Raw genomic sequence first — 57671 nt, forward strand, 5'->3', positions numbered from 1 at the left:
GTGGGTGGTGTTTGATAAGTCGATAGTGTTACGGCGGTTATGGCGGAGGGGAAACGCCCGGTTACATTCCGAACCCGGAAGCTAAGCCCTCCAGCGCCGATGGTACTGCACTCGTGAGGGTGTGGGAGAGTAGGACACCGCCGGACTTCTTATAGTTGAGGGCCGCCCCCTTTCCCGGGGTCGGCCCTCAACTGCGTTAGGCCGCCGTCGACGGACGGCCCGAGGAAGGACATAGCTGTGAGTTCAGGACCGGAGGGCGGCAACCGCCCTCGTCGCGACGACGAGCGACCCGATCGTGGCCGTGGCCGTGACGGGTCTTCTTCGCGGGGCGACCGTCCGCCGTACCGAGGTGACCGGGACCGGGGCGGCTACTCGGGTGGCCAGCGTGGCGGCTACCGCGACGATCGTGACTCCCGGGGCGGAGCCCGCGACGGCGGCCGCCAGGGCGGCTACGGCGGCGGCGACCGCGACCGTGGTCCGCGTGATGGCGGCGATCGTTCCGGTGGCTTCCGTGGTGACCGGGATCGTGGTCCGCGTGACGGTGGCGGGTTCCGGTCGGGGGACCGTGACGGTGGATACCGTTCCGGTCCGCCGCGTGACGGTGCCGACCGTGGCTACCGCGGCGGCGACCGCGACTCCCAGGGCGGTGGCTTCCGCGGCCGCGACCGTGCGGAAGGTTTCCGCTCGGGGCCGCCGCGTGAGGGTGGGTTCCGTTCCGGTGACCGGGACCGTGGCCCCCGTGAGGGCGGCTTCCGTGGCGGCGACCGGGACCGGGACGGTGGATACCGCTCCGGGCCGCGTGATGGCGGCGATCGTTCCGGTGGCTTCCGTGGTGACCGGGATCGTGGTCCGCGTGACGGTGGCGGGTTCCGGTCGGGGGACCGTGACGGTGGATACCGTTCCGGTCCGCCGCGTGACGGTGCCGACCGTGGCTACCGCGGCGGCGACCGCGACTCCCAGGGCGGCGGCTTCCGTTCCGGTGACCGGGACCGTGGCTCCCGTGAGGGCGGCTTCCGTGGTGACCGCGACCGTGGTCCGCGTGAGGGTGGCTTCCGTGGCGGCGACCGCAAGGACGGCTTCCGTTCCGGGCCGCCGCGTGAGGGTGGGTTCCGTTCCGGTGACCGGGACCGTGGCCCCCGTGAGGGCGGCTTCCGGGGCGGCGACCGGGACTCGCGTGGAGGCGGCTTCCGCGGCGACCGGGACCGTGGCCCGCGTGAGGGTGGTTTCCGCGGTGGTGACCGCGATGGTGGCTTCCGTAGCGAACGGCCGCGTGAAGGCGGTTTCCGTGGCGGCGACCGCGACGGTGGTTACCGCCCGGGGCAGCGCGACGGCGGTGACCGGCCGGGTGGTTTCCGGGGCGGCGACCGGGACCGTGGTCCCCGTGAGGGTGGCTTCCGGGGCGGCGACCGGGACCGTGCTCCGCGTGAGGGCGGCTTCCGCGGTGGGGACCGCGACCGTGGTCCCCGTGAGGGCGGCTTCCGGGGCGGCGACCGCGACCGTGGCCCCCGTGAGGGTGGTTTCCGTGGCGGTGACCGTGAGGGCGGCTTCCGTTCGGAGCGGCCGCGTGGCGGTGACCGGCCGGGTGGCTTCCGCGAGGGTGGCTTCCGTGGTGACCGGGACCGTGGTCCGCGTGAGGGCGGGTTCCGTGGCGACCGGGAGCGTGGCGACCGGGACCGTGGCCCGCGTGAGGGTGGCTTCCGGGGCGGGGACGACCGGCGTGGCCGGTTCGACCGTGACGAACGCCGCGACGGCGGGCCCCGCGACCAGAGCGAGTACCGCCCGGCCGGCGAGCCGGAGCGGGCGTCGGCACCGGGCGCTCCCGAACTCTCCGACGAGATCGTGGCCAGCGACCTCGACAAGGACGTACGCGCCGAACTGCTGTCGCTCGCGAAGCCGGTCGCCGAGACGGTTGCCCGGCACCTCGTGGCGACCGGCCTGCTGATCGACGACGAGCCCGAGGAGGCGCTCGCGCACGCGCTCGCCGCCCGCCGGCTGGCGTCGCGGATCGCGGCCGTACGCGAGGCGGTCGGGCTGGCTGCGTACCGGGCCGGGGAGTGGCAGACCGCGATCGCGGAGCTGCGGACGTACCACCGGATGAGCGGGCGGCAGACGCACCTGGCGGTGCTCGCGGACAGTGAGCGGGCGCTCGGCCGGCCGGAGCGGGCGATCGACCTGTTCCGTGGCGCGGACCGGGACGCGCTCGACCCGGCGACCGCGATCGAGCTGCTCATCGTGGCCGCCGGTGCCCGGGGCGACCTCGGCCAGGGTGACGCCGCGGTGGCGATGTTGCAGGTACGCGAGCTGAGCGGCCAGGCCACCGAGCCGTGGGCCGGCCGGCTGCGGTACGCGTACGCGGACTCGCTGCTGGCGGTCGGCCGCCGGGACGAGGCCCGGGAGTGGTTCGCCCGGGCGGTGGAGGCCGACGAGGAGGGCGAGACCGACGCCGCCGAGCGGCTGCTCGAACTCGACGGCGTGCTGATCGAGGGCGACGACGAGGAGCTCGAGGACGGCGCGGAAGAGGCCGACGAGGAGGCCGAGGGGCGCGACGAGCGTTCCGGGTCCGAGGTGTCGGGCGTGGCGACGGACGGCGGGGACACCGTACCGGCGGACGGCGAGACCGTCGAGGCGGTCGCCGCGGCCCGGGTGGTCGACGGCGGCCGGCCGGAGAGCGACGTCACGGAGGTGGAGGAGTCCGGGTACGCCGACAGCGGCGCTGTCACCGTGCACGAGGACGAGAAGGACCTCCACGAGGACGAGAAGGACCTCCACGACGACGAGAAGGACCTGCCGGTCGAGGTGGACGATGAGCCGTCGGACCACCGGAGCGGCCCGGCTGCGGCGGATGCCCCCACCGGCCCGGAGGCGGCCGACAGTGCCGCGACCGGCACCGGCGGCGACGAGGCGGCCGGCGGTGAGCGGCCCCGGCCGGCCGGTTCGTGAGCGGGCGGGGCGCGGGTCGGCTGGTCGACGCGTACGACCTGGTCATTTTTGATCTTGACGGGGTCGTCTACCTGATCGACGAGCCGATCCCCGGCGCGGTCGAGGCGATCGGCCGGCTGCACGACGAGGGGCGTTCGGTGTCGTACGCGACGAACAACGCCTCCCGGCGGGCCGCCGACGTCGCCGAGCTGCTGACCGGGATGGGCGTACCCGCCGGCGCGGACGAGGTCGTCACCTCGGCGGGTGCCGCCGCGACGGTACTCGCCGGGCGGCTGACTCCCGGCGACCGGGTGCTCGTCGTCGGCGCCGACGCGCTGCGGGACGAGATCGCCGAGGCGGGTCTCGTCCCGGTCACCCGTGCCGACGAGGAGCCGGTCGCGGTCGTCCAGGGCTACGGGCCGCGGGTCGGCTGGGCCGAACTGGCCGAGGCGGCGGTCGCCGTGCGGGCCGGCGCGGTCTGGGTGGCGACGAACACCGACCGCACCCTGCCGAGCCCGCGCGGGCCGCTGCCCGGCAACGGGTCACTGGTGGCGGTGCTGCGTACGGCGCTGGACCGGGATCCGGACATCGTGGTCGGCAAGCCGGCTCCGGGGCTGTTCCGCACCGGAGCGCAGCGGGTCGGTTCGAGCCGGCCGCTGGTCGTCGGGGACCGGCTCGACACCGACATCGAGGGCGCGGTGCGGGCCGGCATGGATTCGCTGCTGGTGCTGACCGGGGTCAGCGACGTCCCGGAACTGCTCGCCGCGCCGGCTACGCGCCGGCCCACCTTCGTCGGGTACGACCTGGGTGGACTGTTCGACGTGGACGGTGCGGTGCGGGTGCCGGCGGGGGAGCCGGAAGCCGGTGGCTGGCGGGTGTCCAACGACGGCGGCGGGCTGCGGCTCGACGGGGCCGGGCCGACCCTCGACGCGCTCGCCGCGCTGTGCGCCGCGGCGTGGTCGCCTTCGCCGGACCGCGACGAGGGGACCGCCGGGCAGGCGGTGACGGTGGTCGGCGACTCGGAGCCGGCGCGGACGGTGTTGGGTGACCTCGGCCTGGCCGACTGACCGTCCTCAGAGGAGCTTGCGCAGCTTCAGCAGGTCGAACGGGTTGGCGTTGATCGAGATCCGCCGGGCGCCGAGGGCCTTGGCGACGTCGAGGTCGCCGCGGACGAGGGCGATCAGGTCGTCGCTGGAAGTGGTCAGCGCGACCTTGGCCTTGGGGTCGTCGCCATCGGCGAGGTCGACGAGGTGGCCGTCGGTGAGCCGGCCGTGGAACGCGGTGCCGAGGTCGGTGATCCGGCAGGCGAGGGTGCGGTCGAGGTCGACCCGGTCGCGCACCTTGGCCGCGTTGGCGGCGAGCCGGGCCGCCAGATCGTGCAGAGCCTGCCGGCACTCGTCAACCGTGGCCACCTGTCGCCTCCATCGTCGTCGCGTCGTCGGGGCCGGAACGGCGCCGGCCGGGCGGGTGGTCGCGCTCCGATCGGCGTACGTCGTCACGGCGCGCCCCGTCCTGCGCACCGTACCGCACCGTCCCGGTGGCGGCGCCCGGTAGCGTGACACCCGAAGGATTCGCCGATCGGGAAGGGGACCGGGCATGCCGGACGCGTGGCGGGCATACCTCGAGCTGGCTCTCGGGCTGACCGAGGCGTCGAAGAAGAAGGCCGAGCGGGCGGCCCGCAACCTCGTCGGCGCCGGTGGGGCGACCGCCGCCCAGTTGCAGGCGATGGCCGAGGAACTGGTGACCACGAGCGCGGCCAACCGGGAGGCGCTGACGAAGCTGGTCCGCTTCGAGGTGGACCGGACGCTGGGCGCGGTGGGGCTGGCCACGGCCGAGGAGGTCGCCGACCTGACGACCCGGGTACGTGACCTGGAACGCGAGCTGATCGAGACCCGGGCCCGCGCGGATGCCGCGGAGGCGGCCGGTGCCGCCCTGATCCCGGCCGGTGGTGCCCCGCCGTCCGTACCCGGCGAGGCCGGGCCGGCGAAGCCGGCGCCCGGGAAGGCCGTGGCGAAGAAGGCGGTCGCGAAGAAGGCCGTCGCCAAGAAGGCGGTCGTGAAGAAGGCCGTCGCCAAGAAGACGGTCGCCAAGAAGGCGGTCGCGAAGCGGCCCGAGGCGGGCAAGGCGGTGTCGCCGCTGTTCGAGCCGGCCCCGGCCGACCTGGTCACCGAGCCGCCGGTCAGCCGGACGTCCGCCGCCCCGACCCCGGCCGACCAGCCAGCCACCACGGTGAAGGGGGTCGTCCCCCAGCGTGCCGCGGCGAAGAAGGCCGCGCCGGCCAAGAAGGCGGTCGCGAAGAAGGCGGTCAAGAAGGCGGCTCCGCCGGCCGGGAGCGCGGAGGCGTGACCGGGCCCGTACCCGGAAGACCCGGACCGCCGCCCGGCGGTGCCCGGCCCGGACCGCCGCCCGGTCCCCGTCCCGTGCCGCCGTCCGGTCCCCGGCCCGGTCCGCCGCCCGGTGGGTTCCGGCCGGCCCCGCCGGCCGCCGGTCCGGCGGGCTCCCGGCCCGCCGCGCCGGATGCCGGCGGGTGGCCGTCCGGCCCGGAGGCGCCGGTCCTGCCGACGGTCGCCGGCCCGGGCGGCTCCGGCCATCCCGCGGTCGACGCGGCGATCCAGGCGATGGCCAACGCCGCCGACCTGCCGCCGGCGGACCAGATCGCGCAGTACGAGGCGGCGCACCGCACGCTCCAGGAAACCCTCGCCACCATCGACCACGGCTGACCGCCCGCCCCTCCCGGAGACACCCATGGCTCGCCGTACCCGGCTGGATGCCGAACTCGTCCGTCGTGGCCTGGCCCGTTCCCGCGAGCAGGCCGCCGCCCTCGTCGATGCCGGGCGGGTCCAGGTGCGCGGGGTCGTGGCCCGCAAGGTCGCGGCCATGGTCGACCCGGCCGACCCGGTCCGGGTCGTCGGCGACGACCCGAAACAGGAGTACGTCTCCCGGGGCGGCCACAAGCTGGCCGGCGCGCTGGCCGCGTTCGGGCCGGCCGGGCTGGCGGTGACCGGGCGACGGTGCCTGGACGCGGGCGCGTCCACCGGCGGGTTCACCGACGTGCTGCTGCGCGCGGGAGCGGCCGAGGTGGTCGCGGTCGACGTCGGCTACGGCCAGCTCGCCTGGTCGCTGCGTGGCGACGCCCGGGTACGGGTCTTCGAGCGCACCAACGTGCGGTCGCTGACCCCGGAACAGATCGGCGGCCCGGTCGACCTGACGGTGGCGGACCTGTCGTTCATCTCGCTGCGGCTGGTGCTGCCGGCGCTGGCGGCGTGCACACGTACCGACGGCGACCTGGCGCTGATGGTAAAGCCGCAGTTCGAGGTGGGACGGGAGCGGGTCGGCGCCGGCGGCGTGGTCCGCGACCCGGAGTTGCGGGCCGAGGCGGTACTGGACGTGGCGGCGGCCGCCGCGGCGCTCGGGCTCGGTCTCGCCGACGTGGTGGCCAGTCCGCTGCCGGGCCCGAGCGGGAACGTCGAGTTCTTCGTGTGGTTGCGGCGCGGCGCGGCCGGGGTGGGCGCGGAGCGGGTACGGGCGGTCGTCGCCGCCGGCCCGGCGACGGTGCCCGCCGAACCCCCCGAAGGTGGCGGGCCGGATGGTCCGGACGGCGTCGGTGTCGGGCCGGCGGCCGGTGGTGCGCGTACTGGGGAGGAGACCCGATGAGTCGGGTGGCTCTGCTGGTGACCCACACCGGGCGGCGGCGCAGCACCGAGCACGCCCGGACGGTGGCGGCCGACCTCATGGAGGCGGGCTTCGAGGTCCGGGTGGTGGCCGACGAGGCCGAGGACCTCGACCTGCCGGGGATCGTGCCGGTCGACGGGGACGCCCCGGCCGACGGTGCCGAGATCGTCTTCGCGCTCGGTGGCGACGGCACCTTCCTGCGTGCCGCCGACCTGGCCCGGCCGGCGAAGGCGCCGCTGCTCGGCATCAACCTCGGCAAGGTCGGCTTCCTGGCCGAGGCCGAGATCAACGACCTGGACCAGGCGGTACGTGACGTCGTCGAGCGGTCGTACACCGTGGACGAGCGGTTGACGCTGGACGTGCGGGCGGAGTTCGACGGCGGGCCGACGATCGAGTCGTGGGCGCTGAACGAGGTCAGTGTCGAGAAGGGCGAGCGGGCCCAGATGCTGGAGCTGCTGGTCGACGTCGACGGCCGGCCGCTGTCGAGGTACGGCTGCGACGGGGTGGTGTGCGCCACCCCGACCGGTTCGACGGCGTACGCGTTCTCGGCCGGCGGCCCGGTGGTGTGGCCGGAGGTGGAGGCGCTGCTGCTGGTGCCGATCAGCGCGCACGCCCTGTTCAGCCGGCCGCTGGTGACCGCGCCCACGTCGACGTTCTCGATCACCGTCGACCCGTTCACCACGCTGGCCGTGCTGTGCTGCGACGGCCGGCGGGTCTACGACCTGCCGCCGGGGGCGCGGGTGACGGTGCAGCGGGGGGCGGTGCCGGTGCGGATCGTCCGGCTGCGGCCGCGGCCGTTCACCGACCGGCTGGTCGCGAAGTTCGCCCTGCCGGTGGCCGGCTGGCGCGGCAACCGCGGCTGATCCCACCGTCCGGGCCGACTCCGGCCCGGGGCGGCGGTGGTCCGGGCTGCGGTCGTGCGGGTGGCCACGGTCCGGGCGGCCCGGTCCTTGATCGGCGACACGCCCGGGACCGCCGGGCCGCCGCCGTGGAACCCCCGGTCGGACCACCGGTGGAGGCGTACGTCGCCGCCGGGTGGCACGCCTGTGGCTGGTCAACCGTCGGACCGCGCCACTACTGTCATTGCCTGTGTTGGAAGAGCTTCGAATCACCGGGCTGGGCGTCATCGAGGACACCACGCTGCCGTTGACCGGCGGTATGAACGTCATCACCGGTGAGACCGGTGCGGGCAAGACGATGGTGGTCACCGGGCTCGGGCTGCTCTTCGGCGGCCGGGCCGACGCCGGCCGGGTGCGCGCCGATCCGGGGCGCGCGGTCGTGGAGGGGCGGCTGCGGCTGTCCGAGCCGACCGCGACCGGGGTGCACACCCGGGTCGCCGACGCCGGTGGGGAGCCCGACGACGACGGCTGCCTGCTGTTGAGCCGTACGGTGACGGTCGAGGGCCGGTCGCGCGCGCACGTCGGGGGGCGCGCGATGCCGGTGTCGATGCTGGGCGAGATCGGCGAGCAGGTGGTGGCGGTCCACGGCCAGTCCGACCAGCTGCGGCTGCTGCGCCCGGCCGAGCAGCGCGGCGCGCTGGACCGCTTCGCCGGGCCGGAGCACGAGAAGCTGCTGGCGACGGCACACGAGTCGTACGCGCAGTGGCGCCGGGTCGCCGACGACCTGGCCGACCGGCGGCGCAACGCGCGCGAGCGCAACCAGGAGGCCGACCTGCTGCGGCTGGGGCTGGACGAGATCAGCCGGGCCGATCCGCAGCCCGGCGAGGACGAGGAGCTGAAGGCCGAGGCGCAGCGCCTGGAGCACGCCGAGGGGCTGCGGACGGCGGCGCAGGTGGCGTACGTGTCGCTGGCCGGTGCAGGTGACGTCGTCGACGAGACCCCGGACGTGACGAGCCTGCTGGGGATGGCGCGGCGCACGCTGGAGGCGCAGGCGGGGGTGGACCGCAAGCTCGGCGACCTCGGTGGCCGGCTGGAGGAGGCGGCGACCCTGGTCGGCGACGTCGTGGCGGAGCTGTCGTCCTATCTGGACCTGCTGGACGCCGATCCGGCCCGGTTGCAGACGGTCTACGAGCGGCGGGCGGTGCTACGCGGGTTGACCCGCAAATACGCCGACGACGTCGACGGGGTGGTCGCCTGGGCCGAGCGGGCCCGCACCCGGTTGTCCGAGCTGGACAGTTCCGACGACGTGCTGGAGGAGTTGGAACGCGAGCGGACCCGGCTGGCGGCGGAGGTCGCCGACCTGGCGGTGCGGTTGACGGCGGCGCGGCGGGCCGCGGCGGCCCGGTTCGCCGACGAGGTGACGGTGGAGCTGGCCGGGCTGGCGATGCCGCACGCGCGTATCGAGGTGGCGGTGCTGCCGCGGCCGGTCGGGCGGGGCGAGCCGACGGTGACCGTCGACGGGGTCGAGGTCGGGATCGGGCCCGACGGGGCCGACGAGGTGGAGTTGCGGTTGCTGGCCCATCCGGGGGCGCCGTCGCTGCCGCTGCAACGGGGCGCGTCCGGCGGTGAGCTGTCGCGGGTGATGCTCGCGATCGAGGTGGTCTTCGCGGGGTCGGGCGGTCCGCCGACGTTGGTCTTCGACGAGGTCGACTCCGGGGTCGGTGGGCAGGCGGCGGTGGAGATCGGTCGCCGGCTGGCCCGGCTGGCGCGCAGTCACCAGGTGCTGGTGGTGACGCACCTGCCGCAGGTGGCGGCGTTCGCCGACCGGCATCTGGTGGTGGCCAAGGACACCGGTGGGGCGGTCACGACCAGCGGGGTGCGGGTGGTCGAGGACACCGAGCGGGCCCGTGAGCTGGCCCGGATGCTGGCTGGTTTGCCGGATTCCGATCTGGGTATCGCACATGCCGAGGAACTGCTGGCGGTGGCGTCCCGGGAGCGGCGCCACTGAACGTCCTGTGTGACAATAGCCACACTGATTCCCGGTCCGGTGTGCTTCCCTGGAGGTTGCGACTCTGCTCGGGGCATGTCGCAACAGGAAACTGTGCCTCACATGCCAGGATGGTGCCGATGCGTCTACCCACCTTGCGCCGGACCCGGACCGTCGAACCGGGCATCGTCACCGGCACCGCGCGCCTCGACCGGCGGACGAAACGCCTGGTCGGGCGGCTGCGGCCGGGGGACATCGCGATCATCGACCATGTCGACCTGGACCGGGTGGCGGCCGACTCGCTGGTCGCCGTCGGGGTCGCCGCGGTGCTCAACGCCAAGCCGTCGGTCTCCGGCCGCTACCCGAACCTGGGTCCGGAGGTGCTGATCGAGGCCGGCATCCCGCTGCTCGACGACCTCGGCGAGACCGTGTTCCAGGCGGTCCGCGAGGGTGCCAACGTCCGGATCGACGGCAACACGGTGCTGCTGGACGGTGAGCCGGTGGCGCACGGTGTCCGGCAGGACGCCGAGACGGTCGCCAAGGCGATGGCCGACGCCCGGGAGGGCCTGTCGGTGCAGTTGGAGGCGTTCGCCGCCAACACGATGGAATACCTCAAGCAGGAACGCGACCTGCTGTTCGACGGGGTCGGCGTACCCGAGATCGAGACCCGGATCGGCGGCCGGCACTGCCTGATCGTGGTCCGCGGCTACGACTACAAGGCCGACCTGGACGTCCTGCGGCCCTACATCCGTGAGTACAAGCCGGTCCTGATCGGGGTCGACGGGGGCGCGGACGCCCTGGTCGAGGCGGGCTACACCCCCGACATGATCATCGGCGACATGGACTCGGTCACCGACGACGTGCTGCGTTGCGGCGCCGAGGTCATCGTGCACGCCTATCCCGACGGGCGGGCCCCCGGCCTGGCCCGGGTGCAGCAGCTCGGCCTGTCGGCGGTGACCTTCCCGGCCGCGGCCACCAGCGAGGACCTGGCGATGCTGCTCGCCGACGAGAAGGGCGCGTCGCTGCTCGTGGCCGTCGGCACCCACGCGACCCTGGTGGAGTTCCTCGACAAGGGTCGCGGCGGCATGGCGTCGACGTTCCTCACCCGGCTCAAGGTCGGTGGCAAACTGGTCGACGCCAAGGGCGTCAGCCGGCTCTACCGGCAGAACATCTCCGGATCGTCGCTGCTGCTGCTGGTGCTGTCGGCGGTGGCCGCCATGGCGTCGGCGGTGGCGGTGTCCACCGTCGGCAAGGCCTATCTCGGGGTCGCCTCCGAATGGTGGGACAATCTGGTCTTCCAGATCGGACAGCTTCTGGGACGGCTCTTCTAGTCCCCCGTTGCTCAAGGGGCTTCAGGCGTGATCAATTTCCGGTACCACGTGGTATCGCTCACCGCGGTGTTCCTGGCGCTGGCCATCGGCCTGGTCGTCGGCACAGCGGCGTTGAACGGACCGGTGGCCGACTCGCTGAAGGACAACGTCAACGCGCTGCGCAAGGACAACCAGCAGCTGCGGGAGACGGTCAGCAGCCTCCAGCGGGAGGTCGACCTCGAGGAGGACTTCGTCGCCGAGGCCGCCCCGGTGATGCTCGCCGGCAAGCTCACCGACCGGCGCGTCGCGCTCGTGGTGCTGCCGTCCGGCCAGGACCACGTCGAGGGGGTCACCGCGATGCTCGAGACCGCCGGGGCCAGCGTGACCGGACGGGTCGAGGTGCTGGACAAGTTCGTCGACCCGGAGAACGGCACCGAACTGCTCGAACTCGCCACCCGCGCGCTGCCGACCAGCGTGCCGGCCGCGGACCTGCCCCGCAACAGCGACGGCGTGGAGACATCGGCCGCGCTGCTGGCCAACGTGCTGCTCGAACGCCCGCAGGGCACCCCGCCGGTCACCGAGGCCGACGTCAAGTCGGTGCTCAGCGCCTACCGCACCGCCGGCTACATCAACGCCGACGAGCAGATCGGCACCCCGGCCCAGGCGGTCCTGCTGGTCACCGGCCAGCCGTACGTCGACCGGGACTTCGCCAAGAAGGACTCGGCCGTGGTCACCGTCGCCGTCCAGTTCGACCGGGTCGGGCCGCTCGTCGTCGCCGGCAGCGGTGCCAGCGGCGGCAACGTCGTCGCGGTCGTCCGCGGCGACCCCACGCTGTCGAAGACGATCTCGACCGTCGACCACGCCAACACCCTCCAGGGCCAGTTGGTCACCGCGCTCGCCCTGACCGAACAGTTCATGTTCAACCGGGCCGGCCAGTACGGCGTCAACAGCGGCGCCGCCTCGCTCGTGCCGAAGCTGACCGAGTGAACGCCCGACGTCTCGCCGGCCGCCTGCTGGTGGCCGGCGCCGGAGTGCTCGCCGCCCGGGCCGCGCTGGGCGCCGTGACCGCCACCCCGCGGGCGCCGGCCCTGGACCGCACCAACTTCCGTGGCCGTACCGTGACCCTGGCCGCCGGCCCGGCGCTGGCCGTCGGGGCGTCGCTGGCGGCTGCCGCCGGGGCACCCGGCCCGGCGTCCGGTGCCGCCGCCGCGGTCGCCGGACTCGCGTCCGGGGCCGTCGGCCTCTACGACGACGTCGTCGGCGCCCGCCCCGACCAGAAGACGGCCAAGGGCTTCGCCGGCCACCTGTCCGCGCTGCGGGACGGGCGGGTCACCAGCGGCCTGGTGAAGATCGCCGGGGTGGGCGCGGCCGGACTCGCCGCCGCGACCCTGCTCGCCGCCGACCCGGCCGTACGCGGCCACCGGCACCGCCGTGGGCAGCGCCGGGCCGGCCGGGTCGTCGACGTGCTGCTCGGCGCCGGGGTCGTCGCCGGCACCGCCAACCTGGTCAACCTGCTCGACCTGCGCCCCGGACGGGCCCTGAAGTCGGGGCTGCTGCTCGGCGCCCCGCTGGTGTCCGGGCCCGCCGGCGGGCTGGCCGCCGGGCCGGTCGGCGCCGCCGCCGCGCTGCTGCCCGACGACCTCGACGAGCGGGTCATGCTCGGCGACTCCGGCGCCAACGCGCTCGGCGCGCTGCTCGGGGTGGCGCTGGCCGCGCGCAGCGGTCCGCTGGGCCGGGCCGGGATCCTCGCGGTCGTCACCGCGCTCACCGCCGCCAGCGAGAAGGTCAGCTTCACCCAGGTGATCCAGCGCACCCCGGGACTGCGGGAGTTGGACGCGCTGGGCCGGCGCAGCGCCTGACGTGGGCACGCCGGGTACGGTCACCGGCGCCGGTCGGATCGCCGGTGCCGCCGCGCTGATCGCCGTACTGACCGTCGCCAGCCGGCTGGCCGGGTTCGCCCGTACCGGGGTGTTCACCTGGGTCGTCGGCGGCACCGACCTCGGCGGCGTCTACCTGATCGCCAACACCGTCCCCAACATCATTTTCGAGATCGTGGCCGGCGGGGCGCTGGCCAGTCTCGTCGTACCGCTGCTGGCCGGCGCGATCGCGGCCGGCGACCGGGCCGCGGTCGCGGCCACCACCGGCGCCCTGCTCACCTGGACGGTCACCCTGCTGGTGCCGCTGGCCGTCGTCGTCGCCGTGTTCGCCGGGCCGATCGTCGCCGCGATCGCCAACGACCCGACCCCGGCCGAGGTCGCCGTCGGTGCCCGGATGCTGCGGATCTTCGCCCCGCAGTTGCCGCTGTACGGCATCGGGATCGTGCTCACCGGCGTGCTGCAGGCACACCGCCGGTTCGCCTGGCCGGTCATCGCCCCGCTGCTGTCCAGCGTCACCGTCATGGCCGCCTACCTCGTCTTCGCCGGCACCCAGGGCCGCGGCGTCGACATCGCCGGCGTCGACCTGGCCGGCGAACTGATCCTCGCCGTCGGCACCACCGCCGGGGTGGTCGTCCTGTCCCTGTCGCTGCTGATCCCGCTGCGCGCGCTGCGGCTGCGGCCGGCGCCGACGTACGCGTTCGACGCCGACGCCCGGCGCCGCATCGGCGGGCTGGCGGTGGCCGGTGCGGTCACCGTCGTCGGGCAGCAGGTCGCCCTGCTGGTGTCGCTCAACCTGGTCTCCGGCGGCGCGACCGGCGTCGGCGCCGTCGTGCCCTACAACCTGGCCCAGACGATCTACCTGCTGCCGTGGTCGGTGCTGGCGGTGCCGCTCGCGGTCGCCGCCTACCCGACGCTGGCGGCCGCGCACACCACCGGCGACGAGGACGGCTACCGGGCCACCCTCGCCCCGACGGTCCGGCGGGTGCTGCTGCTGAGCGCGCTCGGCGCCGCCGCGCTGACCGCCGTCGCCCGCCCGGTCGCCCAGTTCTTCTTCACCGGGGTGGCCGCCGAACAGGCCGCCGCCGGCATCGTCGGGTTCGCCCCCGGACTGCTCGGTTACGGCCTGTTCGCGGTGCTGTCCCGGGCGCTGTACGCCCGCGGCGACACCCGCGCCGCCGCCGTGGCGACCGGCCTCGGCTGGCTCGCCGTACCGGCCGCCGCCGTGCTGCTGGCCGCGGCCGTACCCGACGACCAGCGGGTGCCGGCGGTGACCGGCGCCAACTCGGTCGGGATGGTCGTGCTCGGCGCGGTGCTGGTCGTCGCCGTCGCCCGCCGGGCCGGCCCGGGCACCGTCGCCGGCCTGCCCCGGGCGGCCGGCGTCGCCCTGCTGGCCGGTGGCCTCGCCGCGCTGGCCGGTACGGTGGTCGGCAACTGGCTGGCCGGGGCGGGCCTGAGCCTCTGGCCTGCGGCGGACGCCGGCGGCGGCACCCCGGCGCACACCGTCGCACTGCTGCAGGGCATGCTTGCCGGAGCCGTCGTGGCGCTCGTGTTCGCCGGTGTCGCCTACCCGCTGGACCGCCACGACCTGCGTCCGATGGTGGCAGCGGTCGGGCGCCGGCTGCGCGGGGGCCGTCGCGACGGCCCCGACCGGCACGACGACGCAGAGGGGACGGATCCGCGGTGACCGAGGCGGACGCAACGGTTACGCACTTCACGGGCGCGGTGGCGCTCGTCCTCGCCTCCAGCACCGGCGGCGTCGGCCAGCACGTCGCCTCCGTCGCCCGCGGGCTGGCCACCGCCGGCGCCTCCGTCACCGTGTGCGGCCCCGCCGACACCGAGGAACAGTTCCGGTTCACCGCGGCCGGGGCCCGCTTCGTCGCGGTGGAGATCCCGGCCAACCCGACCCCGGCCGACGGGCGCGCGGTCGCCGCGCTGCGCCGGGTGCTCGCCGGGCCGGTCGACGTCGTACACGCCCACGGGCTGCGCGCCGGCCTGGTCGCCGCCCTGGCCCGGCCCGCCCAGCCGCTCGTCGTCACCTGGCACAACGCGGTCCTCGCCACCGGCCTGCGCGGGCGGGTGTCGCGGCTGGTCGAGCGGGTCGTCGCCCGCGCCGCCCGGGTCGCGCTCGGCGCCTCGCAGGACCTCGTCGACCGGGCCCGCGCGCTCGGCGCCCGCGACGCCCGGCTCGCGCCGGTCGCCGCGCCGGCCCTGCCCGCGCCACGGCGCAGCCGGTCCGCCGTACGCGCCGAGTTCGGCGTCGCCGCCGGCCAGCCGCTGATCGTCTCGGTGGGCCGGCTGCACCCGCAGAAGCGCTACGACATCCTCGTCGACGCCGCCGCCCGCTGGCGGTCCCTGGACCCGCCGCCGGTCGTGGTGATCGCCGGCAGCGGCCCCAGCTACATCCAGCTCGCCGCCCGGGTCTCCGCCTCCCGGGCCCCGGTCACCCTGCTCGGGCACCGCACCGACATCGCCGACCTGCTCGCCGGCGCCGACCTGGCCCTGGTCACCAGCGACTGGGAGGCCCGGCAACTCTTCGCCCAGGAGGCGCTGCACGCCGGGGTGCCACTGGTCGCGACCGAGGTCGGCGGCATCCCCGACCTCGTCGGCGACGCCGCCGTGCTGGTGCCGCCCGGCGACGTCGACGCCGTCGACACGGCCGTACGCGACCTGCTCGCCGACGACGACCGCCGGGCCGAACTCGGCCGGCTGGGTCCGGCGCGGGCCGCCACCTGGGCGCGTGAGGCCGACACCGTCGCGGAGCTCGCGGCCGTCTACGCCGAACTGGTCCCGGCCGGCGGGGGCGTCGCCGAACCGCGGGCCGGCGACGGTGGTACGGCCGGAGGACGCGCCTGATGCTGCGTCGCGTCCTGCCGATCCTGCTGACCGCCCTGGTGGTGGTCACCGCGATCGCGGCCCTGGTGGTACGGCCGGCCACCGGCGCGCCGCAGGGCTCCGCCGACTACGCGGTCGTCGTCGGGGTCGCCGGGCTGCGCTGGGACGACGTCAGCCAGGAGAACACCCCGACGTTGTGGGCGATGGCCGAACGCGGCTCGATCGGCTCGCTGGCCGTACGCTCGGCCCGCAAACCGACGTGCCCCGTCGACGGCTGGCTCACCCTGGGCGCCGGCAGCTACGCCGCCTGGGACGCCGACCCCGTCACCGGCGAGTGCCCGCCGTCGGACGTGGCCGTCGAGCAGCCCGACGGCATCGGCGCCAACCTGCCCGACCAGCGCACCGCGGTCCGCTACAACCAGGAGCGGCTGCCGTGGGGGACCGTGCCGGGGGCGCTGGCCGAGTCGATGCGCTGCACCGTCGCGGTCGGCCCGGGCGCCGCCGTCGCCGCCGCCCGCCCGTTCGGCCGGGTCGACCGGTACGAGCCGGAGCTGCCCGCCGACCCGGGCGACCTGCTGGCGTCGTGCGTACTGAGCATCGTCGACCTCGGCACGGTCAGCGGCGAGGATCCGGCGGAGCGGGCCGCGGCCGCCGCCCGCGCCGACGCCGAGCTGGCCCGGGTCCGCGACGCCCGGCCGGACCGGTCGCTGGTGCTGGTCGCCGGGGTCTCCGACACCGACCAGTCGTCGCGGCTGCACGTCGCGGTCGCCGACGGCCCGGGCTGGGAGGCGGGCTGGCTGACCTCGGCCAGCACCCAGCGCGACGGCTACCTGCAACTGGTCGACATCGCCCCGACCGTCGTCGCCGTGCTCGGCCGGCCGATGCCGGAGCGGCTCTTCGTCGGCCACCCCGCCAGCACCGTCGCCGGCCGCCCCGCCGACCTGCCGGAGGCGGTCGTCGCCCCCAACGACGCCGACCGGGAGGCCCGCGCCCAGCGGACCGTCGCCGACTGGTTCTTCGGCCTGCTCGCCGTCCTCCAGGTGCTGCTGGCCGTCGCCGTGGTGCCGCTGCTGCGCCGGGCCCGGCCGCACGGCGGGCCGCCCGGTCCGGCGCCGGTGCCGCCACGGCTCGTGGCCGTCGTCGAGGTGCTGCTGGTCGCGGCGGCACTGGCGATCCCGGCCGCCCTGCTGGCCGACGTCGTGCCCTGGTGGCGGGCCACCCACGCCGGGCTGCTCTTCGGCGCGGTGGCGCTGGTCACGCTGGCGCTGGCGACCGCGGTGGTGCGGCTGAGCCGGCCGTACCCGGCCACGCTCGGACCGATGGGTACGGCGGCGACGATCGCCGCCGTCGTGGTCGGCGTCGACGTGCTCACCGGCGCCCAGCTGCAACTCAACGGCGTCACCGGCTACTCCGCGCTGGAGGGCGGCCGGTACGCCGGTGTCGGCGTGGTCGGCCTCGGCGTCTTCGTCGCCGGGGTGCTGCTCGCCGCCGGCTGCCTGGCCCAGCAGGTACGACGTACGTGGCGGCCGGCGGTCATGGTCGCCGTCGGCGGGATCGGGGTGGTCGTCGTCGGCAGCCCCTATCTGGGCGCCGACCCGGTCGGCGCGGTGGCGCTGACGGCCGGGGTCGCCATCGCCGCGGCGATCAGCACGGGCGGCTGGCTCAGCCTGGCCCGGGTCGCCTGGGCGACGATGGCCGGGCTGGCGGTCACGGCCGGGTTCGCGGTGATCGACCTGCGCCGGCCGGTCGCCGAGCGGGGCAGCCTCGGCCGGTTCCTCGGCGCGCTCGGTGACGGCACCAGCGGGATGACCGTGCAGCGTACGGCGACCGCGAACATGGAGGCGCTGGTCGGCAGCTCGCTGACGGTGATCGCGCTGGTCGGCGCGGTGCTGGTGTGGTTCGCGCTGCTGCGTACCTGGGGTGGCCTGAAGCGGCTGTTCGGCATCTACCCGGCGGTCCGGGCCGGGATGGGCGGTATCGCGGTCGCCACCGTGATCGGCGGCGTGATGGGCGGCTCGGCGTTCAACGTGGCGGGCGCGGCGGCGGCGACGACGGTGCCGCTGGCGGCGCTGGCCGCGTTGCGGGTGCTCGGCCACTCCGCCGACCGGACGAGGCCGCCGGTGCTGCCGCTGGTCGACGATCCGGCGTCGGCGTCGCCGGCCGGCGGGTCCGGCGGCGTGGGCGCGGCGGCCGGGCCGGCGGCGGAGACCGCCGACGGCGGGCCGGACGGGCCCCGGCCCGACGCCCCGACCAGGGACGTTCCGGTCGGATCACCGTGAGCGACGGCCCTGACCTGCCGCGAGGCGGGCGTCGGGGGCCCGACCCGAGGTGTTAGGGTGGAATCCCGTGGATGGCGTGATCACATTCCTGATCCGCTGGTCTGCACTACTGCAACAGACGACCACGGGAGCAGGCGTTGGCCCCTTCAGCACGGACGACCAGGCACATCTTCGTCACCGGGGGCGTTGCCTCCTCGCTCGGAAAGGGCCTGACCGCCTCCAGCCTCGGTAACCTGCTCACCGCCCGTGGGCTGCGGGTCGTGATGCAGAAGCTCGACCCCTATCTGAACGTCGACCCGGGGACGATGAACCCGTTCCAGCACGGTGAGGTCTTCGTCACCGACGACGGGGCGGAGACCGACCTCGACGTCGGGCACTACGAGCGGTTCCTCGACCGGGACCTGTCCGGCAAGGCGAACGTGACCACCGGCCAGATCTACTCGGCGGTGATCGCCAAGGAGCGGCGCGGCGAGTACCTCGGCGACACCGTCCAGGTGATCCCGCACATCACCAACGAGATCAAGGCCCGCATCCTCGCGATGGGCGACCCGGACGAGGACGGCCGAACACCCGATGTCGTGATCACCGAGGTCGGCGGCACGGTCGGCGACATCGAGTCGCTGCCGTTCCTGGAGGCGATCCGGCAGGTCCGCCACGACCTCGGCCGGGACAACTGCTTCTACCTGCACGTCTCGCTGGTGCCCTACCTGGCGCCGTCCGGGGAGCTGAAGACCAAGCCGACCCAGCACTCGGTCGCCCAGCTGCGCAACATCGGTATCCAGCCGGACGCGATCGTGTGCCGGTCGGACCGGGAGATCCCGGACAAGCTCAAGCACAAGCTGTCGCTGTACTGCGACGTCGACCGGGAGGCGGTCATCGCCGCACCCGACGCGCCCAGCATCTACGACATCCCGAAGGTGCTGCACCGTGAGGGCCTCGACGCCTACGTCGTACGCCGGCTCGGGCTGTCGTTCCGGGACGTGGCCTGGAGCGGCTGGGACGACCTGCTCGACCGGGTGCACCACCCGCACCACACGGTGACGGTGGCGCTGGTCGGCAAGTACGTCGACCTGCCCGACGCCTACCTGTCGGTCAGCGAGGCGATCCGGGCGGCCGGCTTCCACCACCGGGCGCGGGTGCAGCTGCGATGGGTGCCCAGCGACGACTGCGTCGACCCGGCCGGGGCGGCGGCCGCGCTGTCCGGCGTCGACGGGATCGTGATCCCCGGCGGCTTCGGCGTACGCGGCATCGAGGGCAAGGTCGGCGCGGCCCGCTTCGCGCGGGAGAACCGGGTGCCGATCCTCGGGCTGTGCCTCGGCCTGCAGTGCATGGCGATCGAGGTGGCCCGCCACGCGGCCGGCCTCGACGGGGCGAACTCGCTGGAGTTCGACGACCAGGCCACCCACCCGGTGATCTCGACGATGGCCGACCAGACCGACATCGTCGCCGGCAAGGGCGACCTCGGCGGCACGATGCGGCTGGGGGCGTACGACGCGAAGCTGGCCGAGGGGTCGATCGTCGCGCAGGCGTACGGCACCACGAAGGTCAGCGAGCGGCACCGGCACCGCTACGAGGTCAACAACGCCTACCGGGACGCGTTGACCGAGGCGGGGCTGCGGATCTCCGGCACGTCGCCGGACGGCCGGCTGGTGGAGTTCGTCGAACTCGACCGCGACCTGCACCCGTTCTTCGTCGCCACCCAGGCGCATCCGGAGCTGAAGAGCCGGCCGACCCGGCCGCACCCGCTGTTCGCGGCGTTCGTCGGCGCGGTCGTCAGGTACGCCTCGGCCGACCAGTTGCCGGTCGACCTCGGCGGCCCGCAGGAGGCCCGGCCCGGCGTCGAGGCATCGGAGCCGCCGGCGGTGCCGGGCGCGGTCGACCCGCACACCGGCGTCGCCGCGGACGGGTCGGTGGAGTTCGCCGGCCGCAACGGCGCCGCGAAGCCGGCGAAGGCCGGCAGGTGAGCACGCCGGACGGCGGGCACGTCTTCGAGGTCCGGTCCAGCGTCGAGCGGTTCGACGGGCCGGTGTTCTCGGTCGTCACCGACGAGGTGACGATGCCCGGCGGCGGGGTCGCGGCCCGTGACTACGTACGGCACGTCGGCGCGGTCGGTGTGGTCGCGCTCGACGCCGACGGCAGGGTGGTGCTGGTCGAGCAGTACCGGCATCCGGTGCGGCGGCGGCTGTGGGAGCTGCCGGCGGGCCTGATCGACGTGCAGGGGGAGGGGCTGCCCGAGGCGGCGCTGCGCGAGCTGGCGGAGGAGGCCGACCTGCGGGCCGGCCGGATCGACGTGCTCGCCGACCTGCACACCTCGCCGGGCTGTTCGAACGAGATGATCCGGGTCTTTCTGGCCCGGGACCTGACGCCGGTTCCCGACGGGGAGCGGCACGAGCGGCACGGCGAGGAGGCCACGATGCGGGTGGCGCGGGTGGACCTCGACGAGGCGGTGGCGATGGTCTTCACCGGCGCGCTGACGAACGCGGCGGCGGTGGGTGGTCTGCTGGCCGCCGCGCGGGCCCGCGACGCCGGGTGGGCGCCGCTGCGGCCGGCCGACGCGCCGTTGCCCACGGCCGGCGCCGGCGAGCGGTAGCCGCGCCGGGGGTTTCGCGCCCCCGGGGGTCGACGGGTTGCTCCGTCACCCCCGGGGGCGTTTCGCGTCAGTCCCGCAGGGGGCGTCCCTGCGCGTCGGTACCGCCGTTGACAAGGATGAGGATGCCGTCGATGAGGCCCCAGAGCGAGCCGAGACCGCAGGTGATAAGGGTGACGACGAGCTGGAGTACGCCGGTCTTGGTGTCGCCGATGTAGAACCGCCCGACGCCGAAGCCGCCGAGGAAGATGCCGAGCAAGCCGGCCACCAGCTTGCTTTTGTCCGAGTAGCCGCCGGCCGCGCCGGGGTACTGACCCGGGTATTGAGGGTTAGTCATGAGGCGGGAGCATAGTGATCTAGCCTCTCCGTGTCAGTGTGGAAATGCGGCACGTTTCCTGAATTGTTAAGAAGATCCCAGTACGGTTCATGTCGGATGACCGACGCGAACGGCCGTGAGCTGCCGCAAAGGGCTTGCCGACGGGTTGCCCGCCGCCCGGGTGGCGGCACCCCGGCCGGGGTAACAAGATGTCAGGCGACGGGGCGGTTGGATACCAGCCTGATGCCCGACCGGCGCAGGCTATCGGTTCTAGACTGCCGCGGTCAGGTTCGGCGCAGACGGGCAACGAGGCGCGTCCGCCGCACGGATTGAGGGGTGTGCGTTGTGAAGGTCGGAATCCCGCGCGAGATCAAGAATCACGAGTACCGCGTGGCGATCACCCCCGCGGGGGTCCACGAGTTCACCCGCAACGGCCACCAGGTCTACGTCGAGACCGGCGCCGGCCTCGGCTCGTCGATCACCGACGACGAGTTCGCCGCCGCCGGCGCGACCATCGCGCCCAGCGCCGACGAGGTGTGGCAGACCGCCGAACTGGTCCTGAAGGTCAAGGAGCCGATCACCGAGGAGCACCACCGGATGCGTCCCGGCCAGGTGCTGTTCACCTACCTGCACCTGGCCGCCTCCAAGGAGTGCACCGACGCCCTGATCGACCGGAAGGTCACCGGGATCGCGTACGAGACCGTCGAACTGCCCGACCGGTCGCTGCCGCTGCTCGCCCCGATGTCCGAGGTCGCCGGCCGCCTCGCCCCCCAGGTCGGGGCGTACCACCTGATGCGCTCCGGCGGCGGGCGCGGCGTGCTCATGGGCGGCGTCCCCGGCGTCTACGCGGCCAAGGTCGTCGTCATCGGCGCCGGTGTCTCCGGCATGAACGCCGCCGCCATCGCGCTCGGCATGCAGGCCGAGGTGCTGCTGCTGGACAAGAACATCGCCCGGCTGCGCGACGCCGACGCCGACTACCGCGGCCACCTGCAGACCGTCGCCTCCAACGCGTACGAGATCGAGCGGGCCGTCATCGACGCCGACCTGGTCATCGGCGCGGTCCTGGTGCCCGGCGCCAAGGCCCCGACCCTGATCTCCAACGAGCTGGTGTCCCGGATGAAGCCCGGCAGCGTACTGGTCGACATCTCCATCGACCAGGGCGGCTGCTTCGAGGACTCCCGCCCCACCACCCACGCCGACCCGGTCTACAAGGTCCACGACTCGCTGTTCTACTGCGTGGCCAACATGCCCGGCGCCGTCCCACACACCAGCACGTACGCGCTGACCAACGTCACCCTGCCGTACGCGCTGGAACTGGCCAACCGCGGCTGGCGCGACGCGTTGCGCCGCGACCCCGCCCTCGCCCTGGGCCTGAACACCCACGACGGCCAGGTCACCTACGGCCCGGTCGCCGAGGCCCACGGCATGACCACCCTGCCGCTCGCGGAGGTGCTCGCCTGACGGCGTCGACCACGGCCGCCCAGGCCGGTGACCGGCCAGTCCCGGCACCGGCCCTGCGGCGTGCGGTCCGCACCTATCTCGACCACCTGACCGTCGAGCGCGGCCTGTCGGCGAACACCCTCACCTCTTACCGGCGGGACCTGGACCGCTACCTCGACACGCTGGCGGCCGACGGCGTCGACGACCTCGCCGCGATCGGGCCGGCCCAGGTCGCCGCGCATGTCGCCCGGCTGCGCGAGGGCGACACCGACCACCCGCCGCTGTCGGCCGCCTCCGCCGCCCGGGCCGCCAGCGCCGTACGCGGGCTGCACCGCTTCGCCGTACGCGAGGGACTCGTCGGCCACGACGCCAGCCGCGACGTACGCCCACCGGCACCGCCGCGCCGGCTGCCGAAGGCGCTCGACGTCACCGAGGTGGTCGCCCTGCTGGAGGCCGCCGGCCCGGACGGCACCGCCGCCGACGCCGCCCCGCTCGGCCTGCGCGACCGGGCCCTGCTGGAGTTCCTGTACGGCACCGGCGCGCGGATCTCCGAGGCGGTCGGTGCCGCCGTCGACGACCTCGACCTGCCGGCCGGCACCGCCACCCTGCACGGCAAGGGCGGCCGGACCCGGCTGGTGCCGATCGGCGGCTACGCCGTCGCCGCCCTGCACGCCTACCTGGTCCGGGCCCGGCCCGGCCTGGTCGCCGCCGGCCGGGGCACCCCGGCGGTCTTCCTCAACGCCCGGGGCGGGCCGCTGTCGCGGCAGAGCGCCTGGACCATCCTGCGCCGGGCCGCGCAACGTGCCGATCTGCCCGTCGAGGGGGCCCGGGCGGTGTCGCCGCACACCCTGCGTCACTCGTACGCCACGCACCTGCTCGACGGCGGCGCCGACGTACGGGTCGTGCAGGAACTGCTCGGCCACGCCTCGGTGACCACCACCCAGGTCTACACCCTGGTGACCGTCGACCGGCTCCGTGAGGTGTACGCCACTTCCCACCCCCGCGCCCGCGGGTGACCACCGGCCCGATCCGCCCGGTGACCACGGGCCGGACCCGTTTCACCGGAGTGTCGACACGCCGACCCGGTGCCGGCGGAGGTCCCCGGACGTGGCGTACAGTCGCAGGCGGCGCGAGCGTCGCCGGCGGTGGCAACGGGAGGCTCGCCACGCCGTGAAGGTCACCACCGGTACGCAGGTGACACCGGAACGACGGTGGCACCGGACCCGGGGGTGCGGCCACGGCAGCGGGGTGTTCCAAGGCTCCGGTCGGGTCCGGCGCGCGGCGGTCGTCGGGAGGGGGCGTGACGTTCAATGGCTGGCAACGGTGACCGGGCCGAGGCGTGGACCTCCAGCCTCCGCGAACAGCAGGCCGGCCTGGACCTCGGCGCCGAACTCGGCCCCGCCGACCCGGCCGCCTACACGATGCGCAAGCCCATCCCCGAACCGATGCCCACCGACCGGCACGGCCCAGCCCGCATCATCGCGATGGCCAACCAGAAGGGCGGCGTCGGCAAGACCACGACGACGATCAACCTGGGCGCCGCGCTGGCCGAATACGGCCGCAAGGTCCTGCTCGTCGACTTCGACCCGCAGGGAGCCCTCTCCGTCGGTCTCGGCGTCAACCCGCACAACCTCGACCTGTCGGTCTACAACCTGCTGATGCAGGACGACGTCACCGCCGAGGACGTCCTGATCAAGACCGACGTGGCCGGCCTGCACCTCCTGCCGGCCAACATCGACCTGTCGGCGGCGGAGATACAGCTCGTCAACGAGGTCGCCCGCGAGATGGCGCTGGCCCGGGTGCTGCGCACCATCCGCAAGGAATACGACTACATCCTCATCGACTGCCAGCCGTCGCTGGGCCTGCTCGCCATCAACGCGCTCACCGTCGCCAACGGCGTGCTGATCCCGCTGGAATGCGAGTTCTTCAGCCTGCGCGGGGTCGCGCTGCTGCTGGACACCATCGACAAGGTGCGCGAACGGCTCAACTTCGACCTCGAACTCGAAGGCATCCTCGCCACCATGTACGACAGCCGCACCACCCACTGCCGGCAGGTGCTGCAACGCGTCGTGGAGGCGTTCGGTGACAAGGTCTACCAGACCGTCATCACCAAGACCGTCAAGTTCCCCGAGTCCACCGTCGCCGGCGCCCCGATCACCACGCTCGACCCGGCCTCGTCCGGAGCGCGCAACTACCGGCAACTGGCCCGCGAGGTGATCGCGCAGCAGTCCGCCCGTTGACCGCAGCGGAGGCCCCGATCACAGTGCACTACGGTCAGCAGGTGACCGCCCCCGACGCCGTACCCGCAGCACCGCCGGGCAGCGACCCGACGGCCGGGCCGGGCGGCGACGAGGCCGGCACCGGGTTCACGGTACGGCTGGAGAACTTCACCGGCCCGTTCGACCTGCTGCTGCAACTCATCGGCAAACACAAGCTCGACGTCACCGAGGTCGCCCTGCACCGGGTCACCGACGAGTTCATCGCCTACATCCGGGCGATGGGCGACGAATGGGACCTCGACGAGGCCAGCGAGTTCCTGCTGGTCGCCGCGACCCTCCTCGACCTGAAGGCGGCCCGGCTGCTGCCCGCCGCCGACGTCGAGAACGAGGAGGACCTCGCCCTGCTCGAGGCGCGCGACCTGCTCTTCGCCCGGCTGCTGCAGTACAAGGCGTTCAAGGAGGCCGCCGCGCACATCGCCGAACTCGAGGCGGTCGGCGCCCGCCGCTACCCGCGGGCGGTCACCCTCGAGGACCGGTACGCCCAGGCGCTGCCCGAACTCGTCCTCGGCGTCGGCCCGCAGCGGCTGCTGAAACTCGCCGTCAAGGCGATGACACCGAAACCGGTGCCGGTGGTGTCGATCGCGCACATCCACCAGGTCCGGGTCAGCGTCCGCGAACACGCCGCGATCCTGCGCGACCGGCTGCGACGGGCCGGCACCGCCACCTTCGACGTGCTCTGCGCCGACTGCGAGTCGACGCTGGAGGTGGTGGCGAGGTTCCTGGCCCTGCTGGAGCTCTACCGCGAGGGCCTGGTCGACTTCACCCAGGTGCAGGCGCTGGGGGAGCTGACCGTGCGGTGGAACGGCGGCCAGGACGCCGGCGCCGAACTGGACATCGACGAGTACGCCGGCACCCCGGCCGCCGAGGACGGCCCGACCGCGGGCGGCGCCCCGGAGCCGGCCGGCGCCGATGGGCGGGACGGGGAGGAGGCACGGTGAACGGCGACGAGCGCCGGGAGTCACTGGCCGAACAGGCGGCGGCGTGGGTGCCGCCGTGGGAACGGACCGCCGCCCCCCACAAGCCCGACGAGCAGGCCGACCCGGCTGAAGCCGACCCCGGGCCGGACGACCAGGCTCCGGCCGACCACGGGCCAGACGACCAGGCTTCCGCCGACTCCGGCCCGGACGACCGGGCTCCGGCCGGGACGGTCTCCGTCGACGTCTCCGGCGCCGGGCCGGACGGTGCGGCACCGGCCGGCGAGCCCGCGGAACCGCTCCCCGGTGTGGGCCCGGTCACCGACGTCGACGCCGACCCGACCACCGGCACCGCGACGACGCCCGCCGAACCGGTCGAGCCGTCGACCGAGCCGAGTGAACCGGTCGAGTCGAGCGGACCGACCGAGGCGACCGGACCCGCCGCACCGGCGGTCCGGGACGAGCCCGCCGTACCGGACGAGCCCACCCCGCCGGCCGTGCGGGACCGGCCCGCCGCCGAGGACCCGCCACCGGCCGGGGAACCCGAGCCGACCGACCCCACGGGCGGGGACGCCGCGACGGCCGGCGAGCCCAACGGCTCCGGCCCGCCGGCGCAACCGGCCGCCGGACCGGAGCCGGCGGTGCCCGTACCGGGAAGGAAGGGCAACCGGACCGCGGCGCGCGACCGGCGACCCGAACCCGAACTGCCGGCCCTGGCCGACGACGCCGAGCTGCGCGGCGCCCTGGAGGCGATCCTGCTGGTCGTCGACCAGCCGGTCGCCGACGTCGTCCTCGCCCAGGTGCTGGAGCAGCCGACCGCCCGGGTCACCGCGACCCTGGAACGGATCTCGGCCGACTACACCGCCGCCGGACACGGCTTCGAACTGCGCCGCGCCGCCGGCGGCTGGCGGCTCTACACCCGGCCGGAATACGCCGCCTACGTCGAACGGTTCGTCCTCGACGGGCAGTCCGTCCGGCTCACCCAGGCCGCGCTGGAGACCCTCGCCGTGGTCGCCTACAAGCAGCCGGTGACCCGGTCGCGGATCTCCGCCATCCGGGGTGTCAACTGTGACGGGGTGCTCCGTACCCTGGTGACACGCGGACTCGTCGAGGAATGCGGCACCGAGTCCGAAACCGGGGCGTTCCTCTACCGGACGACCGTGCTGTTCCTGGAGAAACTGGGACTCGACACGGTCGACCAACTGCCGCCGCTCGCCCCGTTCCTGCCCGACGACGTGGAAGAGATAGCCGATGCCCAGCGATGAGACCCGCGGCCCCGAACGCCTCCAGAAGGTGCTCGCCGCCGCCGGGGTGGGATCCCGCCGCGCCTGCGAAGACCTGATCTTCCGCCGCCGGGTCACCGTCGACGGGCGGGTCGCGCAACTCGGCGACAAGGCCGACCCCAGGGTCGCCGAGATCCGCGTCGACGGCGAACGTCTGATCACCGACACCCGGCTGGTCTACCTGGCGCTGAACAAGCCCCGCGGCGTCGTCTCGACCATGGACGACGAGAAGGGCCGCACCGCGCTCGCCGACTTCCTCGACCGGGTCGAGGAGCGGGTCTACCACGTCGGGCGGCTCGACGCCGACAGCGAGGGCCTGCTGCTGCTCACCAACGACGGCACCCTGGCCAACAAGCTCATGCACCCGTCGTACGGGGTGCAGAAGACCTACCTGTGCGAGGTGGCCGGCCCGGTGCCGAAGAACCTCGGCAAGCGGCTCATGGCCGGCGTGGAGCTGTCGGACGGGCCGGCGCGGCTCGACGCGTTCCGGGTCGTCGACAGCCTCGGCCGCACCGCCCAGGTCGAGGTGACCCTGCACGAGGGCCGCAAGCACATCGTGCGGCGGCTGCTGGACGAGGTCGGCCACCCGGTGTCCCGGCTGATCCGCACCTCGATCGGCCCGATCCGCCTCGGCGACCTGCGACCCGGCCGCAACCGCCGGCTCACCAACGCCGAGGTCGCCGCCCTCTTCAAGGCCGTCGACGACTGACCTTCGCCCACCCCGCCCGCAGGCGGGGCCCCGCCGTGCCCGCTGACGTGCGGCGACGCCTTCCGGCCGGCCCGCGGCGCCGGCCCGGCCACCGGTTGCCGGTGGCCGGCGTCGGTGCGTTCGGCGTACCGGGGCATGATGGACCAGGGAAACGGGCAGTCCGTGGGTGTCGGAACCGGTGAGTCCGTGGATATCGAGACCGGCTAGGAGGAACGGTGGCGGAAAAGGTACGGGCCGGGCGATGTGTGATCGCCCTGGACGGGCCGTCCGGTTCGGGTAAGTCCACCGTCTCCCGCCGGCTGGCGGACGCGCTCGGCGCCCGCTACCTCGACACCGGCGCGATGTACCGGGCGGTCACCTGGGCGGTGCTGCGCAGCGACGTCGACCCGCAGGACGCCGACTCGGTGGCGAAGGTGGCCGCCGAACTCGACCTCGAGATCGGGACCGACCCGCACGTGGCGCGCGTACGCGTCGACGACACCCCGGTCGAGACCGACATCCGGGGCCCGGAGGTCACCGCCGCGGTCTCCGCGGTGTCCGCCGTACCCGCCGTCCGCAAGCTCATGGTCGCCCGCCAACGGGAGATCATCGCGGCGGCCGGCTGGATCGTCGTCGAGGGCCGGGACATCGCCGCGGTGGTCGCTCCCGACGCCGAGCTGAAGGTCTACCTGACCGCGTCCGCCGACGCCCGCGCGCGGCGACGCAGCGCCGAGTACGCCACCGACGTCGACGCCACCGCCGCCGACCTGGCCCGCCGGGACCGGCTCGACTCCACCCGGGTCGCCGACCCGCTACGGCAGTCGGTGGACGCGGTGGAACTGGACACCACCGAGATGGGCATCGACGAGGTCGTCGCCTACCTGCGGCAGCTCGTGGCCACCAAGGTGTCGCTGTGAGCGGTTTCGCGGTGTGTGCCGCCGCAGGAGGATGGAGCGAGGGTATGGGTGGGCTCAGGTGACCGACCGGGACGAGTGGGACGAGTGGGTAGAGCTGGAGGAGGAGTCCGAGGCCGACACCGGTGAGCCGACCGGTCCCGTTCCGGTCGTCGCCGTGGTGGGACGGCCGAACGTCGGCAAGTCGACCCTGGTCAACCGGATCATCGGACGGCGGCAGGCGGTCGTCGAGGACACCCCCGGGGTGACCCGCGACCGGGTGCCGTACGACGCCCAGTGGATCGGCCGCCAGTTCACGGTGGTCGACACCGGCGGCTGGGAACCCGACGCCAAGGACCGGGCCGCCGCGATCGCCGCGCAGGCCGAGATCGCGATCGGCACCGCCGACGTCGTCGTCTTCGTCGTCGACGCCGTCGTCGGCTCCACCGACGTCGACGAGGCCGCCGTACGGATGCTGCGCCGCAGCGCCAAGCCGGTGCTGCTGGTCGCCAACAAGGTCGACAACTCGGCCCTGGAGGTCGAGGCGACGTCGCTGTGGTCGCTCGGACTCGGCGAACCACACCCGGTGTCGGCCCTGCACGGCCGCGGCTCCGGAGACCTGCTCGACGCGATCATCAAGGCGATGCCGGAGGCGCCACCGGTCAGCGAGCCCGGCGTACGCGGCCCGCGCCGGGTCGCCCTCGTCGGCCGACCGAACGTCGGCAAGTCGAGCCTGCTCAACCGGGTGTCGCGCGAGGAGCGGGCGGTCGTCGACTCGGTCGCCGGCACCACCGTCGACCCGGTCGACAGCCTGGTCGAGATGGGCGGCCAGCCGTGGCAGTTCGTCGACACCGCCGGGCTGCGCAAGCGGGTGAGCCAGGCCAGCGGCACCGAGTACTACGCCAGCCTGCGGACCGCGGGCGCCATCGAGGCGGCCGAGGTCGCCGTCGTACTCCTCGACGCCGCCGAACCGATCAGCGAGCAGGACCAGCGGATCCTGACGATGGTGATCGAGGCCGGCCGGGCCCTGGTGATCGCCTTCAACAAGTGGGACCTGGTCGACGCCGACCGGCGCTACTACCTCGACAAGGAGATCGACCGGGAACTGAAGCGGATCCCGTGGGCGATCCGGGTGAACATCTCGGCGAAGACCGGACGGGCCGTCGAGAAGCTCGCTCCCGCCCTGCGTACCGCGCTGGAGAGCTGGGAGACCCGGGTACCGACCGGGCAGCTCAACCAGTGGCTGACCGCGCTGGTGCAGGCGACCCCGCACCCGGTGCGAGGCGGCCGGGCACCCCGGATCCTCTTCGCGACCCAGGCCGGGGTGGCGCCGCCGCGGTTCGTGTTGTTCACCACGGGGCCGCTGGACGCCGGCTACCAGAGGTTCGTCGAGCGCAAGCTGCGCGAGGAGTTCGGCTTCGCCGGCAGTCCGGTGGAGGTCTCCGTACGCCCCCGCAAGCGCCTGGGCCCCGGCGGCCGAGGCAAAGCCCACGGCTGACGCTCTTTCGCCTTTTGCCCACCGCCCTGGCCCTTGATCCGCGTGATCAGGGACCAGGGCGGGCGTGTCTCCGGTGTGCCTGGGGTCAGGATCCTTGATCAGGCTCTTTCGTTGATACCTAGCCTCCTAGGATGGTCTAGGGGGTGTGCGGTGGGCGGGGTGACGCGCGGGAGGGGGATACGGATGCGCGCCGCCGAAAGGTCTGCGCTACGCTGTACCGGCTGCCGCAAGGGGGACCATGCGACAGCAACGGGACGTGGCGCAGCTTGGTAGCGCACTTGACTGGGGGTCAAGGGGTCGTCGGTTCGAATCCGGCCGTCCCGACGCAGGTCAGAGGGCTGACCCGGATATCGGGTCGGCCCTTTTCGGCGCTCTGGGGACCACGCCGGTCAAGTGCGCCGCCCGGTAGCGCTCCTTGACCGGTGGTTAAGACTGGAATCGCGACCGTCGGTGGTCACCCCTCAAAGGTCTTCCACGCGATGTCGAGATGGCGGAGCGGTTGCAGGTGGGCGCGATGCCGGGCGCTGGTGTACGTGCACCAGGTGGCGTCATCGTTCGGGGCGAGCTGCACGACGAGGCCGTTGCCGACATGGAACTCGGTATCGCCCGGGGGAAACCATCGGTCCCGCAGCGGCACTCGTCGGAGCCCGCTCGTAAGTCGCAGCGCCTCCTCTGTGGTGAGGTCGGCGGTGGCAAGGTACGGGCCGGCGAATGATGCTTCGTACACCGCGAACAGCAGGAGGAACGTGGTCAGCGGATGGGGGTCGACGATCGGTTCGTCTTTCCAGTACCGGTAGAACACTGCTGGATCGGGCCTAGTCGGGTCGAGTGCGAGGACGAAGCCGCCCTGGTTCTCTTCGCCGAACTCCAGCCAGCCGTCCTCGCCTGGATGCAATCTGTACGGCGGGAACAGCCGATCCTGCCGACCGAGCACTTCATCGCGTCCGGCCGCCGCGGCATAGAACGAAGCGAGGGCGGCGGGAATCGATCGCGGCAGCACGACGTGTTTGTTCGATGGCACATCGGCGTACCAGCCGGTGATGAACTCGCGGGTCGCTACGACCGGGTCGCCCGGCACGAGGTCCAGCCATGTCGTTGACGGAGGCGGCGGCGAGGGCAGCAGCGGCCGTGCCCGGTCCAGCGCCTCAAACGGCAGTGCGTGTCTCAGGTAGAGCCGGTACTCGACAAGCCTTTCCTCGTCAGGGTCATAAATACCGCCGCCGCCGTGGGCGATGGAACCAAGCGGCATGCAGCCGTCCTCGACGCGCACGAATCCGAGCAGTGCGGTCCGTGTGGCCGGACTGTGCGGTCCCTGGTGGACCAGGTCTTGGAGGAGGAACGTGTTGACTTCATCCGGGAACGGACCCGTGAGTTTGAGTAGTTGGCGATCCTGCACGCCGGTGCCGTCCGGCCGGTCACCGGGTTCGACGACTGCGACGAACGCATCCCGGCCCAGCACGTAGGTCGCGGACGGCGTCCGATAGACCCGTGCCTCGGCGCCGGCCAGTGCGACGACTTCCCGCTCGGGAATCGCATCGAACTCGCCACCGGCCACAATCGGCTCCCTGCCTCGCTCGTCAACATCGCCGCGAAGCTAGCAGGTTCCGGAAGGATGAGGGCTGAGACTGCCGACCACCGTGGCTTGGGGACCTAACGGGGACCACACGCTGTGCACGATGGTAGACGGCACGTCTCGGATCGCACGCCCTGACCGTATGCATACCGTGTCTGACGTGCTGAAACACTAACGCCAATGGCCTGGGGGTCAAGGGGTGTCGGTTCGAATCCGGCCGTCCCGACGCAGGTCAGAGGGCTGATACGGAGATCGGGTCGGCCCTTCCGCCGTTCTAGGGACCACGATCAGTCAAGCTAGAGCTGGCTGGTGCTCCTTGACCGCTGGTCTAGCCATGTGGCCAGCCCTGTTACCTGCCGAATTGCTCTCTACGCATCGTCAAGGCGGCCCGCAAAAGCGGGCCGTGCGGCTCGGCCCCGGCCTGCTGGCGGCCTCCGGCCGGTATCGGCCGGACGGCCGGCCACGCTTCGGAACGACCAGCCCCTGAAGCCTCGCGGCTTTGTCCCGAACCCTGGTCCTCCTCAGAGATCGGCCGGGGCAGGCCACCTCGCCGGGCACCAAAAGGGCTACCAGCCTCTCCGGACGGTCCACGACTGCCCGACAAGGAGATCCTTGATCCCAGCCAGCGCACTTCGGTGCCCGCGGATTGAAGCGTGCCCACGTCTATTGCACCTGTTAAGAGTAGTAGCGTGGCGGTGGGCAGGGTGTCGCTGGACGGTGACAACCGGCGGCCCGCTCGGGCGGTGAACGAGGAGTCAAGAGTGGCGGGTGACGTCAGTGACCGTCGGGCAAGAGTGCTCGTTGCTGCGATTGCCATATTGGGGATGCTCTTCCTGGTGGCGGGATCGTCAGTCCTGGGCACGTTCTGGTTTCGCGACGGGACGTTCAAGGACGGCGAGGTCGTTGACGCCCACGTTTTGAAGGTGGTTCCAGGGCGAACCGGTGAAGCAGAGGTCGAATATTTCGTCGACGGGGACCGTCATCAGGCGTGGATCTACTGTGGCACCTCATGTCCTGGCAAAGGCGACCGGATGGAGGTTGAGTACTCGACCAGCGATCCGAGTGACGTTGTCCGGAACCGGATGCGTCCGTTCTCGATGATCCACGTACTTGCCTTGTTAGGAACCGGTACCGGAATCGTGGTCGCCGGGGGCTTGCTCCGACGGGATATGGTCGCTCTTCGGCGTCAGGGTGCGGTGTGAGATGTCGAGAGCCGTTTCCACTGCTAGACGCGGGTGCATGCAGGTAATCCGTTGGTTCGCAACTTGATCTCACAAGCCCTCGGTCGCCCGTGACCGATGATGCGGATGCCGAGAAGGCCAATAGCGGTCAGCTTCTAGGCGTGGCTGCCGGCACGGCGATGCCGGTCAAGGCAGGTCGCTGTCGAACAACTTGTCCCCATGTCCACACGTCCTAACCCGTGCTGGGGTCGCTGAGCGTGTCAGCGCCCGGGACCAGGTGGGGACCACACGGTGTGCACGATGGTGGCCCGGCCGCGACGAAACGCTGACCCGGCCTTACCGCAACACCGGCGCCCGCCTGTCCGAGGTCGGCAACCTGCTTGGTGGCCGACCTGAGAGGAACCCGCCGGCGGCGTAGCACCTTGTCTGGCCGAGGCCCCACCGGAGCCGACAAGGCACCGGCGTGTGAAGGCAGACTTCCCCGAGCCCAGTGGCCGGGCTGCTGAACACATACCGCGGTGCAGGCAGCCCGGCATCCCGGCTGGAGCGGGCTTCCGCCGACGGGGGATGTCCGGCGCTTCAGCGCGGTTGGCCGTGAATATGAGCCCGCGGCGGCAGCCCGCGGATCTGGCCGTCAACGACGAACCGGACGGCCCGGCCGTAGCAAACAGTGGGAAGACGCCAGCACTGGTCAGCGGTGGCATCTCGGCCGGGCCGCACGATGGGCCAGTGGCTCACCTGCCTGGTCCTGCGGACGGCGTCAGCCGCAGTTGGTGCCGCGCTTGCCGCCCTGGGTGCCGCTGATGCGGCCCATCCAGTCGACGCACCTGCCAGCCGCCTGCAGGTAGATCGGACCGGCGTACGACCGGAAGTGGTCGCCCTCGTAGGCCGTCCAGTGGCTTCCGACCGGGTGGATCGCGAGGCCCGCCTCGATGAGTACCGGCGAGCCGGCGGTGTTCCGCTTGGCGACCACGCAGTTACGGCCCGTGGCTGCACTGTAGGTGAGGAATACGGTTCCCTTGGAGCCGATCGCGGCGGAGTTCACGACGCCGTAGCCGGAACCGCACTCGCCCCCGTAGGTGGCCGCGTACGCCGGGGTCGCCGCGACCAACGCTCCGGCCATCATCGCGGCGGCAACGGTGACGGTTGCGACGGTGGTCCTGACGAGCTTCATGTGTTCCTCCGTGTCTGCTGAGCTGATCTCAGCGAGGGTTCGCTGCCTGGAGACTCAGCGTTCCCAGGGGCGGACTGGTCTGGTGGCGCAGTAGTACAACGCGATGTGCTCGGGGGCGTGAGTGAGATGCTCTTCCGTCGGGTTGACCAAGAAGATCCAGCCTGTTGGGAAGGGATCTGGACCTGGCGGTGGTGAACGGGCCTAGGCCGTACTGTGCCCAGACGTGGTCTCCAAGATCGACCTCGCATCCGTCACGAGTGCGGTAGTTCGCCACGCTCTATTGATATCAGGCGATGTTCCTGTTGGTCGGATTGCGGTGACGCGCATTCGGATCAAGGGGTGCGGTGAGCTGGTCCGGTGGAAAGTCGTCGCTGCCGGCCGCCTGACGACTCGGACGCATGAGGAGTTGGCCGCGCCGACCGGGTTGACGGGCAAGGAGCCGATCCAACTCCGCATGCCAACGACAGGCTGACCAACGAACACGAGCAGCACTCGACTCGCTCAGTGTCGTTGCGGTATTAGGTTGCCAGGCCCGGTTGGTCGTCTGGGGACTCGGATCCCGGGTCGCGTGTGGCCGGCGCGGCGGCCAGCCCGGTTCCCGCCAGGTGCACCTTCAACGCGATCGCCATAAGCAGGGCGGCGACGAAGAGGTTGCAGCCGAGGTTTCCCATCCCGGCGCAGGTGCTGATCACCGCCAGGCCGAACGTGGCGGTGACCACCGTCCAGCCGACGGGCGCGGGCACGGACCTGCGGGCGGATCGTCGGCCGTGGGGTCGGCGACAGAGCGCGAGGACGACCCCCGCGATCAGAACTGCGAGGATCGCCGGGGCGAGCAGGAGGAGACCCTCGTCGCCGACGACGGTCCACGACCAGATCGGTCCCTCGTTGACGGCGAACCCACGGTCGACGACGGCGAGATAGTCCCGAAGAACGTAGACGATCAGGAATGCGGAGTTGCCGGCGGCCACGATGGCAAGCAGGGCCAGGGTGGTGCTGGCCGTCGCGTTCGGCTCGGACCGGCGGCTCGCCCAGCCGGTGAGGAACCAGCCCAACACCATGCCGAGCACTCCGCCGGCCGCGAAGCCGACCGGCAAGGTGGCCGGCTCGACCCGGCGGACCGAGACCTCGAACCAGCCCCCCGAGGCCGGTTCGAGCGAGTGGTAGGTGTTGCTGAAGGTCAGCAGCCAGCCGTCCTTAGCGGCGGTCAGGGTCTCGGCCAGGCGTAGATCGTGGTGGCCGGAGTAGGAGGTCGGGCCGAGCCGCCAGCCGGCAGCGGTCAGCCGGTCCGCGACCTCGGCGTCGTACGCGCGGAGATCGGGTATCGGGGCGGCGTGGTCGACCTGGTAGCGGACATGACCGAACTGTGCCTCGCCGTTGCCGTTGACGAAGACCCGGTCGTGCCGTTGCAACGGGGCGACGCCGACGCCCGGCGTGACCAACTCGGCGATGTCGGTCATCTCCGCCGTGGTGGGCAGTGGCCGGTCGGTCTCGCCGAGGAGGCGGGCGGTCAGCGAGGCGGTCACGAAGCCGCTGAGGATGGCGACGACGACGGCGACGGGGACCACCATGCGACTGCCCGGTCGTCCCAGCCGGGCCCGTGGTGCGTGGCGGAGCACGTCGATGACCTCACGGACGGTCGGTCGACGGCGGCCCGTCTCCTCGGCGACCATGAGCATGGTGTCCAGCAGTTCCGCCCGCCGGGGGCCCGGTGGATAGGTCCGGGCGAGGAGGCGGTAGCGCCGGTAACGCGGGGGCCGGCTCGTGCTCATCCGAACGTCACCGTGGCGGGCCCGGTGGGTGGGCGCAGGGCGTTGAGCAGGCGGGTCGCGGTCTCGACGTTGCGGTTGAGCCGTTGCGTCTCCGTGGTCAACGCGGCACCGCCTTGGTCGGTGAGTCGGTAGTAGCGGCGTAGCCGCCCGCCGACCGCCTCCTCTCGGTCGACCTCGACCAGACCCTCTGCCGTCAGCCGGTCCAGCGCGGCGTAGAGCGTCGCGGGCAGTAGCCGCGTCTCTCCGTCGGTGAGCTTCGTGACCTGCTGCATGACCCCGTATCCGTGTCTGGGTCGGTCTACCAGGGCGGTCAGGATCCAGAACGTGGGTTCGCGCATCGGGCCTGTCACGCGGCTGAATATACAAATGATTTGACTATGATGCCAGCGCGACCATCCGCTGCCTGGGCGATCGAGCTTCCAGCAGGCCAAGAACGACGCTGGCCTCGACAGGTACCAGATCCGTGACCGCAGAGCCTGGTACGCCCACATCACCCCCGCGACGGCCGCCCACGCCTGGCTGTCCATGGCCCGATCGCCGACCACAAAGGGGGAGCCAGCCCGGGCCAGGGCCTGATGACTCATCGCAGCCGCAGTGCGACACACAGGTCTGGGCCTGGTCCCGATGGCGCGGACGCCGCCGACACCAAGCCCGAACCTGCCACTACCGACGACGCGGCTACCCCTGACCAACTGCAGCGGGCCGAAGGGTGCCCGCCCCGCTGTTCACCAAGGTGTCCCGGCCCTCGTCACTCCTGCTCACGACGTAGCGCCTCCGGCCGGTGCGCGACATCCCTACCGGAGTCGTCGTTGCGGATCCGGTACTGCGGATGCTCCAGTGACGCGTTGACCGGGTGCCCCCGGACCTTCACGCGTTCGGTGATTTCCTCCTTGACGGTCCCGTACGCCCGACCGGAGTGGCTGGCCCACGAGACGTGGTCGCCCTTGTGGAATCTGTCGCCCTTAGCCATGCTGCTCGGTTACCCACGGTGCGCACCACAAAACGACTGGTCGATGGGCTGATGGCGATGTCCGGCCAGGCCCATCTCCGGGTGATGACGCCTGGAACGTCACCCGTGTCCAGCCTCGCGCCCGCCCCCGTGGCCGTACCGATGGCGCCCCCGGGCGGGGGCATCCCGCACGGTCGGGAGGCGCATCCGGATGGCAAGGCGGGTCGGGACGGGGACGTTCAGCCGCGGCGAATCATCGCGCGGATGCTCACCGCGAGTCCGAGCGCACACCACGCGATCAGCACGACGAGGTCCTGCCGGCTCGCGGTGTAGGTGTCCGACAGCAGCCCGGCGCGGAGCAGGTCCGCGGCCGGTCGGAACGGAAGTACGTCATGGGTCGTCTGGAACCAGGTGGGGAGCTGGCCGGCCGGGAAGGTGACCGGCGAGAACAGCATCACGAAGAACACCAGTACCTGGGTCGTGAGCTGGGTGAGCAGCGGGGGCAGCGTCACCGCGATCGCGTAGCCGACCGCGGTGGCGGTCACCGCGGTCAGGACGGCCGCGGCCACCAGGAGGGGCCAGTCGAAGGCGTAGCTGAAGCCGTACCGCAACTGGGCCACGATCACCGCGACGGCGACGCTCGGCAGGGCGACCACCAGCCACACCGTCAGGTCGGCCAGCAGCAGCAACGGGCGCGGCACCGGTAGCGCGCGCAGGTAGGCGAACGTGCCGTTGGTGCGTGCCTGGGCCACGCCCTGGGGGACCATGACGAGCCCGACGACCATCAGCAGGACCGTGGGTGCGCCGGTGGACAGGAAGCGGGCCGACGAGGTGTCGATGTCGGGGATGAGGAACCCGAACCCGATGATGATTCCGGCGGCGAGCAAGGCCTGTACGACGATGACGAGCGGCAGCATCGCGCCGGTCTGGGCGATCGTCCAGCGCAGCAGGGTCCCGTACGTCGTCCACGGGGCGGTGCGTGGCGGGGTGCGGGTGCGCATCGGCGCGAGCGCGGGGGCGGTCGTCGTCTCAGACATCGGTCACCTTCTGTGCGGTGGTCGCCTGTTCGGCGGCGTCGGTTGTGGCGGCGAGGTAGGCGTCCTCGAGGGTGGCGGGGGCCAGCGCGTAGCCGTCGATGCGCTTGTCCGAGCGGAGGGTCGTGGCCCAGGCGACGGCGGCCTCGGCGTCGGCTGCGTCAAGGGTCATCAGCACGCGCCGGCCGACACGGACGCGGCGGACGATCGGGATCGGCACCGCGCGCGGGAACTCGGAGGGGTCACCGCCGTCCGGCTGCAGGGAGAGTTCGAGTCGAAGGTCGTTGTCGTTGGTCCCGCGGAGCTGGTTCGGTGATCCGGAGGCGACGACCTTGCCGCGGTCGAGGACCACGAGGTCGTCCACCACGCGTTCTGCTTCGACGACGTTGTGGGTGACGAGCAGGACGCCGGCGCCTTCGTCGCCGAGGCGGCGTACGGTCTTCCACAGACGTCGACGCCGGGCCGCGTCCACGTCGTTGGTCGGCTCGTCGAGGATGACCAGTGGCGTTTTCGCGACGGCGGCCATGGCGAACGCGGTGAGTCGGCGTATGCCCCCGGACAGGCCGCCGCCGTCCGGTGTGGCGCGGCGGTTGGACCACTCGCCGATGTCGAGTTCGTCGACCAGGGCGCGTGCGGAGCTTCTCGCGTCGGTGCGGGACATGCCGCGAAGCGGGCCGGCGATCTCGATGGCTGTCCTGGGTGTCAGGCCGTCGAGCGGTGCCTGCGCCTGGGCTTGGAGTGCCACGCAGCGTCGCGCGGTCGCCGGGTCGGCGATCGCGTCCACGCCGGCCACCCGGACCGATCCGGCATCGGGGCGGAGCAATCCGACGATCTGCGAGACCAGTGTGGTCTTGCCCCGCCCCTCGACGTCCGGGCGCCGCGCCCCGCGCAGTCGTGCGCAGCGCCAGCAGGAGACCCGTGAAGCGCTCATCCTGGCGGCACTGAACGCGTTCACCCGCGACGGCTACCACGCGGCGAGCCTGGAGGGGATAGCCAACGAGGCCGGGTTCTCCAAAGGCGCGGTCTACTCGAACTTCGAGGGCAAGGCGGAACTGTTCCTGGCGGTGATGGACCACAACCTGGAGATGCTGCGCGGCGAAGGCTGGGACCCGCTCGCGGCGGCGGAAGGTGACACCGACACGCCCGTACCCGACGCCGCGACCGACGACGCGGCGCGGATGGTGCGCGGGTTCAGCCTGGCGACACTGGAGTTCATCGCCACCGCCGCCCGTGACGACACGCTCATCCATGCGCTGCGGCAGCGCGTTCAGGTGATGATCGACGCCTACGGGCGGGTCGCGGCCGATGGTCGACCGACCGGCGAAGTCCTTCCGGTCGACGACGTCGCCCAACTCATGGCCGCCTTCGACCAGGGAGTATCGGTGCTCACGCTCAGCGGCATCGCCTCCATGGACGGTGCGCTGATGCGAACCGGCCTGCGCCGGCTCATGGACCCGGCGGGCGCCGTGGGCGAACCGGCACCCCGACGCGACGGCCACACCTCGTCGCGACCGGATGTCCAGGCGGTACGGAGACTGATGCGCGATTTGCCGGGTTCCTGATCCGCTGCGGCAACCCGCGTGACGGCGCGGTGCCACCGAGTTGATCCCCGCGTGGAACCGGATCCGGAGACGCGCGTCGCCGCGGTCACCGCACCGCCCTGGTTCGAACCGACGAGCAGCATTCGGAATCCGCTCGCGTCTGGTGAGGGCGTCGGGCGAGTCGGGGCGTACCGGTCAGCTTGTTCGCTGGCGCCTTAGGCGTTCGACGAAGAGCCAGCCGGCCACGCCCAGACAAACGGTGGCCAGTAGGGCCAGCGACACCAGAGCCGGGTTGACCCATACCGGTACCAGGTCGTAGTCGGCGTTGCACCAGTTGTGCAGCGGAAACCATCGCGAGTGCTCCCGCCACTGGAGCGAGCGGTAGGCGTCGTCGTAGGTGGCGCCGGCCGCGCGACAGGATTCCTTCGGGTCCAGTGAGGAACCGGAGAAGACGCCGACGAACCACGTGACGGCGGCGGCGACCGTGCAGAGTCCGGCCGTCGCGATGAACCAGCCGGGGGTTCTCCATCGGTCGGTGAGCAGTGCTCCGCCCCACCACCGCAGCAGGAGCGCGAAAGCGATGGCGGCCGGAAGTGAACAGGCGACGAGGCTCATGTTCCTGGTGCTAACCGAGCCTGTACGGGGTCAGGTACTCCGGCAGCAGAATCTTGGTGCGTGGTGCTGTCTCGCGTACGGCGGCGAGGAAGGCGTCGAGCCGCCGGCGGTCGTTCGGCGTGGTGGACGGCGGATTGCTCAGCGGCGTCTCGAAGTCGTCCCAGTGCACCGGCACGACCACGGCCGGCCGATCCAACGCTGTCAGCAGGCGCGGCACGTAGGCGTGGGTGGCGTCGGTCGCCGGCACGGCGATCATCGCGACATCCGGGCGCAGCCCGGTGAGGTTGCGCTCGACGAAGTCGCTGGCACCCATGAAGAACACCGACGGGCCGCCCCGGACGGTCACCTGGTAGGCGAGCGTGTCACCCTCCGGCAGGTCGGCGATGGTCGTCGGCGGGGCCGGTACCGCCACCCGGACCCCGGGAAACGCCATCGAGTACGTGCTGTTGCGGCTGTGCAGTGCCGCGACCACCTCGACCGTGTATTCGCCGAAGTCGAGCACCTCACCACCCTTGACCGGGTTGAGCTGCGAGGCCGGCAACCCGAGCGCGAGCCCCAGGTGGTAGGCGGTGAGGGTTCCGAACACCCGGGCGCCCGACCGCCGGGCGATGTGCGGTACGTCGTTGAAGTGGTCCCAGTGGGTGTGGGTGACCAGGATCGTCTGCGGGGTGCCGGCATGGCGGTCGACCGTCGCGGCGTCGACCTGCAGGGGAGTGGCCGGGTTGAAGGTCCCGCGGAACAGGCCGGTGTCGAAGCGGCTCAGGTACGGATCGAGCAGTACCGTCTTCGCGCCGATGTCGATGCGCCAGCCGGAGGTGCCCAGCCACCTGAAGGTGGCCGGCACGGCGCCCGTCGGGCGGCGGGCCGCGGCGGACGCGGTGGACGGGACGGCGGGAACCGTGGCCACCGTGGCCAGGGCGGCACCGGCGGCGGTGCCGAGCAGGCGGCGACGGCCGAGTCGTGACTGTGTCATGGCCGGCAGCCAACCAGCGGACGGGACACCCGGTCCAAGACCATTCGACCGGGTCGCCGATATCCGGGCGCGTATCGGACCAGGGCAGGCGCGACGCGACCCGGCGCGGCCGAGGCGTGGATCACAGCCGCCGCAACTGGTCGACAGCGGCGCGGGCCGCTTCACCCATCGCCAGGTCGACGTCGATGCGGCGGGCGGTCAGCCGCTTCGCGCGGGCGAAGACCGCGATCGCGTACCGGCCGCCATCGGGGTACTCCGCGACGCCGGCCTCGATGTGCAGGCCGGGCAGCGTACCGGTCTTGGCGGCGACCCGGACCTGTGGCGGGAAGCCGGACAGCAGCCGGGTCCAGAACATCTGCCGCGCCATCAGGTCCCGCACCATCGCGCACGCGGCGGGTGGGCCCGCCTCGTCCCGCCAGATCAGGGCCAGCAGGCGGGTGATCTCCCGGGCCGTACTGGAGGTGGTGTGCTCGGGGTCGAAGACCCGCAGGGCACGTACCCGCTCGTCGGGCAGGGCGGCGAACATGTGCGCGAACTCGGCGGCGTCGCGGGCGCCCACGTCGTCGAACATCGACTCCAGCACCTGCCGCGGGCCGCCCATCACCCTGGTGCGGGGCAGACCCAGTTCCGCCGCCAGCAGCGGCAGCACATCCGGGCCGACGCGGCGCAGCAGCAGGTCCGCAGCGGTGTTGTCGCTGACCGACATGGTGAAGTACGCCAGATCCCGTAGTGACAGCTCCACGTCGTCGGCGCACCCGGCCGTCCCCCAGCCGCCCAGCCGGTCGGCGGCACGGACCACCGCCCGCTCGGTGGGGTCGAGCTGCCCTGCCACGGCCTGCCGGGCGAACTCCAGCACCACCAGGATCTTGAACACCGAAGCGATCACGACCTGCTCGTCCGGACGTATCCCGACGTCGCGGCCGGTATCGACATCGACCGCGTGCACGCAGGCGTCCACGCCCACCCTGTCGAAGATCTCCTCCAGCACACCGCCACGGTAGTCGGCGCGGCTCACGTACCGTCGCCTGGTGGATCTCGTTCGACACCTTCGGTACTTCGTGGTGGTGGCCGAGGAGCTGCATTTCAGCCGGGCCGCCGAACTGCTCGGCATCGCGCAGCCACCGTTGAGCCAGTCGATCCAACGGCTCGAACGGGAACTCGGGGTCGAGCTGTTCGACCGTTCCCGACGCCAGGTCGACCTCACACCCGCCGGGCGGCTGCTGCTCGGCGAGGCACGCGCCCTGCTCGCCGCGGAGGAACGCGTCCGCGGCCTGATGCGGATGGTGCGCGAGGGCACCCTGGGCACGCTCCGCGCCGGGGTGCCGCCGGAGATCCCCGCGAAGACCCTCCAGACCCTGCTCGGACGCCTTGCCGAACGGCTACCCGGCCTGGACGTCGACCTCCAGGAACTGACCACCGGTGAGCAGGTGCGGATGCTCACCGAAGCCCGCCTCGACGTCGGTCTCGTCCACCACCCGGTCGACGCCACCGACCTGCGGTTCGGCCCCACCACCCGGGTACGGCTCGGCGTGGTGCTGCCCCGCGCCTCGCCACTGGCCGCGGCGGACCACCTCGCTCTGGCCGACCTCACCGGCCACGACCTGATCCTGCCTCCGCGCGCCACCGCGCCGGGCTGGCACGACCACCTGCTCGACGTGTGCCGCCAGCACGGCTTCACGCCGGCACGGGTACGGCACGCACGCAATCCCGAATTCGTGCTGGGACTCGTACTCGCCGGAAGGGGCATCGCGTTCGAACCGGAAGAAGCCACCCGGCGCGAGCCGCGCGTGGTCTGGCGCCCGATCGCCGATCACCCACTGCACCGGATCGTCTCCGCGGCGTGGCCCGCACCGGCGCCGCACCCCGCGGCGGAGCATTTCGCGCAGATCGCCGCCGAGACGCTGGACGAGCCCTCACCCGCCCCGATCGGCATCCCGGCGCCGGGCTCGGCGCGCCCTTGGAACATCGTCTTCGCCCCACAGGCAGCCGGCACCGGCCGGTAACCGGACGTACGCGACCGTCGGGGACCCGCGGTCAGTCGGCGCGGACGGCGGACAGGACCCGCATGGCGTCGTGTTCGCGGTCGGCGAGGTCGGTGAGGATTTCCGAGGCGCGGGCGAGGTGGTCCGGGTCGCCGGTTTCTCCGGCGGTCGTGATGTGGTGGGCGACCTCGGTCCACAGCGGGGCGATCTTCGCGTACATCTGGTGGCCGTGGCGGAGGTTGTCGTCGTCGACGATCGCGGCGCATTCGGCGAGGAAGTCGCGGTAGATGTTGCGGAAGAGCGCGCCGCCGGTCCCGCCGCGTTCCATCAGCCTCGCGGCGAGCGGGAGGTCGCGCGACGGGTCGCTCGAGCGGTCGAGCCAGCGCGCCACCTGTCGGGCCGCCTTGGCGATGCCACGGTGGCCGAGGTTGGCGATGGGCGGGTCGAGGAAGGTGTGTGCGTTGCCGCGGACGGCGGTCCGGACGGCGCGAGCCAGGTCGGGCCGGCCGGTGGGGCCGGCGACCGTGTACGACAGGTTGCGGGCGGTCATCGGTCCGCGTTCGTTGCGGGCCCGTTCCAGGCTCGCCAGCGGGACCGTCACGGCGCCGCCCTGCTGAGCGGTGTCGACGAGGTAGGCGTGGGTGTCGTCGTAGCCGTACATCGCGGCGAAGTGTCCGCCGAAGTGGACCTTCGTGGTGAAGTAGTCCAGGTGGTAGGAGTCCAGTTGCAGGCCGACCGGGTGTCCGGCGTCGAGGGCGGCGGTGACGTTCTGCCAGGCCCTGCGGGGCGAGGCGGTCTCCTGGACGTGCAGCGTCAGGCCCAGCCGGTCGGCGACGGTCCGGGTGATCGAGGCCGGCTTGCCGCGACCGCCGAGGAACGGGAAGTCCATGTTCCTGGCGTCCCAGTAGACGAAGCCCAGCCCCTCGCCGAGGCCGAACAGCATCGGCTCGGACAGGTCGAGGCCCGCGTGGCGCAGCACGGCGCCGAGGGTGGTGGTCTCGCAGTGCTGACCGGCGGGGAACGCCACGTTCTCGATGATCACTTGGTTTCCTGTTCTGCTGGTCGGGGTGGGCCGGACGTGGGGCGGACCGGCCAGGCGATCTCCGTGCGGAGCGCCGCGTCGGGTACGCCGGGCGCCGGCGGTACGAGGTAGCTCTCCTCGGCCGGGCCTGCCAGCACCCGGTCGTGCTCGGCGATCCAGCGGCCCAGCGAACGGTAGGCGCTGTCGACGTCGTCGTAGCCGCCCTCGTGGACGGTCGCGGCGAGCAGGCAGCCCGCCAGTTCCCCGGCCGCGATCGTCGCTGTCGGCCGGGGCGGGCGCGCCACCGGCACGAACAACTCCACCTGCCATTCCGCCGCCTCGGGGTCGTCGCCGAGGTAGCGGGTCCCGGGCGGCCCCGCCGGGTCGATTCCCTGCTCGGCGAGGCCGGCGAACAGGCGCGCGAACCCGGGGGCCAGCGCCTCGGCCAGCCCGCTCGGCGGCGTACGAAGCACCGTGCGGGCGGTCGGCTGGGCGCCGCGCCACCGTTCGTACACGTGCAGCCAGCCCGGCTCGCCCAGCACGGCCCCCAACCGCCCGGCGATCTCGTCCAGCCGGGCCGCCTGCGCGGCCACCCGGTCCCGGTGCCGCTCGATGACGGCGCGTGCCTGCTCCGGAACGTCGGCCGCCAGGATCTCGGCGATCTCGGGCAACGGCACCTCCATCTCTCGCAGTCGCCGGATCAGTCCCGCACGGGGAAACTGGTCGACGCCGTACCGGCGGTAGCCGGTGTCCGGATCGACGCACGCCGGAACGAGCAGTCCCAGCCGGTCGTAGTTCCGCAGCACCCGTACCGACAACCGGGTCGCTCGCGCGAACACCCCGATCGGCATCAACCCCGTCACCGACGCCTCCAACAAGCCTCGACCCTCTCCCAAGGAGAGGGTCAACCCCGGCCCGACCCCTGCCGCACCGACCAACGAAACAAATCATCACGCAACGGGTCCGCCCGGCGGACCGGACCAACCACGACCGATGGTCCGGTCGGCCGCCGACGCGACCGACCGGACCAGAGCCGAGCGACCAGCCCGTGTACCGGTCAGCTACCGCAGATGCCGTACGCGGCGACCGTCCAGTTCCCGGCCAGGCCGTCGGCATCCTCGTCGGCCCAGACCCGGACGGTGTCCTCCGGCAGGATGTTGACCCCGGACAGCAGCACCTGGCCGTTGCCGGCGTTGATGTCCGCACCCACGCTGTACAGCGCTTTCCCGGCCGGGCAGGTGACGGCCGCGATCCTGTCCGGGGTGCTGCCGCTCGTCGACGCGTCCCAGAGCCGTTCCAGGCCCGCCACGCCGGTGGCGCACACGGCGAAGGCCGTGACGGACCAGCCGGTCGTGGTCGCGCCCTGGACCGCGACGCCGCGCGCGGTGACGGACTTCAGGTCGAAGGACGGCACCACCTGGTCCAGCAAGACGTCCCCGGCGCCGCCGTTGACCCGGCCACCCATCCCGATGACGGTCTTCGTTCCACAGCTGGCGGTCACGTACTGCGTTCCCACCGCCCCGGTCACCGCGACGACCTGATACCCCGACGGCGGCGAGACGCAGACGGCCCTGGTGGTGAAGCGCCAGTCGCCGGCGTAGTTGACCGGCCCGGCCTCGCGCATCGTGGCGACGAACCCGCTGCCGTCGGCCAGCGGCTCCAACCGGTCCAGCCCGACACGCCCTCCGGCGTCGGGTGACGTCGTGAGGTAGGCGCCCCCGCCGGTGACGACCGTGTTCGCCGGGCAGCGGACGGGGAGCGACTTGTCGCTGCTGTTCTCCTGTGTCGTCTCGCCGACGTTCACCAGCCCGGCCGGGTCCGCGGACGCGGGGGCCGTCCAGCCCACGCCCACCGTACCGAGGGCGACCAGGGCCACGGCGAGCCGGGCGAAACCGCGATGTACGAATGTGCGCACTGCTACCTCCTAAATCCTGAGCAGGCAGCGGGGCGCACCTGGATCGACCCCTGCCTGTCGGTCACTGGCAACAAGCCTCGTTCGCCGGGCTTGGCGTTTGCTATCCGGCGGCTTGGCGCGAACCGACCAGGTAATCCACATCGGACCCTGCTGTCGATGGTGCGGGGTGAGGAGGAGCATGAGGTGGCGCATACTCGGCCCCGTCGAGGCCGACGTCGACGGGAAGGTCCTGGATTTCCGGCGCCCCCAGCAACGCGCGGTGCTGGCCCTGCTGCTCCTCGACGCGGGCCGGGTGGTGTCGCCCGCGCAACTGATCAGGGCGCTCTGGACGGACGAGCCGCCCCGCAGCTCCCGTACCCAGGTCCAGGTATGCGTGTCGCAGATCCGGGCGGCGCTGCGGGGCGCCGGCCTCACGGACGTGCTGCTCACCCAGGCCGGCGGCTACCGCCTCGTCGTCGGGCCGGACGAACTGGACCTGGCCGTGTTCACCGGCGCCGTGGCACAGGCCCGGACGGCCGTCGCGGCCGGTCAGCCGGCGACCGCTGCGGAGTTGCTCGGGACCGGGCTGGCGTTGTGGCGTGGACCGGCACTGGCCGGCGCGGCGGGCGCGTTCGTCGAGTCCGCCGCCGCGCGCCTGGACGAACAGCGGCTGTCCGCGTACGAGCAGCTCGCGACCGCCGAGTTGACGCTGGGCCGGCACGCGGACGTGATCGAGGTGCTGCGTCCGGTGGTGGACGCCAACCCGCTGCGCGAGTCGCTGATCAGCCGGTACCTGCTCGCGCTGGCCGGTGTTGGCCAGCGGGCGCGCGCGTTGGAGGTGTACGCCGAAACCCGTCGCCGGTTGGTGGAGGAACTGGGGGTGGAGCCCGGCGCCGAACTGGCTGCGGCACACCTACGGGTGCTGCGCCACGACAAGCCCGATCCCGGCCCCGAGCCGCAGCCCGGTCCCGGTCCGGCTTCCGTGCCGTCGCCCGATGCGGTGCCGATCCCGGCCGCACCGGTACCGGCCCAGCTTCCCACCGACGTACCCGGCTTCACCGGCCGTCAGGCCGAACTGCGCGCACTGGACGCGTTGCTGGGTGGCGCTGACGGCGCCGGTGGCCGGGCGGTCGTGATCTCCGCGATCGGCGGCACCGCCGGCGTCGGCAAGACCGCACTGGCGGTGCACTGGGCACACCGGACGGCGCACCGGTTTCCGGACGGACAGCTCTACGTCAATCTGCGCGGCTTCGATCCGGGTGGGCGGGCGGTCGGGCCAGCCGAGGCGCTGCTCGGATTCCTGGAGGCGTTGCAGGTACCACGACAGCAGGTGCCGACCGAGCTGTCCCGGCAGGCGGCCCTCTACCGCACCCTGATGGCCGGCCGGCGGGTGCTCGTCCTGCTCGACAACGCCCGCGACGCCGAGCAGGTCCGGGACCTGTTGCCCGGAGCACCGGGGTGCCTCGTGGTCGTCACCAGCCGCAACCGGCTCACCGGCCTGGTCATCGCGGAAGGCGCGCGACCGCTCACACTGGACCTGCTCACCGCGCCGGAATCCCGGGAGCTTCTGCGGCAGCGCATCGGGCGGGACCGCACCACGGCGGACCTCGCGGCGGTGGAGGAGATCATTCGACGGTGCGCCGGGCTGCCGCTGGCACTGGCCGTCGTGGCGGCACGGGCATCGACCCAACCCCACCTGCCGCTGGCCGCCCTCGCCACCGAATTGCGCGACGTACGCAGTGGTGACCTGGCCGCGTTCGACACCGGCGACCCGGCGACCGACGTACGCGCGGTCCTCTCCTGGTCGTACCGGGCGCTGGAGCCCGATGCCGCCCGGCTGTTCCGCCTCCTGGGGCTCCACCCCGGACCGGACGCGGGACAACCGGCGTTGGCCAGCCTCGCCGGCATCCCGCCGGCCCGGGTACGTCCGCTCCTGGCCCGGCTCACCGAGGCGCACCTGCTGACCGAACACGCACCGGGCCGTTACGCGCAGCACGACCTGCTCGCCAGTTACGCCGCCGAGCTGTGCCACACGATCGACAGCGAGGCCGAGCGTGCCGTCGCCGGTCACCGCCTGTTCGACCACTACCTGCACACCACGCACGCGGCGGACCGGCTGCTCGACCCGTACCGGCTGGCGGTCTCCGTCGTGCCGGCGGACCCGCAGCCGGGCGTGACCAGCGAAGAGCCGGCCGACCACACGGCCGCGATGGCCTGGTTCGCGGCGGAACAGGACGTTCTGCTGGCCGTCGTCGACCGGGCCGCGCGGGCCGGATTCGACGACCACGCGTGGCAACTGGCCGCCGTGCTCACCACCTATCTCGACCGGCGCGGCCACTGGCACGACCTGATCGCCGTGCAGCGCACGGCACTCGACGCCGCCCGGCGTGGCGCCGACCGCCTCGGCCAGGCGCACGCCCACCGCGGGCTCGCCATCGCCTGCACGTGGCTCGGCCGCAACACCGACGCGCACATCCACTACCAGCGGGTCCTCGACCTCTACCGCGAGCTGGCGGACACGGTCGGCCAGGCGCACACCCACGTCGGCGTGAGCTGGATACTCGCCCGGGAGGGCCGGCACGAGGAGGCGCTCGACCAGACCGGGCAGGCGCTCAGCCTCTACCGGGCGGCCGGCTACCTGGTCGGTCAGGCCAAGGCCCTCAACAACCTGAGCTGGCTGCACGCCCGGCTCGACCATCACGAACTGGCCCTCAACTGTTCCCGCCGGGCCCTCACCCTGCACGAGGAGAACGAGGATCGGCACGGCGCCGCCCTGGCCTGGGACAACCTGGGGTACGCCCAGCACCGGCTCGGCCGACACGACGAGGCCCTACGCTGCTACCGACGGGCCCTCGACCTGCACCGCGCCCTCGGCGACCGCTACGACGAGGCGGAGGTGCTGGCGAACCTCGGCGAGACGTACCGGTTCATCGGTGCCCCCGAGGCGGCCCGGTCGGCGTGGCAGGCCGCCCTGGCCATCTTCGACGAACTGGACCACCCGGACGCCGACGGTCTGCGGATCAGGCTCGCCGCCAGCCCGCCGTACGTCGCCGGTCCGGTCGGCACCTGATCATCCACGGCTGAGGGCAGCGTGTGCCCGGGACACCGCAGAAGCTGTCACCGTGCCACAAGATCGACAAGCGACTTTGCCAGTGAGTCGGTTGGTCGGCCCTGGGCTGCCGATACGCTTTCCGGCTATGAGTGACCACGCGCAGACCCTGCTGAGCACGATCCGCGGGCCCCAGGACCTGAAGACCCTGACGCCCGAGCAGATGACCGTGCTCGGAGCCGAGATCCGGGATTTCCTGATCGTCAAAGTGGCGCGCACCGGTGGTCACATCGGCCCCAACCTGGGTGTCGTCGAACTCACGCTCGCGATGCACCGCATCTTTGACAGCCCTCGTGACCGGTTCATCTTCGACACCGGGCACCAGGCCTACGTGCACAAGATCCTGACCGGTCGGCAGGACGGGTTCGACCTCTTGAAGCGGCGCGGCGGGCTCACGGGATACCCGAGCCAGGCCGAGAGCGAGCACGACCTCGTCGAGAACTGTCACGCCTCCACCGCCCTGTCCTATGCCGACGGCATGGGCAAGGCCTACGCCCTGCGGGGCGAGCTACGGCACGTCGTCGCGGTAGTGGGCGACGGTGCCCTCACCGGTGGTATGTGCTGGGAAGCGCTCAACAACATCGCCGCCACCCGCAACCGTCTGGTCATCATCGTCAATGACAACGGCCGCTCCTACGCGCCGACCATCGGCGGGCTCGCGGATCACCTTGCGTCCCTGCGGCTCGATCCGGGATACGAGAAGATACTCGATTTCACCAGGGACGCTCTGGAGAAGACCCCGCTGGTCGGCAAGCCGTTGTTTGACGCGCTGCACGCGGTGAAAAAGGGCGTCAAGGCTGCCGTGGCGCCGCAGGCGATGTTCGAGGATCTCGGGATCAAATACGTCGGACCGGTCGACGGCCACGATCTGGCGGCGATGGAGTCGGCGCTCACCCGGGCCAAGCGTTACGGCGGCCCGGTCATCGTGCACGCGGTGACGCACAAGGGGCACGGCTACGCGCCGGCCGAGCAGGACGAGGCCGACCGGCTGCACGCGCCCGGTGCCTTCGACCCGGAAACGGGGAAGCAGCTGGCTGCCCCCAGTCTCAAGTGGACGAATGTGTTCGCCGACGAGCTGGTGGCGATCGCGGGAGAGCGGCCCGACGTCGTCGGCATCACGGCTGCGATGCCGGAGTCGACCGGCATCGACAAACTCGCCGCCGCCTACCCGGACCGGGCATTTGACGTCGGCATCGCCGAGCAGCACGCGACCACGTCTGCCGCCGGGCTCGCGCTGGCCGGCCTGCACCCGGTGGTGGCGATCTACGCGACCTTCCTCAACCGTGCTTTCGACCAGGTGCTGCTGGATGTGGCACTGCACAAGCTGCCCGTGACGTTCGTGCTCGACCGGGCAGGTGTCACCGGACCGGACGGGCCGAGCCACTACGGCATCTGGGACATGTCCATCCTCGGCGTGGTGCCGGGCCTCCGGGTGGCCGCTCCTCGGGACGCCGAAACCCTGCGTATGTCCCTGCGCGAGGCGGTGGCCATCAACGACGGGCCGACGGTGGTCCGCTTCCCGACCGGGTCGGTGCCGGCCGCCCTGCCCGCGCTGCGCCAGGTCGGCGGCATCGACGTACTCGCCGAGACGCGTGAACGCAGGGACGTCCTGCTGGTCGCGGTAGGACCCTTCGCTCACCTCGGGGTACAGGTCGCGGCCGAACTGGCGAAGCGGGGCCTTGGCGTGACCGTGGTGGATCCACGCTGGGTCCGCCCCGTGCCGGTCGAGATGGTCGGGCTCGCGGGCGCGCACAAGCTGGTCGTGACCATCGAGGACGGGGTACGCAACGGCGGCGTCGGCGATGCGGTCGCCAAGCTGCTGCGTGACCATGAGCTGGACGTGCCGTTGCGTGACCTGGGTGTGCCGGTGCAGTGGATCGACCACGGCACGCGGGCCGAGATTCTCGCGGAGATCGGCCTGACGGCCGCCGACGTGACCGAGCGGGTCCAGGGCTGGATCGAGGCACTGTCGGTGCCTGAGAAGCCCGGCCTGCCCAGCGTCAGCCGCGGTGCCCGATGACGTGACGAGCCCCCCACGTGAGGGGTTGGCCGCGGTGGCCGGTAACCGCCGGTCGGCCGCCACGCCGGATCAGGGCCGTGCGTCCTCGGGCCACACCTCGACCTCGATGGCCGGCATTACACCGGGAGCGGCCCACAGCGTTCGACGCTGTGGGCCGCTCCTGTCGAGGCCTCGACCGTTGAGGCCGTTCCTCAGGCTGGGACACCGCAGTACCAACTGCCGGCGGACGTGCACACCGTGACCCGTACGTTGCGCACGTCGTACGGAGTCAGGAAGCTGCCGGAGATGGGCTTCGTCGTACCGTTGGCCGCCCAGCCGATCTGCTCGTTCTGATTGGTCCAGGCGCCGTGGTGGTACTCCTGCCAGCTCAGGTAGGCGTAGGACGTCGATGGGTTCGCCGCGTAGTCGGTGATCGTGCCGGACGCGGTGACCCTCTGCGAGTACACGCCCCGGTCTCCTGACGCCCTGCCGAAGGAGTTCGACGCGGTGAAGCTCGCAAGGATCTGCACAGACTCATCGGACGGCGCGGCCTGTGCCGGAACGGCCAATGCTCCGACCATGAACAAGGTGCCGAGGACGACACTCAGTGTCCGACTGATTCGCATTACTTCCTCCTCTGCCGTGGGTGGGCCCGGATGGCCCGGTGGAACCTCCTTCAACTTGTTCGGTCAGGTCAGGGCGCAGGAGGACAGGGTGTCCTCGGGCAACGCCGGGTCCTGCAAGACGAGAAGGTCCTGTGTGGTCGCTTCGACCTATGACGGCAAGCCTGACCGGCGATTGGTGGTGCGGGGAAGGGGCTGGGCTGTGCGGAACAGTTCCGTACACGCCGCCTCGACGCTGCCCGCGGCCCAACGGTCGCAGTGGTGGCGATCACGGTCCGCGACGAAGTCGTGGATTCGAAAATGAAACCTTCCCGCTGATGCACTCTGGAGTCGGACGGTGGGCTGCTAGAGGTTGTAGCCGCCGGAAACCTCGATGTTCTGTGCGGTGATCCAGCTTCCGTCTTCGCCGAGTAGTGCCGCTATGGCTACGCCGATGTCGTCCGGTTCGCCGAGTCGGCCCAGGGCGGTTTTGGCGGCGAGGCCGGGGACCACCTCGGGGTGGCGTTCGAACGCGTTGTCGGCGATGCGGGTGCGGGTGGAACCGGGCGAGACCGAGTTGACCCGGATGCCGCGTCGGCTGAACTCCTTGGCCAGGTAGCGGGTCAGTACGACCAGGCCGCCTTTCATCGTGCCGTAGGCGGAGTATCCGGGTTCGAGCCCGGAAGACGACGCGGCGTTGCTGGTGACGTTGACGATGGCGCCGCCGTCGGCCAGCAGCGGCCGTAGCGTCTGGGTGAGGAAGTACGGGCCTTTGAGCAGCACCCGCATGAGTGCGTCGAACATCTCCTCGGTGGTGTCCTCGAACAGGGCCATCCGGCTGGATCCGGCGTTGTTGACGAGGTAATCGAACGTGTCGCGCTGCCAGGTGTCGCGGAGGGCGACGACAACGGAGTCGCGGAATGCCGGGAAGGTCTCCGATCGGCCGATGTCCAGCCGTAGCGCGACAGCGGTGCCGCCGTTCTTCTCGATCGTCGCGACCGTGTCCGACGCGCCGGCGTGGTTGTCGCGGTAGGTGAGGATGACGCCCGTTCCGCGCTTGGCGATCTGGATGGCCGCGCTCTGTCCGATGCCGGAGCTGGCGCCGGTGACGATGGCGATCCGCATGGTCAGCCCACCTGTTCCTTCGTCTGGATGTCGGGAGCCGTGCCGAGTACGCGGGTGAGCCAGTCGTTGCGTGTCTGTCGGGCCGCGGCCGAGACCGGTACGTGCGGATACAGCGCGTCGAATCCGTGGAAGCCGCCGGCCCAGACGTGGAGTTCGGCCTGGCCACCGGCGGCCCAGATCCGGGCGGCGTAGTCGACGCCCTCGTCCCGGAAGACCTCGGCCGAGCCGGCGTCGACGTAGGTGGTGGGTAGGCCGGCGAGATCGTCGGCCAGTGCCGGTGAGACGTACGCGGGTACCGTGGCGCCGGCGAGGTCGCCGAGCACGGATCGCCAGGCGAACTCGTTCATCTCGCGGGTCCAGACACCCGGCTCGCCGGAGTACTGCCGGCTGGAGGTGGTGGTGTTGCGGTGGTCGAGCATGGGGCCGATCAGCACCTGGGCGGCGATCGCCGGAGCGCCACGGTCGCGGGCCATCAGGGTGACCCCGGCGGCGAGGCCACCGCCGGCGCTCGCGCCCGCCACGATGATCCGGGCCGGATCGATGCCGAGGTCGGCGGCGTGCTCGGCGGTGCAGAGCAGCCCGTGGTAGCAGTCGTCGACCAGGGTGGTGCCGTTGACCTCCGGTGCCAGCCGGTAGTCGACCGAGATCACCACTGCGCCGAGCAGTTCCAGCCACTCCAGCGGGATGTCGATCTGGGAATAGCGGTCGCCCATGACCATCCCGCCGCCGTGGATCCAGTAGACGCACGGCGCGGCGGCGGTACGGGGCATCCCGGTGGGCGTGAGGATCGAGAGCGGGATCCGGGTGCCGTCCTGAGCGGAGATGGTCACTTCGCGCCGCTCGACAGCACGACCGTCGAGCAGTGGTTCGACCGGTGACGACGCGTACGGCCGGATCTGCGCCAGGGCCTCGGGGGTGAGCTGGGGGACGAGCGGCATGTCGGCGAGCAGCATGCGCAGTGCGGGGTCGAAGTCAGGTCGTGCCAACACCACGGTGGTCCTTTCTCTTCTCGGCGTTTTCAGAAGGTGGCCTTGCCGCCGACCGGTACCTCGTCGACGTACCGCGATTCGTCGGCGAGAAGCGGCCGCAGCTTGGCAACCAGGGCCTGCGCCTGCTCGGTGGCGAAGAAGGCGCCGTGCGCCCGCTGGCTGGTCCAGCCCTCGGTCACGGAGACGACGTCCGGGTTGCTGGCCGAGCGGGAGACCAGGAAGACGACGCAGTCCTGGTTCGGCAGCGACGGGGCGTCGAGCAGAATCTCGACCAGTTCGCCGCCCTTGCCCGGCCGTGCGGTCATGGTGGCGTGGAATCCGTGGGTGACAGTCATGGGTGGCTGTTCCTCCCAGCCGTGGAGCTGGCATCCGCTCCGGGAATATCGACCACCTCATCGAATCACCGTGAGCAGTGGAAACGTTAGAACGATGCTCGCAACGTCTTGCCTGATCCTCTCGTTGTGGCGAGGATCAGGCAGTGCTTGAATTGGGCGGGTGAGACTTGGTGAGCTTCGCGGTCTACTCAGCCGCCACGCCCGGCCCGACGCGGGCACCGTCATCGAGGACCTTCTGATCTCCAAGGTCGAGAAGTCGGCTCCACCCTCACCGTCGATGTCGGGCACGGTGCTGGCGCTCATCGCACAGGGCACGAAACGGATCGCGTTGGGCGATCGCGTGTACGAGTACGGTGCCGGCCAGTACCTCGTCGCGTCCGTGGACCTACCGGTCACCGGCCACTTCGTCGATGCCGGCCCCGAACGGCCGGCGCTGGGCGTCGGCCTGATCCTGCGACCCGCCGCCGTCGCCGAGCTGCTGTTGGCGGCGGCCCCCGGAGATCTCCCACCCGTCGACGGTGGCGCGCCGTCCGGGATCGCCGTCAGCGACGCGCCCGACGAACTGCTCGACGCGGTGATCCGGCTGCTACGCCTGATCGACAAGCCGCGCGACAGGACGGTGCTGGCGTCGCTGATCAAACGGGAAATCCTCTGGCGGCTCGTCACCGGGGAGCAGAGCGCCGTCGTCCGCCAGCTCGGCCTCGCCGACAGCAGCCTTACCCACATCGCCCGGACGGTCCGATGGATCCGCGAGCACTACAGACAGTCCTTCCGCGTCCAGGACCTGGCACAGCTGTCCGGAATGAGCCTGTCCGCCTTCTACCGCAACTTCCAGGCGGTCACCGCGATGAGCCCGATCCAGTTCCAGAAACAGATCCGGCTCCAGGAGGCCCGACTGCTACTCGCCACGGATTCCAACGACGTGACCGGCGTCAGCCGCCACGTGGGCTACGACAGCCCGTCACAGTTCAGCCGCGAATACCGACGGCAGTTCGGCGTACCTCCCAGCCAGGACGCCCGCCAGCGCGAATCGACGCACCACACCGCCCCGGCTGCCCTGCCGTAACGCGGGGCCGTCCCGCCCGTCAGCCCTCCGGCGAACGGCATCGACCGCCACTGCGCGGAAATCTCCCCGGCAGCATCCACCAACAGGGGCAGCTGCGGCGCGAGCGCGAGGCTGGCGACGCCTCGCAGCATTCCCACGGCGTTGACGAAGCGCAGCACGTCCCCGTTCAACTGCCGCATGCCCTTGCGCCGTGCTGCACGGTTGTAGGCGGCCTCGCACTCGGGGCCGAGGCCGGCCAGGTCCCACTCGACCGGCCCCAGCGTCACCATCTCGAAGTCGGCGTACAAGTCTCCGTCCACCTCGTGGAAGATGTTCACCGCCGGGGAGTCGCCATGGATGGGCTGCAGGTCGATCCCCGGGAACGTCTTCTCGAACGCCGTGCGTGAGCGCACCACAGGTTCCAGGACCTGCCATTCGCGGCGCGCGCGGTCCAGGTCGGCCGGGTCGATGAGGTCGGGGCGTTCGTCGAGTAGAGCGATGCTGTCTTCGATGAACCGCGGTTCGGCCGCGGACAGGAACGACAACCCACCCGGGTAGTCGCGCATGGCGGCGTGCAGATCGGCGACCAGGCCGGCATTCGCCACGTAGTCGGGCTCCGTGGCCGGGGCCTTCTCGACGAACTGCCAGAACGTCATCGAGAATCCGTCGACCTGAACAGGTTCGCGCGGAACGAGGGAACTGGGAGGAATGACGGGGACTCCCTGCTCTGCGAGCCACCGGACCACGTCCAGTTCCGCCCGCTGTCGGCTCGCCTGGCTGTCGAGATCCGCGTAGTGCGGCAACACGGTGAGAACCCGGGCCACGACCGGCGAGGGTGCGAGGTGGACAACGACGGAGAACACGTCGTAGAGCACCCGGGCATCGGTCACGGTGAGCCCGAGACCGCGCCCCGCGCGGACAGCCGCGTCGACGGCACGTGACGTTCGGTCGGCGATCTGCTCCGCTGTCATGAAGGTACCCATGACGCGATTGTCCTATCGCGGAGCCGTCGTGCCGGATCGGGGGCGTGGCGGGGGATGGCCGCCGACGAGATCCACGCCCCGCTCGGCTACGCGCACATCCCCTACGCGGTGACGGCCCGCCACGCGGCCACGGTCATGTGCAAGACGTACGACCTGCCTGGGCTCGAGTACGCCAGGTGACGGGGGTGTCAAGCGGGCCGGGGCGGCGTTCCGCCCATCGGCGCCCCGGTACGCCGATTCCGGGGCGGGCGGCCGGCGTAGGCACCACCATGTGAGCGAGGACGAACGGGGGCGATGTGCCGGAACTGCTGCTGATCATCACGCTGGGCGTCACCGTGCTGGTTGGCACCACCATCGGTGGCCGCTACCGGGTCGCGCCACCGGTCCTGCTCATCAGCCTGGGCGCCCTGCTCGCGCTCCTGCCACCGCTGTCCCATGTGATCCTCGCCCCCGAGGTGGTGCTGCTGCTGTTCCTGCCGGCGATCCTCTACCGGGAGAGCCTGACCACCAGCCTGCGGGAGGTACGGGCGAACATCGTGGTCATCGCTCTGCTGGCGATCGGGCTGGTCGGCGTCACGATGGTGGCGGTGTCGCTGGTGGTACAGCGGTTCGGCGTCGACCCGGCGGCGGCCTGGGTGATCGGCGCGGTGCTCGCCCCGACCGACGCGGCGGCGGTGGCCGGCCTGGCCAAGCGGATGCCCCGACGCCTGCTCGCCACCCTGCACACCGAAAGCCTGATCAACGACGGCACCGCCCTGGTGCTGTTCGCCATCGCGCTCGGACTGCTCGGCGGGCACGCGGCTCCGAACGCCATCGAACTCGTCGAGAAGATCGGCCTGTCCTTCCTCGGCGGCATCGCGGCCGGCCTGCTGGTCGGCACGGTGGTGATCCTGATCCGCAAGCGTCTGGACGACCCGCTGCGGGAGGGGGCGCTGAGCGTGCTGACCCCGTTCGCCGCCTTCTTCCTCGCCGAATCCATCCACGAGAGCGGCGTGCTCGCCGTGGTGGCCGCCGGGCTGCTGGTCGCCTTCGCCAGCCCCCGCGTGATCCGGGCCCGGTCGCGGGTGCTGGCGCTGTCGTTCTGGGACCTCACCACCTTCCTTATCAACGGCGGACTCTTCGTGCTGCTGGGGATGCAGATCCCGAGGGCGGTACGGGACGTCACCAGCACCTCGCTGATGCGCGCGATCGCCATCGCGGTCGTCGTGGCCGGGGTGCTGGTCGCGGTCCGGATGCTCTGGCTGCACCTGACCGCCGCCGTCGCCCGGCTGGTGGACAGACGGGAGTCCAGTCGCGGGCGGCGGGTGAACTGGCGGGTGCGTACCGTCGCCGGCTGGGCCGGGTTCCGGGGTGCCGTCTCCCTGGCGGCGGCGCTCGCCGTCCCGCTGACCATCAACGGGGAGCCGGTCCGGGAGCGCGATCTGATCATTTTCTGCGTCGCGGTGGTGATCCTGCTGACGATGCTCGTGCAGGGGACCACGCTGCCGTTGCTGATGAACTGGGCAGGACTCTCCGGCGACCCGGAACGTGTCGACGAGACGCGGCAGGCGCAGGTCCTGGCCACCAGGGCCGCGCTCACGGCGTTGCCCGACATCGCCGACCGGGTCGGCGCCGATCCGGAGAGCGTGCAGCGGCTGCGGGGCGACTACGAGGGACACCTCGGCGCGCTGCAGGCCGGGCAGGAGGACGAGTCGGGCGGTGCCCAAGAGGTCGAGCGCCGACTGCGGCTGGCGGTGCTGGACCACAAGCGGCGCGAGATCACCCGGATGCGCGACGCCCGGGAGATCGACGAGGCCGTGCTGCGCGAACTGCAGGCTCGACTGGACGTCGAGGAGATCCGCCTGGTCGGGCCGATGACCCTCGATTGACGTGGGCGCGACGTCGAGTTTACGCCCTGGCCGAGGCGGCGATCGACTCGGCCAGGGCGATGATGCGCCTCCGTCGAGGCATGCACCGGTGGGTTGGTCAGCGTGGTGCGAGGCGCTTCGCGAGTGCCTCGCCCTCGACGTCCAAGGTCGGCACGAGCCTGCCCATCCAGCGGGGCATCCACCAGATTCGCGGGCCGAGGATGAGCATGGTGGCCGGCACGATGAGCATGCGGACCAGGAACGCGTCGACGAGGACGCCGATGGCGAGGGCGAAACCGATGGTCTTGAGGATGATGT

50 protein-coding genes, 1 tRNA gene, 1 rRNA gene and 3 pseudogenes (1 of these 55 only partly in view) are annotated in these 57671 nt (G+C 72.2%); 33 read left to right on the forward strand and 22 right to left on the reverse strand.

Annotation, left to right across the window (positions count from 1 at the left end; genetic code table 11):
- Window positions 1–29 precede the first annotated feature (29 nt).
- A 5S ribosomal RNA gene (gene rrf / locus AB0I42_RS05705) occupies window positions 30–146 on the forward strand.
- Between the two features lie 97 nt (window positions 147–243).
- Here the strand turns inward: rrf and AB0I42_RS05710 are convergent.
- On the reverse strand, window positions 244–1920 hold the full coding sequence (locus AB0I42_RS05710) for a hypothetical protein (RefSeq protein WP_357534519.1): 1677 nt from the start codon (window positions 1918–1920) through the stop codon (window positions 244–246).
- On the opposite strand from AB0I42_RS05710, the gene AB0I42_RS05715 reads away from it, so the two are divergent.
- Both AB0I42_RS05715 and AB0I42_RS05720 read left to right on the forward strand, forming a co-directional pair.
- Window positions 1879–2940, forward strand: a complete 1062-nt coding sequence (locus tag AB0I42_RS05715; protein WP_357534863.1) for a Replicase polyprotein 1ab — start codon at window positions 1879–1881, stop codon at window positions 2938–2940. The genes AB0I42_RS05710 and AB0I42_RS05715 overlap by 42 nt on opposite strands.
- Entirely contained in the window at window positions 2937–3986 is a 1050-nt protein-coding gene (locus tag AB0I42_RS05720) for an HAD-IIA family hydrolase (protein WP_357534520.1), read from the forward strand. Before AB0I42_RS05715 ends, AB0I42_RS05720 begins: the two co-directional genes overlap by 4 nt.
- A 6-nt stretch (window positions 3987–3992) precedes the next feature.
- Here AB0I42_RS05720 and AB0I42_RS05725 read toward each other — a convergent pair whose 3' ends face one another.
- Window positions 3993–4331, reverse strand: a complete 339-nt coding sequence (locus tag AB0I42_RS05725; RefSeq protein WP_357534522.1) for an SCP2 sterol-binding domain-containing protein — start codon at window positions 4329–4331, stop codon at window positions 3993–3995.
- Between the two features lie 184 nt (window positions 4332–4515).
- Here AB0I42_RS05725 and AB0I42_RS05730 point away from each other — a divergent pair.
- From AB0I42_RS05730 to AB0I42_RS05790, 13 genes and pseudogenes are all read left to right on the forward strand, one after another.
- Window positions 4516–5049, forward strand: a pseudogene (locus tag AB0I42_RS05730) (hypothetical protein); the annotation flags it as partial.
- A gap of 212 nt (window positions 5050–5261) precedes the next feature.
- Window positions 5262–5639: a hypothetical protein gene (locus tag AB0I42_RS05735; RefSeq protein ID WP_357534524.1), complete on the forward strand. Its 378-nt coding sequence runs from the start codon at window positions 5262–5264 to the stop codon at window positions 5637–5639.
- Window positions 5640–5664: 25 nt separating this feature from the next.
- Complete coding sequence (locus tag AB0I42_RS05740) at window positions 5665–6573, forward strand: TlyA family RNA methyltransferase (RefSeq protein WP_357534526.1); 909 nt, start codon at window positions 5665–5667, stop codon at window positions 6571–6573.
- A complete protein-coding gene (locus AB0I42_RS05745; RefSeq protein WP_357534528.1) occupies window positions 6570–7454 on the forward strand; it encodes an NAD kinase in 885 nt (294 codons plus the stop codon). Before AB0I42_RS05740 ends, AB0I42_RS05745 begins: the two co-directional genes overlap by 4 nt.
- 226 nt (window positions 7455–7680) lie before the next feature.
- Entirely contained in the window at window positions 7681–9438 is a 1758-nt protein-coding gene (gene recN / locus AB0I42_RS05750; RefSeq protein ID WP_357534530.1) for a DNA repair protein RecN, read from the forward strand.
- A 119-nt stretch (window positions 9439–9557) separates the two neighbouring features.
- Window positions 9558–10748 (forward strand): putative cytokinetic ring protein SteA, encoded by a 1191-nt coding sequence (gene steA / locus AB0I42_RS05755; protein WP_357534532.1) that lies wholly within the window; start codon window positions 9558–9560, stop codon window positions 10746–10748.
- 27 nt (window positions 10749–10775) lie between these two features.
- Window positions 10776–11714, forward strand: coding sequence for a copper transporter (locus tag AB0I42_RS05760; RefSeq protein WP_357534533.1), 939 nt, complete (start codon window positions 10776–10778; stop codon window positions 11712–11714).
- Window positions 11711–12586, forward strand: a complete 876-nt coding sequence (locus tag AB0I42_RS05765; RefSeq protein WP_357534535.1) for a hypothetical protein — start codon at window positions 11711–11713, stop codon at window positions 12584–12586. Before AB0I42_RS05760 ends, AB0I42_RS05765 begins: the two co-directional genes overlap by 4 nt.
- Before the next feature lies 1 nt (window position 12587).
- Complete coding sequence (locus AB0I42_RS05770; protein WP_357534536.1) at window positions 12588–14288, forward strand: lipid II flippase MurJ; 1701 nt, start codon at window positions 12588–12590, stop codon at window positions 14286–14288.
- On the forward strand, window positions 14285–15457 hold the full coding sequence (locus AB0I42_RS05775; protein WP_357534538.1) for a glycosyltransferase family 4 protein: 1173 nt from the start codon (window positions 14285–14287) through the stop codon (window positions 15455–15457). The genes AB0I42_RS05770 and AB0I42_RS05775 overlap by 4 nt, the downstream gene beginning before the upstream one ends.
- Window positions 15457–17715 (forward strand): hypothetical protein, encoded by a 2259-nt coding sequence (locus AB0I42_RS05780; RefSeq protein ID WP_357534540.1) that lies wholly within the window; start codon window positions 15457–15459, stop codon window positions 17713–17715. The genes AB0I42_RS05775 and AB0I42_RS05780 overlap by 1 nt, the downstream gene beginning before the upstream one ends.
- 137 nt (window positions 17716–17852) lie before the next feature.
- Window positions 17853–19526: pseudogene (locus AB0I42_RS05785) on the forward strand (CTP synthase); the annotation flags it as partial.
- A gap of 149 nt (window positions 19527–19675) precedes the next feature.
- A complete protein-coding gene (locus AB0I42_RS05790) occupies window positions 19676–20305 on the forward strand; it encodes an NUDIX hydrolase (RefSeq protein ID WP_357534541.1) in 630 nt (209 codons plus the stop codon).
- Between the two features lie 67 nt (window positions 20306–20372).
- On the opposite strand, the gene AB0I42_RS05795 is transcribed toward AB0I42_RS05790, so the two are convergent.
- Window positions 20373–20639, reverse strand: coding sequence for a TM2 domain-containing protein (locus tag AB0I42_RS05795; RefSeq protein ID WP_212817211.1), 267 nt, complete (start codon window positions 20637–20639; stop codon window positions 20373–20375).
- Between the two features lie 324 nt (window positions 20640–20963).
- Between AB0I42_RS05795 and ald the strand changes: the two genes are divergently transcribed.
- The 9 genes and pseudogenes from ald to AB0I42_RS05840 all read left to right on the forward strand — a co-directional run bounded on the left by ald (window position 20964) and on the right by AB0I42_RS05840 (window position 29937).
- On the forward strand, window positions 20964–22079 hold the full coding sequence (gene ald, locus AB0I42_RS05800) for an alanine dehydrogenase (RefSeq protein WP_357534543.1): 1116 nt from the start codon (window positions 20964–20966) through the stop codon (window positions 22077–22079).
- Window positions 22076–23074 (forward strand): site-specific tyrosine recombinase XerD, encoded by a 999-nt coding sequence (locus tag AB0I42_RS05805; protein WP_357534864.1) that lies wholly within the window; start codon window positions 22076–22078, stop codon window positions 23072–23074. The genes ald and AB0I42_RS05805 overlap by 4 nt, the downstream gene beginning before the upstream one ends.
- Window positions 23075–23368: 294 nt before the next feature.
- Window positions 23369–24298 (forward strand): AAA family ATPase, encoded by a 930-nt coding sequence (locus tag AB0I42_RS05810; RefSeq protein WP_357534544.1) that lies wholly within the window; start codon window positions 23369–23371, stop codon window positions 24296–24298.
- Between the two features lie 41 nt (window positions 24299–24339).
- Window positions 24340–25275 carry a segregation/condensation protein A gene (locus AB0I42_RS05815; protein ID WP_357534546.1) on the forward strand — a complete coding sequence of 312 codons (936 nt, stop codon included), beginning with the start codon at window positions 24340–24342 and terminating at the stop codon, window positions 25273–25275.
- Window positions 25276–25964: 689 nt separating this feature from the next.
- A pseudogene (scpB, locus tag AB0I42_RS05820) lies at window positions 25965–26516 on the forward strand (SMC-Scp complex subunit ScpB); the annotation flags it as partial.
- Window positions 26503–27243, forward strand: a complete 741-nt coding sequence (locus AB0I42_RS05825; RefSeq protein WP_357534548.1) for a pseudouridine synthase — start codon at window positions 26503–26505, stop codon at window positions 27241–27243. The pseudogene scpB and the gene AB0I42_RS05825, both read left to right, overlap by 14 nt.
- Window positions 27244–27458: 215 nt before the next feature.
- Window positions 27459–28139, forward strand: a complete 681-nt coding sequence (gene cmk / locus AB0I42_RS05830; RefSeq protein ID WP_357534549.1) for a (d)CMP kinase — start codon at window positions 27459–27461, stop codon at window positions 28137–28139.
- 58 nt (window positions 28140–28197) lie between these two features.
- Window positions 28198–29613, forward strand: a complete 1416-nt coding sequence (gene der, locus AB0I42_RS05835) for a ribosome biogenesis GTPase Der (RefSeq protein WP_357534551.1) — start codon at window positions 28198–28200, stop codon at window positions 29611–29613.
- Between the two features lie 250 nt (window positions 29614–29863).
- Window positions 29864–29937, forward strand: a tRNA-Pro gene (locus AB0I42_RS05840).
- Window positions 29938–30067: 130 nt separating this feature from the next.
- Here AB0I42_RS05840 and AB0I42_RS05845 read toward each other — a convergent pair.
- Entirely contained in the window at window positions 30068–31168 is a 1101-nt protein-coding gene (locus AB0I42_RS05845; protein WP_357534553.1) for a hypothetical protein, read from the reverse strand.
- Window positions 31169–31947: 779 nt separating this feature from the next.
- Between AB0I42_RS05845 and AB0I42_RS05850 the strand changes: the two genes are divergently transcribed.
- Window positions 31948–32388, forward strand: coding sequence for a hypothetical protein (locus tag AB0I42_RS05850; protein ID WP_357534554.1), 441 nt, complete (start codon window positions 31948–31950; stop codon window positions 32386–32388).
- A 739-nt stretch (window positions 32389–33127) separates the two neighbouring features.
- Here AB0I42_RS05850 and AB0I42_RS05855 read toward each other — a convergent pair.
- The 6 genes from AB0I42_RS05855 to AB0I42_RS05880 all read right to left on the reverse strand — a co-directional run bounded on the left by AB0I42_RS05855 (window position 33128) and on the right by AB0I42_RS05880 (window position 38224).
- Complete coding sequence (locus tag AB0I42_RS05855; protein WP_357534555.1) at window positions 33128–33541, reverse strand: spore-associated protein A; 414 nt, start codon at window positions 33539–33541, stop codon at window positions 33128–33130.
- Window positions 33542–34059: 518 nt separating this feature from the next.
- Window positions 34060–35310 carry a hypothetical protein gene (locus tag AB0I42_RS05860; protein ID WP_357534556.1) on the reverse strand — a complete coding sequence of 417 codons (1251 nt, stop codon included), beginning with the start codon at window positions 35308–35310 and terminating at the stop codon, window positions 34060–34062.
- Window positions 35307–35660, reverse strand: coding sequence for a PadR family transcriptional regulator (locus AB0I42_RS05865; protein WP_357534558.1), 354 nt, complete (start codon window positions 35658–35660; stop codon window positions 35307–35309). Before AB0I42_RS05865 ends, AB0I42_RS05860 begins: the two co-directional genes overlap by 4 nt.
- A 398-nt stretch (window positions 35661–36058) precedes the next feature.
- Window positions 36059–36280 carry a DUF2945 domain-containing protein gene (locus AB0I42_RS05870; RefSeq protein WP_357534560.1) on the reverse strand — a complete coding sequence of 74 codons (222 nt, stop codon included), beginning with the start codon at window positions 36278–36280 and terminating at the stop codon, window positions 36059–36061.
- A gap of 218 nt (window positions 36281–36498) precedes the next feature.
- Window positions 36499–37296 carry an ABC transporter permease gene (locus AB0I42_RS05875; protein ID WP_357534561.1) on the reverse strand — a complete coding sequence of 266 codons (798 nt, stop codon included), beginning with the start codon at window positions 37294–37296 and terminating at the stop codon, window positions 36499–36501.
- The gene (locus AB0I42_RS05880) at window positions 37289–38224 is read right to left on the reverse strand and encodes an ABC transporter ATP-binding protein (RefSeq protein WP_357534563.1); all 936 of its coding nucleotides are present in this window, start codon (window positions 38222–38224) and stop codon (window positions 37289–37291) included. The genes AB0I42_RS05875 and AB0I42_RS05880 overlap by 8 nt, the downstream gene beginning before the upstream one ends.
- Between AB0I42_RS05880 and AB0I42_RS05885 the strand changes: the two genes are divergently transcribed.
- Complete coding sequence (locus tag AB0I42_RS05885) at window positions 38139–38855, forward strand: TetR/AcrR family transcriptional regulator (protein WP_357534565.1); 717 nt, start codon at window positions 38139–38141, stop codon at window positions 38853–38855. The two genes, AB0I42_RS05880 and AB0I42_RS05885, sit on opposite strands and share 86 nt — an antisense overlap.
- 174 nt (window positions 38856–39029) lie before the next feature.
- Here the strand turns inward: AB0I42_RS05885 and AB0I42_RS05890 are convergent, their stop codons facing one another.
- The 3 genes from AB0I42_RS05890 to AB0I42_RS05900 all read right to left on the reverse strand — a co-directional run bounded on the left by AB0I42_RS05890 (window position 39030) and on the right by AB0I42_RS05900 (window position 41437).
- Window positions 39030–39449: a hypothetical protein gene (locus AB0I42_RS05890; protein ID WP_357534567.1), complete on the reverse strand. Its 420-nt coding sequence runs from the start codon at window positions 39447–39449 to the stop codon at window positions 39030–39032.
- Window positions 39450–39459: 10 nt separating this feature from the next.
- Window positions 39460–40422, reverse strand: a complete 963-nt coding sequence (locus tag AB0I42_RS05895; protein WP_357534569.1) for an MBL fold metallo-hydrolase — start codon at window positions 40420–40422, stop codon at window positions 39460–39462.
- Between the two features lie 121 nt (window positions 40423–40543).
- Window positions 40544–41437, reverse strand: a complete 894-nt coding sequence (locus AB0I42_RS05900) for a serine hydrolase (RefSeq protein ID WP_357534571.1) — start codon at window positions 41435–41437, stop codon at window positions 40544–40546.
- Between the two features lie 13 nt (window positions 41438–41450).
- Between AB0I42_RS05900 and AB0I42_RS05905 the strand changes: the two genes are divergently transcribed.
- Complete coding sequence (locus AB0I42_RS05905; protein WP_357534573.1) at window positions 41451–42425, forward strand: LysR substrate-binding domain-containing protein; 975 nt, start codon at window positions 41451–41453, stop codon at window positions 42423–42425.
- A 31-nt stretch (window positions 42426–42456) separates the two neighbouring features.
- Here the strand turns inward: AB0I42_RS05905 and AB0I42_RS05910 are convergent, their stop codons facing one another.
- The 3 genes from AB0I42_RS05910 to AB0I42_RS05920 all read right to left on the reverse strand — a co-directional run bounded on the left by AB0I42_RS05910 (window position 42457) and on the right by AB0I42_RS05920 (window position 45340).
- Complete coding sequence (locus AB0I42_RS05910) at window positions 42457–43446, reverse strand: BtrH N-terminal domain-containing protein (protein ID WP_357534575.1); 990 nt, start codon at window positions 43444–43446, stop codon at window positions 42457–42459.
- Complete coding sequence (locus AB0I42_RS05915; RefSeq protein WP_357534577.1) at window positions 43443–44288, reverse strand: MerR family transcriptional regulator; 846 nt, start codon at window positions 44286–44288, stop codon at window positions 43443–43445. The genes AB0I42_RS05910 and AB0I42_RS05915 overlap by 4 nt, the downstream gene beginning before the upstream one ends.
- A 194-nt stretch (window positions 44289–44482) precedes the next feature.
- Entirely contained in the window at window positions 44483–45340 is an 858-nt protein-coding gene (locus tag AB0I42_RS05920; protein ID WP_357534578.1) for a hypothetical protein, read from the reverse strand.
- Window positions 45341–45518: 178 nt separating this feature from the next.
- Between AB0I42_RS05920 and AB0I42_RS05925 the strand changes: the two genes are divergently transcribed.
- Both AB0I42_RS05925 and dxs read left to right on the forward strand, forming a co-directional pair.
- Complete coding sequence (locus tag AB0I42_RS05925; protein WP_357534580.1) at window positions 45519–48389, forward strand: BTAD domain-containing putative transcriptional regulator; 2871 nt, start codon at window positions 45519–45521, stop codon at window positions 48387–48389.
- Window positions 48390–48516: 127 nt separating this feature from the next.
- Window positions 48517–50448, forward strand: a complete 1932-nt coding sequence (gene dxs / locus AB0I42_RS05930) for a 1-deoxy-D-xylulose-5-phosphate synthase (RefSeq protein WP_357534582.1) — start codon at window positions 48517–48519, stop codon at window positions 50446–50448.
- A gap of 191 nt (window positions 50449–50639) precedes the next feature.
- On the opposite strand, the gene AB0I42_RS05935 is transcribed toward dxs, so the two are convergent.
- The 4 genes from AB0I42_RS05935 to AB0I42_RS05950 all read right to left on the reverse strand — a co-directional run bounded on the left by AB0I42_RS05935 (window position 50640) and on the right by AB0I42_RS05950 (window position 53478).
- Entirely contained in the window at window positions 50640–50894 is a 255-nt protein-coding gene (locus AB0I42_RS05935) for a hypothetical protein (protein ID WP_357534584.1), read from the reverse strand.
- Between the two features lie 501 nt (window positions 50895–51395).
- The gene (locus tag AB0I42_RS05940; protein ID WP_357534586.1) at window positions 51396–52154 is read right to left on the reverse strand and encodes an SDR family oxidoreductase; all 759 of its coding nucleotides are present in this window, start codon (window positions 52152–52154) and stop codon (window positions 51396–51398) included.
- Window positions 52155–52156: 2 nt separating this feature from the next.
- Window positions 52157–53143: an alpha/beta hydrolase gene (locus AB0I42_RS05945; protein WP_357534588.1), complete on the reverse strand. Its 987-nt coding sequence runs from the start codon at window positions 53141–53143 to the stop codon at window positions 52157–52159.
- Window positions 53144–53172: 29 nt separating this feature from the next.
- A complete protein-coding gene (locus AB0I42_RS05950; protein ID WP_357534590.1) occupies window positions 53173–53478 on the reverse strand; it encodes an antibiotic biosynthesis monooxygenase in 306 nt (101 codons plus the stop codon).
- A gap of 160 nt (window positions 53479–53638) precedes the next feature.
- On the opposite strand from AB0I42_RS05950, the gene AB0I42_RS05955 reads away from it, so the two are divergent.
- Window positions 53639–54544 carry an AraC family transcriptional regulator gene (locus AB0I42_RS05955; RefSeq protein ID WP_357534592.1) on the forward strand — a complete coding sequence of 302 codons (906 nt, stop codon included), beginning with the start codon at window positions 53639–53641 and terminating at the stop codon, window positions 54542–54544.
- Here AB0I42_RS05955 and AB0I42_RS05960 read toward each other — a convergent pair.
- Window positions 54427–55506: a phosphotransferase gene (locus tag AB0I42_RS05960; protein WP_357534593.1), complete on the reverse strand. Its 1080-nt coding sequence runs from the start codon at window positions 55504–55506 to the stop codon at window positions 54427–54429. The two genes, AB0I42_RS05955 and AB0I42_RS05960, sit on opposite strands and share 118 nt — an antisense overlap.
- Before the next feature lie 54 nt (window positions 55507–55560).
- On the opposite strand from AB0I42_RS05960, the gene AB0I42_RS05965 reads away from it, so the two are divergent.
- Together AB0I42_RS05965 and AB0I42_RS05970 are read left to right on the forward strand one after the other, a co-directional pair.
- Window positions 55561–55686 (forward strand): hypothetical protein, encoded by a 126-nt coding sequence (locus AB0I42_RS05965; RefSeq protein ID WP_357534595.1) that lies wholly within the window; start codon window positions 55561–55563, stop codon window positions 55684–55686.
- A gap of 116 nt (window positions 55687–55802) precedes the next feature.
- Window positions 55803–57374 carry a Na+/H+ antiporter gene (locus AB0I42_RS05970; RefSeq protein ID WP_357534596.1) on the forward strand — a complete coding sequence of 524 codons (1572 nt, stop codon included), beginning with the start codon at window positions 55803–55805 and terminating at the stop codon, window positions 57372–57374.
- Between the two features lie 97 nt (window positions 57375–57471).
- Here AB0I42_RS05970 and AB0I42_RS05975 read toward each other — a convergent pair whose 3' ends face one another.
- A protein-coding gene (locus AB0I42_RS05975; protein ID WP_357534598.1) for an MMPL family transporter crosses the window boundary here: on the reverse strand, window positions 57472–57671 show its 3' end. Its footprint extends 1978 nt past the window's final position; 200 of the gene's 2178 nt are visible here — the last part of the coding sequence; its start codon lies beyond the right edge, outside the window; the stop codon is at window positions 57472–57474.

Origin of the sequence: Polymorphospora sp. NPDC050346, assembly GCF_040655695.1 — a bacterium.
Lineage (GTDB): Bacteria > Actinomycetota > Actinomycetes > Mycobacteriales > Micromonosporaceae > Polymorphospora > Polymorphospora lycopeni.

Bases quoted from the DNA above. Each gene is read 5' to 3' on its own strand.
- AB0I42_RS05740 (WP_357534526.1), top strand. From the start codon at position 5,665: ATGGCTCGCCGTACCCGGCTGGATGCCGAACTCGTCCGTCGTGGCCTG.
- AB0I42_RS05745 (WP_357534528.1), top strand. From the start codon at position 6,570: ATGAGTCGGGTGGCTCTGCTGGTGACCCACACCGGGCGGCGGCGCAGC.
- steA (WP_357534532.1), top strand. From the start codon at position 9,558: ATGCGTCTACCCACCTTGCGCCGGACCCGGACCGTCGAACCGGGCATC.
- AB0I42_RS05780 (WP_357534540.1), top strand. From the start codon at position 15,457: ATGCTGCGTCGCGTCCTGCCGATCCTGCTGACCGCCCTGGTGGTGGTC.
- AB0I42_RS05795 (WP_212817211.1), bottom strand. From the start codon at position 20,639: ATGACTAACCCTCAATACCCGGGTCAGTACCCCGGCGCGGCCGGCGGC.
- AB0I42_RS05810 (WP_357534544.1), top strand. From the start codon at position 23,369: ATGGCTGGCAACGGTGACCGGGCCGAGGCGTGGACCTCCAGCCTCCGC.
- AB0I42_RS05825 (WP_357534548.1), top strand. From the start codon at position 26,503: ATGCCCAGCGATGAGACCCGCGGCCCCGAACGCCTCCAGAAGGTGCTC.
- AB0I42_RS05855 (WP_357534555.1), bottom strand. From the start codon at position 33,541: ATGAAGCTCGTCAGGACCACCGTCGCAACCGTCACCGTTGCCGCCGCG.
- AB0I42_RS05860 (WP_357534556.1), bottom strand. From the start codon at position 35,310: ATGAGCACGAGCCGGCCCCCGCGTTACCGGCGCTACCGCCTCCTCGCC.
- AB0I42_RS05870 (WP_357534560.1), bottom strand. From the start codon at position 36,280: ATGGCTAAGGGCGACAGATTCCACAAGGGCGACCACGTCTCGTGGGCC.
- AB0I42_RS05875 (WP_357534561.1), bottom strand. From the start codon at position 37,296: ATGTCTGAGACGACGACCGCCCCCGCGCTCGCGCCGATGCGCACCCGC.
- AB0I42_RS05880 (WP_357534563.1), bottom strand. From the start codon at position 38,224: ATGAGCGCTTCACGGGTCTCCTGCTGGCGCTGCGCACGACTGCGCGGG.
- AB0I42_RS05890 (WP_357534567.1), bottom strand. From the start codon at position 39,449: ATGAGCCTCGTCGCCTGTTCACTTCCGGCCGCCATCGCTTTCGCGCTC.
- AB0I42_RS05895 (WP_357534569.1), bottom strand. From the start codon at position 40,422: ATGACACAGTCACGACTCGGCCGTCGCCGCCTGCTCGGCACCGCCGCC.
- AB0I42_RS05925 (WP_357534580.1), top strand. From the start codon at position 45,519: ATGAGGTGGCGCATACTCGGCCCCGTCGAGGCCGACGTCGACGGGAAG.
- dxs (WP_357534582.1), top strand. From the start codon at position 48,517: ATGAGTGACCACGCGCAGACCCTGCTGAGCACGATCCGCGGGCCCCAG.
- AB0I42_RS05940 (WP_357534586.1), bottom strand. From the start codon at position 52,154: ATGCGGATCGCCATCGTCACCGGCGCCAGCTCCGGCATCGGACAGAGC.
- AB0I42_RS05950 (WP_357534590.1), bottom strand. From the start codon at position 53,478: ATGACTGTCACCCACGGATTCCACGCCACCATGACCGCACGGCCGGGC.
- AB0I42_RS05960 (WP_357534593.1), bottom strand. From the start codon at position 55,506: ATGGGTACCTTCATGACAGCGGAGCAGATCGCCGACCGAACGTCACGT.
- AB0I42_RS05965 (WP_357534595.1), top strand. From the start codon at position 55,561: ATGGCCGCCGACGAGATCCACGCCCCGCTCGGCTACGCGCACATCCCC.